The sequence below is a fragment of the Bacillus rhizoplanae genome (assembly GCF_917563915.1).
In the GTDB taxonomy this organism is placed as follows: domain Bacteria; phylum Bacillota; class Bacilli; order Bacillales; family Bacillaceae_G; genus Bacillus_A; species Bacillus_A rhizoplanae.
Map to the genome: position 1 here is coordinate 115,343 of NZ_CAKJTI010000009.1, position 50,590 is coordinate 165,932.

At 35.6% G+C, this 50,590-nt stretch carries 47 protein-coding genes (1 of these 47 only partly in view); 38 read left to right on the plus strand and 9 right to left on the minus strand.

Translation table 11 applies throughout. From position 1 onward, the window contains the following. The 13 genes from LRP84_RS11330 to fsa all read left to right on the plus strand — a co-directional run. Nucleotides 1-308 carry the 3' portion of a phosphotransferase enzyme family protein gene (locus LRP84_RS11330; RefSeq protein WP_230575173.1) on the plus strand. The gene continues 667 nt to the left of window position 1, outside the view, so only the last 308 of its 975 coding nucleotides appear in the window; the start codon falls outside the window, past its left edge; it ends in the stop codon at nucleotides 306-308. Between the two features lie 244 nt (nucleotides 309-552). After that, a complete protein-coding gene (locus LRP84_RS11335) occupies nucleotides 553-2,013 on the plus strand; it encodes an alanine/glycine:cation symporter family protein (RefSeq protein WP_230575174.1) in 1,461 nt (486 codons plus the stop codon). A gap of 140 nt (nucleotides 2,014-2,153) precedes the next feature. Continuing rightward, entirely contained in the window at nucleotides 2,154-2,882 is a 729-nt protein-coding gene (locus LRP84_RS11340) for an amino acid ABC transporter ATP-binding protein (protein WP_230575175.1), read from the plus strand. A 12-nt stretch (nucleotides 2,883-2,894) separates the two neighbouring features. Continuing rightward, a complete protein-coding gene (locus LRP84_RS11345) occupies nucleotides 2,895-3,725 on the plus strand; it encodes a glutamate ABC transporter substrate-binding protein (RefSeq protein ID WP_230575176.1) in 831 nt (276 codons plus the stop codon). A 73-nt stretch (nucleotides 3,726-3,798) separates the two neighbouring features. Beyond that, entirely contained in the window at nucleotides 3,799-4,455 is a 657-nt protein-coding gene (locus LRP84_RS11350) for an amino acid ABC transporter permease (protein ID WP_230575177.1), read from the plus strand. Beyond that, nucleotides 4,456-5,100: an amino acid ABC transporter permease gene (locus tag LRP84_RS11355; protein WP_230575178.1), complete on the plus strand. Its 645-nt coding sequence runs from the start codon at nucleotides 4,456-4,458 to the stop codon at nucleotides 5,098-5,100. It abuts the gene before it with no gap. 136 nt (nucleotides 5,101-5,236) lie between these two features. Then, nucleotides 5,237-6,664, plus strand: a complete 1,428-nt coding sequence (locus LRP84_RS11360) for an amino acid permease (protein ID WP_230575179.1) — start codon at nucleotides 5,237-5,239, stop codon at nucleotides 6,662-6,664. Continuing rightward, a complete protein-coding gene (locus LRP84_RS11365) occupies nucleotides 6,639-7,016 on the plus strand; it encodes an OsmC family protein (protein ID WP_230575180.1) in 378 nt (125 codons plus the stop codon). Before LRP84_RS11360 ends, LRP84_RS11365 begins: the two co-directional genes overlap by 26 nt. Nucleotides 7,017-7,240: 224 nt before the next feature. Beyond that, nucleotides 7,241-7,699 (plus strand): MarR family winged helix-turn-helix transcriptional regulator, encoded by a 459-nt coding sequence (locus LRP84_RS11370; RefSeq protein WP_230575181.1) that lies wholly within the window; start codon nucleotides 7,241-7,243, stop codon nucleotides 7,697-7,699. A gap of 19 nt (nucleotides 7,700-7,718) precedes the next feature. Continuing rightward, entirely contained in the window at nucleotides 7,719-9,359 is a 1,641-nt protein-coding gene (locus tag LRP84_RS11375) for an MDR family MFS transporter (protein ID WP_230575182.1), read from the plus strand. 148 nt (nucleotides 9,360-9,507) lie between these two features. Further along, nucleotides 9,508-10,479, plus strand: coding sequence for a LacI family DNA-binding transcriptional regulator (locus tag LRP84_RS11380; RefSeq protein WP_230575183.1), 972 nt, complete (start codon nucleotides 9,508-9,510; stop codon nucleotides 10,477-10,479). A gap of 13 nt (nucleotides 10,480-10,492) precedes the next feature. Next, nucleotides 10,493-11,392: a ribokinase gene (gene rbsK, locus LRP84_RS11385; RefSeq protein ID WP_230575184.1), complete on the plus strand. Its 900-nt coding sequence runs from the start codon at nucleotides 10,493-10,495 to the stop codon at nucleotides 11,390-11,392. Nucleotides 11,393-12,060: 668 nt separating this feature from the next. Then, on the plus strand, nucleotides 12,061-12,708 hold the full coding sequence (fsa, locus tag LRP84_RS11395; protein ID WP_230575185.1) for a fructose-6-phosphate aldolase: 648 nt from the start codon (nucleotides 12,061-12,063) through the stop codon (nucleotides 12,706-12,708). Between the two features lie 264 nt (nucleotides 12,709-12,972). On the opposite strand, the gene LRP84_RS11400 is transcribed toward fsa, so the two are convergent. After that, on the minus strand, nucleotides 12,973-14,127 hold the full coding sequence (locus tag LRP84_RS11400) for an MFS transporter (protein WP_230575186.1): 1,155 nt from the start codon (nucleotides 14,125-14,127) through the stop codon (nucleotides 12,973-12,975). A gap of 514 nt (nucleotides 14,128-14,641) precedes the next feature. On the opposite strand from LRP84_RS11400, the gene LRP84_RS11405 reads away from it, so the two are divergent. From LRP84_RS11405 to LRP84_RS11430, 6 genes are all read left to right on the plus strand, one after another. Beyond that, entirely contained in the window at nucleotides 14,642-15,490 is an 849-nt protein-coding gene (locus LRP84_RS11405; RefSeq protein ID WP_230575187.1) for a phospholipase C, read from the plus strand. Between the two features lie 728 nt (nucleotides 15,491-16,218). After that, nucleotides 16,219-17,421, plus strand: coding sequence for a 3D domain-containing protein (locus LRP84_RS11410; protein ID WP_230575188.1), 1,203 nt, complete (start codon nucleotides 16,219-16,221; stop codon nucleotides 17,419-17,421). Nucleotides 17,422-17,521: 100 nt separating this feature from the next. Then, nucleotides 17,522-17,749 (plus strand): helix-turn-helix transcriptional regulator, encoded by a 228-nt coding sequence (locus LRP84_RS11415; protein WP_230575189.1) that lies wholly within the window; start codon nucleotides 17,522-17,524, stop codon nucleotides 17,747-17,749. Beyond that, nucleotides 17,742-18,215 carry a DUF2178 domain-containing protein gene (locus LRP84_RS11420; RefSeq protein ID WP_230575190.1) on the plus strand — a complete coding sequence of 158 codons (474 nt, stop codon included), beginning with the start codon at nucleotides 17,742-17,744 and terminating at the stop codon, nucleotides 18,213-18,215. The genes LRP84_RS11415 and LRP84_RS11420 overlap by 8 nt, the downstream gene beginning before the upstream one ends. Before the next feature lie 367 nt (nucleotides 18,216-18,582). Further along, nucleotides 18,583-19,215: a class A sortase gene (locus tag LRP84_RS11425; RefSeq protein ID WP_230575191.1), complete on the plus strand. Its 633-nt coding sequence runs from the start codon at nucleotides 18,583-18,585 to the stop codon at nucleotides 19,213-19,215. Nucleotides 19,216-19,358: 143 nt separating this feature from the next. Next, nucleotides 19,359-20,381 (plus strand): YHYH domain-containing protein, encoded by a 1,023-nt coding sequence (locus LRP84_RS11430; protein WP_230575192.1) that lies wholly within the window; start codon nucleotides 19,359-19,361, stop codon nucleotides 20,379-20,381. Nucleotides 20,382-20,411: 30 nt separating this feature from the next. Here the strand turns inward: LRP84_RS11430 and LRP84_RS11435 are convergent, their stop codons facing one another. After that, nucleotides 20,412-21,797 (minus strand): peptide MFS transporter, encoded by a 1,386-nt coding sequence (locus tag LRP84_RS11435; protein ID WP_230575193.1) that lies wholly within the window; start codon nucleotides 21,795-21,797, stop codon nucleotides 20,412-20,414. 451 nt (nucleotides 21,798-22,248) lie between these two features. After that, nucleotides 22,249-23,646 carry an amino acid permease gene (locus LRP84_RS11440; RefSeq protein ID WP_230575194.1) on the minus strand — a complete coding sequence of 466 codons (1,398 nt, stop codon included), beginning with the start codon at nucleotides 23,644-23,646 and terminating at the stop codon, nucleotides 22,249-22,251. 429 nt (nucleotides 23,647-24,075) lie between these two features. Here LRP84_RS11440 and LRP84_RS11445 point away from each other — a divergent pair, with 429 nt between their 5' ends. Further along, nucleotides 24,076-25,368 carry an NCS2 family permease gene (locus LRP84_RS11445; protein ID WP_230575195.1) on the plus strand — a complete coding sequence of 431 codons (1,293 nt, stop codon included), beginning with the start codon at nucleotides 24,076-24,078 and terminating at the stop codon, nucleotides 25,366-25,368. Nucleotides 25,369-25,427: 59 nt separating this feature from the next. Here the strand turns inward: LRP84_RS11445 and LRP84_RS11450 are convergent, their stop codons facing one another. Next, entirely contained in the window at nucleotides 25,428-25,865 is a 438-nt protein-coding gene (locus LRP84_RS11450; protein ID WP_230575196.1) for a GNAT family N-acetyltransferase, read from the minus strand. A 169-nt stretch (nucleotides 25,866-26,034) separates the two neighbouring features. After that, on the minus strand, nucleotides 26,035-26,778 hold the full coding sequence (locus LRP84_RS11455; protein WP_230575197.1) for a C39 family peptidase: 744 nt from the start codon (nucleotides 26,776-26,778) through the stop codon (nucleotides 26,035-26,037). Between the two features lie 288 nt (nucleotides 26,779-27,066). On the opposite strand from LRP84_RS11455, the gene LRP84_RS11460 reads away from it, so the two are divergent. The 11 genes from LRP84_RS11460 (at nucleotide 27,067) to LRP84_RS11510 (ending at nucleotide 38,571) form a co-directional block, all read left to right on the plus strand. Then, nucleotides 27,067-28,473 (plus strand): amino acid permease, encoded by a 1,407-nt coding sequence (locus LRP84_RS11460; RefSeq protein ID WP_437438776.1) that lies wholly within the window; start codon nucleotides 27,067-27,069, stop codon nucleotides 28,471-28,473. Nucleotides 28,474-28,768: 295 nt separating this feature from the next. Further along, entirely contained in the window at nucleotides 28,769-29,641 is an 873-nt protein-coding gene (gene qoxA / locus LRP84_RS11465) for a cytochrome aa3 quinol oxidase subunit II (RefSeq protein ID WP_230575198.1), read from the plus strand. A 33-nt stretch (nucleotides 29,642-29,674) separates the two neighbouring features. Next, nucleotides 29,675-31,609, plus strand: a complete 1,935-nt coding sequence (qoxB, locus tag LRP84_RS11470) for a cytochrome aa3 quinol oxidase subunit I (protein ID WP_230575199.1) — start codon at nucleotides 29,675-29,677, stop codon at nucleotides 31,607-31,609. A 13-nt stretch (nucleotides 31,610-31,622) separates the two neighbouring features. Beyond that, entirely contained in the window at nucleotides 31,623-32,225 is a 603-nt protein-coding gene (qoxC, locus tag LRP84_RS11475) for a cytochrome aa3 quinol oxidase subunit III (RefSeq protein ID WP_098309078.1), read from the plus strand. A gap of 2 nt (nucleotides 32,226-32,227) precedes the next feature. Further along, nucleotides 32,228-32,539 carry a cytochrome aa3 quinol oxidase subunit IV gene (gene qoxD, locus LRP84_RS11480; protein WP_230575200.1) on the plus strand — a complete coding sequence of 104 codons (312 nt, stop codon included), beginning with the start codon at nucleotides 32,228-32,230 and terminating at the stop codon, nucleotides 32,537-32,539. A 325-nt stretch (nucleotides 32,540-32,864) separates the two neighbouring features. Then, on the plus strand, nucleotides 32,865-33,089 hold the full coding sequence (locus LRP84_RS11485; protein ID WP_098309080.1) for a DUF4022 family protein: 225 nt from the start codon (nucleotides 32,865-32,867) through the stop codon (nucleotides 33,087-33,089). 272 nt (nucleotides 33,090-33,361) lie between these two features. Further along, nucleotides 33,362-34,537 (plus strand): M20 family metallopeptidase, encoded by a 1,176-nt coding sequence (locus LRP84_RS11490; RefSeq protein WP_230575201.1) that lies wholly within the window; start codon nucleotides 33,362-33,364, stop codon nucleotides 34,535-34,537. Nucleotides 34,538-34,653: 116 nt separating this feature from the next. Then, nucleotides 34,654-36,123, plus strand: coding sequence for a spore germination protein (locus LRP84_RS11495; RefSeq protein WP_230575220.1), 1,470 nt, complete (start codon nucleotides 34,654-34,656; stop codon nucleotides 36,121-36,123). Between the two features lies 1 nt (nucleotide 36,124). Further along, nucleotides 36,125-37,243, plus strand: a complete 1,119-nt coding sequence (locus LRP84_RS11500) for a GerAB/ArcD/ProY family transporter (protein WP_230575202.1) — start codon at nucleotides 36,125-36,127, stop codon at nucleotides 37,241-37,243. Beyond that, nucleotides 37,227-38,414 (plus strand): Ger(x)C family spore germination protein, encoded by a 1,188-nt coding sequence (locus tag LRP84_RS11505; RefSeq protein WP_230575203.1) that lies wholly within the window; start codon nucleotides 37,227-37,229, stop codon nucleotides 38,412-38,414. Before LRP84_RS11500 ends, LRP84_RS11505 begins: the two co-directional genes overlap by 17 nt. A gap of 16 nt (nucleotides 38,415-38,430) precedes the next feature. After that, nucleotides 38,431-38,571 (plus strand): hypothetical protein, encoded by a 141-nt coding sequence (locus LRP84_RS11510; RefSeq protein ID WP_230575204.1) that lies wholly within the window; start codon nucleotides 38,431-38,433, stop codon nucleotides 38,569-38,571. A gap of 125 nt (nucleotides 38,572-38,696) precedes the next feature. Here the strand turns inward: LRP84_RS11510 and LRP84_RS11515 are convergent, their stop codons facing one another. Genes LRP84_RS11515 through LRP84_RS11525 form a run of 3 tightly spaced genes read right to left on the minus strand, consistent with a single transcriptional unit; the run spans nucleotide 38,697 to nucleotide 41,051 of the window. Further along, on the minus strand, nucleotides 38,697-40,097 hold the full coding sequence (locus LRP84_RS11515; protein WP_230575205.1) for a nucleoside recognition domain-containing protein: 1,401 nt from the start codon (nucleotides 40,095-40,097) through the stop codon (nucleotides 38,697-38,699). Beyond that, complete coding sequence (locus tag LRP84_RS11520) at nucleotides 40,075-40,797, minus strand: FeoB small GTPase domain-containing protein (protein WP_230575206.1); 723 nt, start codon at nucleotides 40,795-40,797, stop codon at nucleotides 40,075-40,077. Before LRP84_RS11520 ends, LRP84_RS11515 begins: the two co-directional genes overlap by 23 nt. Beyond that, nucleotides 40,794-41,051: a FeoA family protein gene (locus tag LRP84_RS11525; RefSeq protein ID WP_230575207.1), complete on the minus strand. Its 258-nt coding sequence runs from the start codon at nucleotides 41,049-41,051 to the stop codon at nucleotides 40,794-40,796. The genes LRP84_RS11520 and LRP84_RS11525 overlap by 4 nt, the downstream gene beginning before the upstream one ends. A 509-nt stretch (nucleotides 41,052-41,560) precedes the next feature. On the opposite strand from LRP84_RS11525, the gene LRP84_RS11530 reads away from it, so the two are divergent. The 7 genes from LRP84_RS11530 (at nucleotide 41,561) to arsC (ending at nucleotide 46,845) form a co-directional block, all read left to right on the plus strand. Further along, complete coding sequence (locus tag LRP84_RS11530) at nucleotides 41,561-42,460, plus strand: phosphate ABC transporter substrate-binding protein PstS family protein (RefSeq protein ID WP_230575208.1); 900 nt, start codon at nucleotides 41,561-41,563, stop codon at nucleotides 42,458-42,460. Between the two features lie 69 nt (nucleotides 42,461-42,529). Further along, the gene (gene pstC / locus LRP84_RS11535; protein WP_230575209.1) at nucleotides 42,530-43,414 is read left to right on the plus strand and encodes a phosphate ABC transporter permease subunit PstC; all 885 of its coding nucleotides are present in this window, start codon (nucleotides 42,530-42,532) and stop codon (nucleotides 43,412-43,414) included. Nucleotides 43,415-43,416: 2 nt separating this feature from the next. Then, nucleotides 43,417-44,337 carry a phosphate ABC transporter permease PstA gene (gene pstA / locus LRP84_RS11540; protein WP_230575210.1) on the plus strand — a complete coding sequence of 307 codons (921 nt, stop codon included), beginning with the start codon at nucleotides 43,417-43,419 and terminating at the stop codon, nucleotides 44,335-44,337. Between the two features lie 246 nt (nucleotides 44,338-44,583). Beyond that, a complete protein-coding gene (arsR, locus tag LRP84_RS11545) occupies nucleotides 44,584-44,889 on the plus strand; it encodes an arsenical resistance operon transcriptional regulator ArsR (protein ID WP_230575211.1) in 306 nt (101 codons plus the stop codon). 65 nt (nucleotides 44,890-44,954) lie between these two features. Further along, complete coding sequence (locus LRP84_RS11550; RefSeq protein WP_230575212.1) at nucleotides 44,955-45,356, plus strand: ArsI/CadI family heavy metal resistance metalloenzyme; 402 nt, start codon at nucleotides 44,955-44,957, stop codon at nucleotides 45,354-45,356. Between the two features lie 17 nt (nucleotides 45,357-45,373). Beyond that, a complete protein-coding gene (arsB, locus tag LRP84_RS11555; protein WP_230575213.1) occupies nucleotides 45,374-46,414 on the plus strand; it encodes an ACR3 family arsenite efflux transporter in 1,041 nt (346 codons plus the stop codon). 26 nt (nucleotides 46,415-46,440) lie between these two features. Further along, entirely contained in the window at nucleotides 46,441-46,845 is a 405-nt protein-coding gene (gene arsC / locus LRP84_RS11560; protein ID WP_230575214.1) for an arsenate reductase (thioredoxin), read from the plus strand. 277 nt (nucleotides 46,846-47,122) lie between these two features. Here the strand turns inward: arsC and LRP84_RS11565 are convergent, their stop codons facing one another. Next, the gene (locus LRP84_RS11565) at nucleotides 47,123-50,167 is read right to left on the minus strand and encodes an efflux RND transporter permease subunit (protein ID WP_230575215.1); all 3,045 of its coding nucleotides are present in this window, start codon (nucleotides 50,165-50,167) and stop codon (nucleotides 47,123-47,125) included. Nucleotides 50,168-50,590: the final 423 nt, after the last annotated feature.

The following is a 50,590-nucleotide window of genomic DNA, read 5'->3' on the forward strand; positions in this document are numbered from 1 at the left end:
ATTATTTTGTACATGACCTTGCAATAGTTTTATATTACTCTGTCTTACAAAAAGATTGGCCGGAAGAGAAGAAAACGATTTTTGCACGTCATCAGTTGCAAGTATTACGAGAAGGATATGAGACAGAGCATCAGCTTGATGATTCCGCATATAGTGCCTTACCGCTTTTCATGCGTCTTCGAGATGTTGCTTTATATGGAACAATTATGAAAAAGTTTAACGGTAAGAAAATGCCAGAGCATTTTCAAACATTAACAAGAGCTATTCATCAGAGAGTTCTTGCAAGAAAAGCAATTATTGAATGTTAAGAAAAAGAAGAAACTGACCTAAAACACCCTCTAGTGGAGTCATGGTCAGTTTCTTCTTTTTTAGGCTAGTTTGAGTATGTAGATTATATTAGATGATTGATGCTCTGTTTTTTACTAATAAGTACTTTTTGTGTTTTTATACAAAAATGTGTTTATTTTCTCAAAATAATATTGAATTGCATAAGGTGTATATTTTATAATTTTTATATATTCTGAAAATTCTAAACTAAAAGGAGGAGGATTTGTGGAAACCTTTGTTAATTGGTTAAATGGTATTGTATGGAGTCCTGCACTTGTTTATTTATGCTTAGGAGTAGGTTTATATTTTTCAGTTCGAACGAGATTTCTACAAGTTAGACATGTGGGTGAGATGATAAGACTTACATTTCAAGGAGAGAAATCCGAAGCTGGTGTTTCTTCGTTTCAGGCGCTAGCACTTTCTTTATCAGGCCGTGTTGGGACAGGAAATATTGCTGGAGTGGCCACAGCAATCGCTTTTGGAGGACCAGGAGCAGTCTTTTGGATGTGGCTTGTAGCCTTTTTGGGAGCTGGTTCTGCTTATGTAGAATCAACACTTGCACAAATTTACAAGACGAAGTACAAAGGGCAATTCCGAGGTGGTCCAGCATATTACATAGAAAAAGGATTAGGAATTAAATGGTATGCGATTGTTTTCGTCATGGCGACAATTCTTGCAACAGGGATGTTGCTTCCTGGTGTACAAGCGAACAGTATTGCGGTAAGTTTGGAAACAGCGTTTGGTATTAATACATCCGTATCAGGGGCAATATTAGTTGTTGTACTAGGTCTTATCATTTTTGGTGGTGTAAAACGTATTGTTAACGTAGCGCAAGTTGTTGTGCCGTTTATGGCAGCTGGTTATATTCTTGTTGCTTGTTTAATTGTTTTCATGAATATTGATAAGTTGCCAGATGCTTTCATGCTTATTCTGAAAAGTGCATTTGCGTTAGAATCTGCATTTGGAGGGATTATCGGTTTAGCAATTTCATGGGGCGTAAAACGCGGGATTTATTCAAATGAGGCTGGACAAGGAACAGGAGCGCATGCAGCTGCTGCAGCGGAAGTATCTCATCCGGCAAAACAAGGACTTGTACAAGCATTTTCTGTTTACATTGACACATTATTTGTGTGCTCTGCAACAGCATTCATGATGATTATTACAGGGATGTATAATGTGTTTGATGCAAGTGGAAAAGGGTTTCTTGTTAATAACTTGAACGGTGCGGAACCGGGACCTGGTTATACGCAATCTGCTGTTGAATCTGTATTCCCTGGTTTTGGAAATGCTTTTGTTGCTATTTCTCTTTTTTTCTTTGCTTTCACAACCATTATGGCATACTACTACATTGCAGAAACGAATATTGCCTATTTAAATCGCGAAAAAGATCGTCCTTGGATGACACTTGTGTTGAAGTTTATATTCTTAGCAACTGTATTCTATGGCTGTGTGAAAACAGCGGCAACAGCGTGGGCGCTTGGGGATATCGGTGTTGGTATTATGGCCTGGGTAAATATTATCGCAATTCTATTCTTGCAAAAACCGGCGCTTGTAGCATTGAAAGACTATGAGAAGCAGAAGAAGGAAGGGAAAGATCCTGTATTTGATCCTCAAGAACTTGGTATTAAAAATGCTGATTTTTGGGAGCATGAATATGGAAAAGATAAACAAGAAGAGGTTTCGTAAAAAGATAAAAGTGAAAGAAGCAAAGAGAGCAATCTCTTTGCTTCTTTTTTATATCTAAAAGATTACTAGTTATTTTTTTATGTGTCTTCGAATATAAAAAACTGTATAGGCTTTTTTGAGTTGTAAAGGAGGGGAGTAGATTGATTGTTTTTCGCGATGTTAACAAATATTACGACAGCTTTCAGGTTTTAAAAAATATTAATTTGCAAATTGAAAAAGGGGAAGTCGTCGTGGTCGTTGGTCCATCGGGATCAGGAAAAAGCACGTTGCTGCGCTGCATGAATCAACTAGAGATGATTACGAATGGTGAATTGTTTGTGAATGGTGTAAACGTGCATGAGATAAAGAAAGATATAAATCAACTAAGACGAAGCATCGGCATGGTATTTCAACATTTTTATTTATATCCCCATAAAACGGTGCTTCAAAATATTACACTTGCCCCGATAAAAGTACTCAAAAAGCCGAAAGAAGAAGCAGAAAAAATTGCTATGTTTTACTTAGAAAAAGTGGGGATTACTGATAAAGTAAATGCCTATCCGCACCAACTATCAGGCGGACAGCAACAGCGCGTTGCCATTGCAAGGGGGCTAGCAATGAGGCCGGAGATCATGCTGTTTGATGAACCAACTTCTGCACTTGATCCCGAAATGATTGGCGAGGTACTCGACGTTATGAAAACATTAGCAAAAGAAGGAATGACGATGGTTGTTGTTACACATGAGATGGGGTTTGCTCGTGAGGTAGCTGATCGTATTTTATTTATGGACAAGGGTCAAATTGTGGAAGAAGCAGCACCTGTTGATTTCTTTGCAAATCCAAAGCAAGAACGAGCACGATTATTTTTAAGTCGTGTGCTTAATCATTAAGGGGGGAATTCGATGATTAAAATGAAAAAGTGGTTTACACTTATCGCTTTTGTGTGTTTATTTACATTGATTGTAGGTGGGTGCGGAAATAAGAAAGAGGAAACGAAAGAAACTGTAAAAAATGAGAAAGAAACTGTTATTGATCAAATTAAAGAACGCGGAAAATTAGTTGTCGGTGTGAAGTATGATACGAATCTATTTGGATTAAAGAATCCGTCAACGGGCAAGGTAGAAGGATTTGATATTGATGTTGCGAAAGCACTTGCTAAAAAAATTCTAGGTGATGAGAATAAGTTAGAATTAAAAGAAGTTACTTCTAAAACGCGCATCCCGATGTTGAAAAACGGCGATATTGACGCAATTATTGCGACAATGACAATTACCGAGGAACGCAAAAAAGAAGTTGATTTCTCAGATGTGTATTTTAAAGCAGGACAATCTTTACTTGTGAAAAAGGGAAGTAAAATTAAGGATATAGCTGACGTGAAAAAAGGTGTAAAAGTGTTAGCTGTAAAGGGCTCTACTTCCACGAACAATATTCGTGCAAAAGCACCGGAAGCGACTGTACTTGAATTTGAAAACTATAGTGAAGCGTTTACGGCATTAAAGGCAGGACAAGGCGATGTTTTAACAACAGATAATGCCATTTTATATGGTATGGAAAAGCAAGATGCAAACTATGAAGTTGTTGGAAAAATCTTCACTGACGAACCGTATGGCATTGCGGTGAGAAAAGGAGAAACGGAGCTTACGAAAGTAATTAATGAGCTATTAAAAGAGATGAAAGCAAATGGAGAGTACGATAAGTTGTATGAAAAGTGGATTGGGAAGAAGCCTGAGTAAAACTACAAAATATATGATAACAAGAGGATGAGAAATAATCATCCTCTTGTTATGAAGAAAGAGGGGAGAGCTTGTGCCCGATTTTTCTATTCTCTCAAATAATCTAGATTTGTATTTAGAGGGATTCCGATATACATTGATGTCTAGTATTGTTGCATTAATTGGTAGTTTTATTCTTGGTATCATAATCGCAGTGATGCGAATTGCGCCAATTCGGGTTCTAAATTGGGTGGGTACAGCATATGTAGAGTTTATTCGGAATATCCCTTTAGTTCTAATTGCATTTGCTTTTTATTTTGCTTTTCCGGTAATTGGCGTTACAGTAAGTGGCTTTGTTGCTGGTACAACTGCACTTACTATATATACAGCGGCTTTCATTACAGAGGCAATTCGTGCAGGAATTTTATCAGTTCCGAAAGGGCAGATGGAAGCAGCCCGTTCTTCTGGTTTAACGTACGGGCAAGCGATGTATCATATCATTTTACCGCAAGCGATAAAAATTGTGATTCCGCCGCTAGGTAATCAATTCCTAAATTTAGTGAAAAACTCTTCTATACTAGGCATTATCGCTGGGGCGGATTTAATGTACCAAGGTGATTTAATCTCTACAAGAACATTTGTCACATTTGATGTATATATATTTGTTGGTATGTTTTATTTACTTTTAACTGTTCCGCTTAGCATGGGTGTTCGATATTTGGAGAAACACTTGGCGAAAGGAGCTGTGTAAATGGATTTTCGGGGTGCCTATATAGGAGATCATGTTATTTTTTTACTAAAAGGACTACTTGTTACGTTAGAAATCGCTCTTATAGCAATCTTCCTTAGTTTTATAATTGGTAGTGTAATTGGTACGTTACGATATGCGAAAATACCGGTTGTCTCAGCAATACTTGCTTGTATTGTTGAAATCATTCGTAATTTACCGCTGTTATTAATTATTTTCTTTACATATTTTGCGCTCCCAGAAGCTGGCTTGAAATTAGAGATTACAACAGCGGCCATTGTGGCTTTGACGATATTTGAAGCAGCGATGATATCAGAGATTGTTCGCAGTGGTTTATTATCAATTGAGAAAGGACAAATTGAAGCAGCGCGCGCTTCTGGACTATCGTATGTACAAACGCTTCAGCATATTATTTTACCGCAAGCACTGCGACGTATGGTGCCGCCGATTGTCAGTCAATTTATATCCCTTTTAAAAGATACATCGTTGGCGGTCGTAATTTCATTGCCAGAATTAATGCATAATGCTCAAATTATTAATGGTCAAAATGTAAACTATATGATTCCAATTTTTATTCTCGTCGCATGTATGTATTTCATTGTAAATTATAGCTTGTCTCTTTTTTCAAGACGTTTAGAGAGCAGATAACTCTTGCATATTATTTTATGCAAGAGTTATTTTTTTAGAAAAGTTTTAATTTTATATAGAAATTGTAAACGCTTTATTGTATATTTTATATTATCAGAAATTTTAAAATACAGAGGGCGTTTAGGGGAGGAAGAAGATGAATCAAACAACGAATGAGCAATTACAGCGTACAATGAAAAGTAGACATTTATTTATGATTGCACTCGGAGGAGTAATCGGGACAGGTTTCTTTCTCGGATCAGGATATACAATTAATCAAGCAGGACCAGGAGGAGCAATTCTTTCTTACCTAGTCGGTGGGCTTATTATGTATTTAACGATGCTTTGCCTTGGTGAACTAACAGTTGCAATGCCTGTTTCTGGATCATTCCAAAAGTATGCAACGAAATTTATCGGACCTGGAACAGGATTTATGATTGGCTGGTTGTATTGGCTTGGCTGGGCTGTGACGGTTGGTTTAGAGTTAACGTCAATTGGTTTAATGATGAAAAGATGGTTTCCAGATGTTAATACTTGGGTATGGTGCCTTGTGTTCGGTAGTCTTTTATTCATAACAAATGCAGTATCAGCAAAAAGTTATGCAGAATTAGAATTTTGGTTTTCAAGTATTAAAGTAGTTACCATTATTGCATTTATTCTTCTTGGGGGAAGTGCAATACTTGGATTTTTACCATACGATGGAAAAGAAGCAGCGCCGCTTTTTTCTAATTTTGTACATGATGGTGGGTTATTTCCAAATGGACTTGGAGCTGTGTTACTGACAATGATTACTGTAAACTTCTCTTTCCAAGGAACAGAGTTAATTGGGATTGCAGCAGGTGAAAGTAAGGAACCGGAAAAAACAATCCCGCGTGCAATTCGTAATACAGTATGGCGTATTATGTTATTCTTTATTTTAACAATGACGATTTTAGTAGGATTGATTCCTTGGAAAGAAGCAGGAGTTATTGAAAGCCCGTTTGTTGTTGTATTTGATAAAATCGGTATTCCATATGCAGCGGATATTATGAACTTTGTTATTATTACTGCTCTATTATCTGTAGCAAACTCTGGGTTATATGCAGCAACACGTATTTTATGGTCGCTATCAAATGAAGGTATGGCACCAACTTCTTTTAAGAAGTTAAATAAAAGAGGTGTTCCTATTACTGCATTAGTTGTGACGATAGCTGTTGCGGCACTATCCTTATTAACAAGTGTATTCGCAGAGAGTACAGTATACATGTATTTACTATCTGTTGCAGGTTTATCAGCGGTAGCGAGTTGGATTATTATCGCATTTTCACAAATTCGATTTAGACAACAATATTTGAAGAATGGTGGCAAGCTGGAAGAATTAAAATATAAGACACCATTATATCCGATTGTTCCAATTGCAGCGCTTATTTTAAATAGCATTGTTGTTATTAGTTTAGCTTTTATCCCAGAACAGCGCATGGCATTATATTGCGGCATCCCATTTATCATTTTTTGCTACGTGTATTATTATCTAAATAAGAAACGAAAGCAAACGGTGCAAGTAGAAATGGGGAATACATATGAAACTAACAGTCAAGCGCAATGAAATAACAACTGATCTTCCATATGGTGAATTGCAAATTGGAAAAGAAAATGGGTATACACCATTAGAACTTCTTATTGCTTCGATTGCAGGATGCAGTTCGATTGTGTTTCGAACGATTTTAGAAAAAAAGCGTATTACGTATAATGAGTTTACAATTGAAGCTGAAATTGTAAGAAGTGAAGTTTTGTCAAAACCAGTGGAGAGTATTCATTTGCACTATAAAATAAAGGCGGAGGGAATCACGCAAGAGCAGTTAGAAAAGGCGTTAGAGCTTGCTGTGAAGAATTGTACGATCGTTCAATCCGTGAAGGATAGTATCCAAGTTATTGAAACAATTGAATTGATTTTATAAAAAAGTGAAAACTACCATTGCTATGTTTGTGTAAATAGTAATGGTAGTTTTTTTGTGAGGAAATTATCCTTTATAGTTGTATAAATTTATATTGATTTTCCGCCTTTAAAGTCTTCATAAAGTTATGAACATTTTCAAGAAACGAAATGATTGACATTATTAATTGCGCAGTTTAATATTTAAAGATGTTAAATATTTTAGGGGTTAAATAAGAGGTGGAACATATGCAAAATGATATAACTCATATTGATAAAATTCAGGCTCTTACATTTTCTATTGGAAAGAAAATGCAAACGGAGTTATTAGAGCAATTGCAATCATCTGGACTAACACCACCGCAATTTTATATTTTAAAAATCTTAAATCATTACGGTACAGCAAGAGCGACAGAATTAGCGAAAAAAATGTATGTGAAACCAAGTGCAATCACAGTGATGATCGATCGTTTAATCGATCACGAATTGGTTTTACGCTATCATGATAAAAATGATCGCCGCGTTGTCGTAATTGAGTTAACGGCGAAGGGGAAAGATGTATTAGAAGAGGCAATGACTGCTCGGAATCAACATATTGCAAAATACTTTTCACAATTAGAAGTACAAGAGAGAGAAGACTTACTTCGGTTGTTTGAAAAACTAGAAGCAATTATTTGCCAAACATCAGAGAAAAAAGAGAAAAAATAAAGAGAGTCGAGGAGATTATATGGAACAACAAGCAAATCAAAATAGAACATTGTTGTTAATTGGTTTAGTTATCGCAATGTTATTTGCTGCATTAGACGGAACAATCGTCGGTACAGCAATGCCGCGTATTGTCGGTGAACTTGGCGGATTAAGTTTAATGACATGGTTAACAACAGCATATATGTTAACATCAACAACGGTTGTACCGATCGCTGGTAAATTAGCAGATTTATTAGGTCGCCGCAATGTATATATGACAGGATTAATCATCTTCATGGTTGGTTCTGCACTTTGTGGTATGGCAAATGGTATGACAGAATTAATTATTTTCCGTGGTATTCAAGGGCTAGGCGGCGGTATTATGATGCCGATGGCTATGATTATCATTGGGGATATGTTTACAGGGAAAGAACGTGCGAAATGGCAAGGGATTTTTGGAGCGCTTTATGGTCTTGCTTCTGTCATTGGTCCACAAATTGGTGGTTGGATTGTTGATTCAATGAGCTGGAGATGGGTGTTCTATATTAACTTACCAGTTGGGATTTTAGCGACAATCTTTATTGCACTGGGCTTAAAAGGTAAGAAACAAACTGGTCCAATTCAAATTGACGTCGCGGGTATTTTTACTATGATTCTCGGTGTTGTAAGCTTATTATTAGCATTAACATTTGGCGGAAAAGACTACCCTTGGGGTTCTTGGCAAGTTATTGGGTTATTTGCGCTTGCAGTTATTGGTCTTGTAAGCTTTGTTATTGTTGAGACAAAAGCGAAAGAACCGATTTTACCTATCCATTTCTTTAAAAATCGTACATTTACACTATTAAATGCAATTGGTTTCTTTATGAGTGTTGGAATGTTTGGAGCCATTACGTTTGTACCATTCTTTATGCAAGGAATTGTAGGTGTAAGTGCTGCTGAATCGGGAACAATTATGACACCAATGATGATCACGATGATCGTTACGAGTATTATTGGTGGTCAGCTTGTATTAAAGGTGGGGGTAAAACCACAAATTATCACTGGAATGCTCATTATGGCCGGTGGATTCGGGCTTTTAACTACAATGGATATGCATACAAGTAAGCTCGTCGCATCGTCATATATGATGGTTATTGGTTTAGGAATGGGTCTTGTAATGCCAACCTTAACATTAGCATTACAAGAAAGCTTCCCGAAAAAAGATCTTGGAGTTGTGACTTCATCAAGTCAATTCTTCCGTCAAATCGGTGGTACATTTGGGATTACTATTCTAGGTTCTATTATGAATAACACATCTGGTACAGTATTAACAGATAAGTTAGTGCCTGTGCTAAATACGTTCCCACCACAAGCAGGGGAAATAGCGGCGAAGTTTAAGGACATGATTCACACAAATCCACAAGGGCTATATTCAATGTTATTTAGTCCAGAATCATTGAAACAAATGCCAGAAGCAATCGCAAATAGCATTGTACCTGTATTGAAGACATCATTATTAGATTCTCTTCAACATGTATTTATGACTGGATTAGTGTTTATTGTAGTCGGTGCCGTATTTACACTTTTCTTGAAGAAAATTAAGCTTTCTGGTCGTAAAAAGGGAACAGAAGAACAAAATAGTGAAACAGAAGAACAAAAGAATGAAACAGAAGAGAAAGATGCAAGTGTATCTTATTCATAATAAGGAAGAGCATCGCCTATAATGGCGATGCTCTTTGTATTTTTACATAGATTTAATCGCGTTTTTTTACTTATAAACAATTGACGGATTTTACTGAATAAGTTATATTATTTGTGTAAACGGTTACATATGATAGAGAGGGAAAAGAATGAGTACGATAAAAGACGTCGCCAAATTAGCAGAGGTATCCGTTGCTACTGTTTCTAGAGTATTAAATAAGAATGGCTATGTGCATGAAGATACGCTCAAAAAAGTAAAGCGGGCAATTGAGTTATTAGATTATAAGCCAAGTACGGTGGCACGTTCTCTATATAATAAGAGTTCTCGTCTAATCGGATTAGTTGTCCCAAACATCGTAAATCCATTCTTTCCAGAGGTAGCCCGGGCAGTAGAAGACGTAGCTCATAAACAAGGATATACGGTTGTGCTATGTAATTCTGATGAAAGTTTAGAAAAAGAAAAACAATACATTGATGTGCTTATACAAAATAATGTCGATGGCTTTATTGTCGCAACAAATCCGCAAAATAGTAGTAATTACATGAATTTACAAGTACCGGTTATAGCGATTGATCGTATGCTTCATGAACGTATTCCAACAGTATATGCCGATAACTATGCTGGAAGTAAACAAGCGACAGAGCTTTTATTAGCAAAAGGATGTCAAGCGATTGCGCATATTCGTGGACCGCGAAATCTCAGTACTGCAAATGAGCGTTTTCAAGGATTTATCGATGCTGTCACGAAACAAAATGTTTCTTACGTTATTGCAGAAAGTGAATTTCATCCTATGAAAAGTGAACATGTTGCTTCTGAACTGCTCGAGAAGCATCCGCATATTGATGGTATTGTAGCAGGAAATGATTTGATTGCTCTAGGTACAGTAAAGGCAGCATTGCAAAAGGGAATATCTATTCCAAATGAATTACAAATTATCGGATTTGATGGAATTTCTTTAGCTGAAATGATGTATCCAGCTATCACAACCGTCGCACAGCCTATTTATGAGATGGGTAAAATTGCAACGCAGTTATTAATTGAGAAAATAGAAGGGCGTCAATTAAAGGAAGAGCATCATCGTTTAGCAATTACAATTATAGAGCGAAATACAACGAAGTAAGGAGAGAAAAAGATTGGCGAATATTGCGGTAATCGGCAGTATTTCCGTGGACTTAGTTGCCATTTCAAAAAAACGCCCCAAAGCTGGGGAAACAGTAATTGGGGAAGCATTTCATACTGTTCCAGGTGGAAAGGGTGCAAACCAAGCTGTAGCTGCAGCACGTTTAGGCGCAAATGTTGCGATGGTTGGAGCGATTGGAAATGATAATTACGGAAATTTTGTTCGAAAAAATTTAGAGAATGAATGTATTTTTATTGATTGTGTGGAAACGATTACAAATGAAACAACAGGAATTGCCCATATTGTATTGGCTGAAGAAGATAATAGTATCATTGTTGTACAAGGTGCAAATCGTCTTGTAAGTGAGCAACTTGTAAATCATGCAAAAGATCTTCTTACGAAAGCGGATATGGTTGTTTTGCAGTTAGAAATCCCACTCGAAACAGTAAAGTATGTACTAAAAATTTGTGAAGAACATCAAATTCCAGTAATTTTAAATCCAGCTCCAGCACAAATACTGCCAGAGGAATTGTTACAAAAAGCAACGTATATTACACCAAATGAGCATGAATGCCGAATTATTCTAAATGATTTCACGTCACCAATTGAATCATTACTTGAAAAATATCCTAATAAATTGTTGATGACAGAAGGCGGAAACGGTGTTCGATTTCATAATGGAACAGAGATTGTTCATGTACCAAGTATTTCTGTTGAAGTTGTCGATACGACAGGAGCTGGAGATACATTTAGCGGTGCATTAGCAGTTGCAATTGCAGAAGGAGAAGAATTGCAAAAAGCGATTCATTTTGCAAACATTGCAGCAGGGCTTTCTGTAACAAAATTAGGAGCTCAAGGTGGAATGCCATCACGAAATAAAGTACGAGAAGTGCAGATGATTGTTGGATGGTGAAGTATGAATTAACGTTATTATTGCAATATTAAATTTAGTGTATATTGAACTGTCAAATGCATTTAAAATTATGACTTTTAGCATAATTTTAACTTAGAGGTATTGACTTATCAGTAGGTTCTATTTTAGCATTATTATGTACACTTATTGTTGGTATGAATTCGTTTTTTGTAATAGGAGTGGGATTGCTTGCTGTTCTTATAATGGGAATTATAAACGGTGTCATCATTGAGAAAGGGGAAGTAGCAACTTTTATCAACAATGATGTTTTTTTAGGAGCTTTACACTTGTTTATATGGACAGACGTCTGATCACTGGTCTTAGTTATTGCTTTGATATTTCTGTATGAGATATAACGAGGATAACTGCTGTTGTTATACTGTACTTGATTTTAAAGAAAATCAACGTATTGGTAGACATGAAGAAGCAGAGGTGATAGCAGTGGCGTTAAATGAATAGTAGTTGATGTACAAAATGATGCAGAAAACGTCATTCAAAAAAGCGTATATGTAACCGGTATCATCTTAACAGATTCCAAAACAGTTGCGTCAGTAGTAAGTGTGAAAAAAGAAAAAGCGAAGAAAAAAAGTAAAAAAATTATTTTGGTTGAATTAGACCTTATTAAGCAAAAATAAACATATACTTGAATTCAGAAAGGAAGAAAAAACATGAAATTTTTTATTGATACTGCAAACATTGAAGAAATTAAAGAAGCAAATGCCCTTGGCGTATTAGCAGGTGTAACAACAAATCCATCTCTTGTTGCAAAAGAAGGCGTAGATTTTCATGAACGCATTCGTGAAATTTGCAGTGTTGTAGAAGGCCCTGTAAGTGCAGAAGTTATTAGCTTAGAAGCAGATAAAATGATTGAAGAAGGAAAAGAATTAGCAAAAATTGCACCTAACGTTGTTGTAAAAGTACCGATGACAACAGAAGGTTTAAAAGCAGTAAAAGCATTTGCTGATTTAGGCATTCGTACAAATGTAACATTAGTGTTCTCAGCTGTACAAGCATTACTTGCTGCACGTGCTGGCGCAACATATGTATCTCCATTCTTAGGTCGCCTAGACGATATCGGTCACAATGGTATGGATCTAATTCGTCAAATTGCTGATATTTTCGTAATTCATGACATTAAAACAGAAATTATTGCAGCATCTGTTCGTCACTCTGTTCACGTAACAGACGCGGCATTAAATGGTGCGCACATTGCAACAATTCCAGCAAATGTTATTGCTTCATTAGTGAAGCATCCATTAACAGATCAAGGAATTGAAAAGTTTTTAGCGGATTGGGAAAAAACACAAGGAAAATAATTTCTTATGAAACGGTTCAACTTCTAAGTTGAACCGTTTTTTATCCCGCATTAACGGATAGTAAGACCTCCACCTCAAGATTGAGAGAGAAACGAAGAAGAATTGTAGTGTAATATTTCTCCAAATCGATTGCAATTTTAACGGATTTTGTAGGAGAAATGAATATTTCCTAGGGAATTGTCGAAATATGAATGGTATTTGCGCAGCTTTTCTGCAAATGGGTTGTATCGATATGCTTTTTAAAATAAAAAACAATGATGGAGTCTACCCCATCATTGTTTTTTTAAATCTTCCTCTTACATAAATCATCGAAGCAAATGTAAGCAAGAAAGCTGTTCCAATTACAAAACTTACGCTCGGTGATGCTCCGATTGCTCCAACCATAAATGATCCGCCAACGACACCGAGTGAAAAGAACGCATAGAATAATCCGAATGCTTTTCCGCGATTATCTTCTGTTGTATTTTCAACAAGTAAAGCATTAATAGAAGGAAAGAGAATTGCAAATCCAATTCCATAAATTATCATGACAATAAAGAGCATGCCTTTTGTTGCAAATATACCAAGTAACGATAATGCAAATGCCATAACTGCAATACCAATGACCATCATTTTTTGACGGTTAAAGTAATCGTATATACGGTTTGTTGGTAGTAAGAAGAAGAGAATTGCGGTGATTCCAAAGACACTAAGCATCATTCCCGTTAAGGAAGCTTTAAGTCCTAAAGCTTCTATTTTCATAGGTAACATATATGTGACAATTCCTTGTGAGAACATTAACGTAAAGGCACCGATGTATGATTGTAATAACGGTTCAGATTTTAATAAACCAACCATATCTTCTTTGTTCATTATTTGTGTCCGTAATGTATTTGTTCTTGTTATATGATTTGGCAACAAGAAGAGCGAGACGATTGTACCAAGTACCATTAAGATAGAAATTGTAATGAAGACCCAGTGTATACCCACGGTTGCTTTCATAATCCCACTGAAAGCAGGACCCACGATAGCTGCTGTTCCAACAGCTGCACCAGATAAAGCCATTGCTTTCCCTTGCTTTGTTGCTTCTGTTTGTTTTGATAAGAAAGTAAAGGCAGCTGGTATTAAGAAGCCGTCACTAAATCCGTGTAGAAAACGAACGATAATAAGTTGTTCACCGTTTTGGACAACGGTATACAATAAAACTATGAGACTCGTAATTGCCATGCTAATAGAAAGAACTTTTTTGGCTCCATATTTATCAACAGACGCACCTGCAATAATATTACCGATCATATTTGCAAATGAGTACATTCCAACGACAAGGCCGATAATAAGAGGGGTTCCTTCAAGACTTTGTGCGTATGTACTCATAATTGGTAATTGTGAAAATGTATCTAGGAATGCAATGATAACAATAAAATAAATAAAGTATTTCAACCTTTTCACCTCTCTTTTGCTATTATGGCATAATGCTATTTTTCTCTGCAATGAAATTGATTTGTCATGTTTGGAAATTTGTACACTTTGTTAAAGGGATCAAATGTGCTAAAGGTTAAATATAGAGTGTTTTATCCCGCATTAACGGACAGTAAGAGCCCCACCTAAAGATTGTGGGTGGGGGATAGCTGCCCGTAAAAGCCCACTGATGGAAGTTTCACCTTATATTTCTTCATCTTCAAACAAAAGTTAATGAGAACACTAATGGTTTAATTTTTGCAATATTTACACTGTTTTATCAATCCTTTTGCACAAGATTAACATTTCCTCACTATAATTAAACTGAATCATAACAATATATATATGTATTAATCTATCTTTTATTTATATTTTTATATTGCATTTAAAAGATATAAAATCATCAAAAGATAGGATATCCATATAATAGATTCACCAAATAACATCAGAAGTTCCACTTCATGTAGTGTATAAATATAAAATGGGAGGATTTTGTATGAAAAAGAAAGTATTAGCACTAGCAGCTATGGTTGCTTTAGCTGCACCAGTTCAAAGTGTAGTGTTTGCGCAAACAAATAATAGTGAAAGTCCTGTACCGGTTTTAAGATGGTCAGCTGAGGATAAGCATAATGAAGGGGTTAGCACTCATTTGTGGATTGTAAATCGTGCAATTGATATCATGTCTCGTAATACAGCGATTGTGAAGCCAAATGAAACTGCTTTATTAAATGAGTGGCGTACTGACTTAGAAAATGGTATTTATTCTGCTGATTACGAGAATCCTTATTATGATAATAGTACATATGCTTCTCACTTTTACGATCCGGATACTGGAAAAACATACATTCCTTTTGCGAAACAGGCAAAAGAAACCGGTACAAAATATTTTAAGCTTGCTGGTGAAGCATACCAAAAGCAAGATATGAAACAGGCATTCTTCTACTTAGGATTATCGCTTCATTATTTAGACGATGTAAATCAGCCAATGCATGCAGCAAACTTTACGAATCTTTCTTATCCAATGGGTTTCCATTCTAAATACGAAAATTTTGTTGATACAATAAAAGATAACTATATAGTTTCAGATAGTAATGGATATTGGAATTGGAAAGGGATAAACCCAGAAGATTGGATTCAAGGAGCAGCGGTAGCAGCTAAACAAGATTATCCTGGCATTGTGAACAATACGACAAAAGATTGGTTTGTAAAAGCAGCTGTATCTCAAGAATATGCAGATAAATGGCGGGCGGAAGTGACACCGGTAACAGGAAAGCGCTTAATGGAAGCACAGCGCGTTACAGCCGGTTATATTCATTTGTGGTTTGATACGTATGTAAATCGCTAATTACTTATAGAAAGACCAAATACTTACTCTTTAAGTATATGGTCTTTTTTCATACTAACCTAGACACAGTTATAGCTAGAGGAAGGTGCTTTATAATCGTTTAGTTAATAAGTAGTAAAAGATAACAATAAATTTTGTAATGTATGATGTTGTCGATTGATTTCTTCATGCTCACTTACAACCGTTAATACATTTTCATGTAATGAAGGGATAACATTTTGATGTTCTTTCTCTTTTTGATGTAATTGCTGTTCTAACTCTTGTACTTGATTCTGTAATTGAGTAATTTCTTTTTCTAGTGATTTTGTTTTTGTAAATATAATATTCTCCCCAAGATTCTATGATTTGCTATTTCCTTTGTTAATGGATAATAAGATTTTGCTTATAGAAGTTTCATTTTATCCCGCATTAACGGGCAGTCAGATCCCCACCTCAAGATGATGAGAATAGGTGAGAGATAACAACAACCCGTAAGAGCCTGATTGGTGAGGGCTTTCCATCAGTAGGGATGAAGAACAAACTCACTGCTGAAAGTTTTACTTTATATTAAAATTTAAGCATTATTTTTTGATATATACATATAAAATTTAGAAAATATTTAACTGTATTTATTATATTTCTTTTGATATCTGTTATTTTTATCCATAAAAAATAAACTGTATTTAATGAGTTTGTAAACAAACTGTAAAACAAATAATGTATAACTATAATATGAAGGGAGTCGGATTATGAACTATTTTAAGCGTATCAGTAGCGTTGTATTAGCTGGATTCATTTGTTTTTCTAGTACAGTTGCTGTAAAAGCTGAGTCAAACGACGATAAACTAAACAACATGCAGCAGCAATTGCAGCAGAATGACAATACTATTCAGCAAAAAGAGCAAGAGAAGCAAGCTGTAATGAAAGAAATTGAAGGTATTGAAAAAGAATTAAAGGACTTAAATGATACTATTTCTAAAAATAAAACAGAGCAAGACCAAATTCAGCATAAAATTGATGAGACAAATAAACAAATTGAACAAAAAAAGAAAGAGATTATTGCGTTAGAAGATAAAGTACTTATGCGTAAAGATATTATGAAAAAACGTATGGTCTCTGTTCAAGAGAGTTCAAATGTGAGTTTAGTAGTTGAAGTAATTGTGAACTCAAAAAATATTGCAGATCTCTTAGAACGTATGAATGCAGTTTCTACAATTATGGATGCAGATAAAGAGATTCTTCGTTTACAAGAACAAGATCTTCAGCAAATCGAAGATGATAAAAAAGCGATTGATGAAAAAGAAAAATCTTTAGAAGTAGACAAACAAAAATTAGCAAAAGCACAGAATGAGTTACAAGAGAATTTAAAGAAACGCCAAGAAAACTTGCAGTCTGTGCAAGCAAAATATAATGAAGTTTCAAGTCAACTTACGCTTGCTGCGCAAGAAAAATCAAAGATTGAAGCAGATATGAAGAGCGTACAAGATACAATTGCCCGCGAGCAAGCGGCAGCAAAAGCAGCAGCAGAAGCACGTGAAAAAGCAGCTGCAGATGAAAAAGCAGCAGCTGCAGAAGAAGCAAAGGCGAGAGGAACAGTACCAGGATCTAAACCGAATGACAATAACGGCCCTAGCAAAGGCGGAAATGAGATGTATGTAGAAGCTACGGCTTACACAAATGATCCAAGTGAAAATGGGAAGCAGCCTGGTGAGCATGTATATACTAAATGGGGAGAATATGATTTAACTGCAAATCCAAATATGAAAGTAATTGCAGTTGATCCATCGGTTATTCCATTGGGCTCACACGTATGGGTTCAAGGATATGGAAATGCGATTGCCGCTGATACTGGTAGTGCTATCAAAGGACATAAAATCGATGTTTTCATACCGGATAAAGGATTATCTAAATCTTGGGGTAGAAAACAAGTTCGTGTTGTCATTTTAGATTAAAAAAAAACCTACTTTGCAAAAAGCAAAGTAGGTTTTTTTTATATTAAATGTTAAGTTGAGTTTGCATTTTGTAAAGTTTAGCATACAATAATGGTAAGAGGTGGTAAATTTGACCATTTATAATCGAGTAAAAGAGCTACGAGCCCGTTTTAATTTTACACAAAGCGTATTGGCTGAAAAAGTGGGTGTAACGAGGCAAACCGTTGCAGCTATTGAAAAAGGAGATTACGTTCCATCATTATTATTAGCGCTCATGATTTGTGATGTGTTTGGTTTACAAATGGAAGAAGTATTTGTATTACAAAAGGAGGAAGCAGAAAATGAATAGAATTGGTCTTTCTTATGTAATAAATATATTTATTCTTGCTATAGCTGGTTGGACATTTGTTGAGTATTTTCATGTCATTACGGATCTTGCAAACATCGTACGTACTGAAAAGCAAACGTGGACTGTTACGATGAATATAATGCCAATTACATTGCTATTGATTGTAGGGATAGGGGTATTCATTGGTTACAAAGTACAAAAAAAGAAATATAAGAAATTATCATTTTGGACATTTCCGTTACTATTTCCAAGTGAAGATGAGAGAGAGGAAATATTGACCGCGAAAGCGTGCCGTACTACATTTCTTTCGCTATGGTTTATTATGCCTTTTGCAGCTGTATCCTTAATTGTTTACCCTCTATTAAATGTAGACATCCCAGAATACCCGCTGTATGTATTATTTGTCACTTTATTAATTCAAATGACAGTATTTCATATTTCTTTATATCGTAATAAGATTGTGTAAAAGATGTGCTTTAGCACATCTTTTACATATACTTAAAACGTGGTAGATTCTTCAGCATTTTTACAAAAATGTAATAAATTCTACAGGAGAGGATTTACAAATTCTTTTTATGATAGAAAATATTGAGACTAGAGAATGTTGCGATAGGGATGAGACAAGGAAGTCTAATAAATAAGAAGATGCAGTATTCTGGTTTAATATGATGCCTCCGGTGTTTTCTGTGGACAGTCCCCACTGATGGAAGTTTCACTTTATTTCGCATTAGGAAGTGCTGCTCACTTTGTCTTCCGTATGTTACTTGTATATCTAGCATTCTTATTTTATGATTTTATATAAGGGGAATTTTGTGAGAGAAAGGAATTGGGGCATGAATAAAAAAAGGATTTATAGTATATTAGCACTTCTATTATTTGTGGTAGGTGGTATTTTAATTGCAAAACCTTTTTATGACGGTTATAAAGCTGGGAAAATGCAAGAAGAAAACCTACAAACTATTAAGAAAATGAAGTACGAAAAGCAAGAAATAAAATTTGCTGATGCTTCTAATATAAAACAACCGGACTTAGCGGATGTGGCAAATGCTTCATTAGATGAGAAGCAAGTTATCGGACGCATGGCTATTCCAACCATTGGATTAGAGCTACCAATTCTAAATTCTTCGACAGAGAAAAATTTATTATCAGGTGCAGCAACGGTAAAAGAGAAACAAGAGATGGGAAGAGGGAATTACGCATTAGCAGGACATAATATGTCAAAAAAAGGTGTATTATTTAGCGATATTTCGAACTTAAAAAAGAACGATAAAGTATATTTATATGATAGTGAAAATGAGTATGAGTATGCGGTAAAACAGATAACAGAAGTAACGCCGGATAAATGGGAAGTTGTTGAAGATCACGGAAAAGATGAAGTGACGCTTATTACGTGTGCATCTGTGCTTGATAATTCAAAACGATATATAGTGTCTGGAGATTTCGTACAGATGAAAAAAAATAAATAGTTAAAAGAAAGTCCACTTTCAACGAAAGTGGACTTTCTTTTAACTAATAATTGGGAAGTAAAAGAATATTATAGTGTATATTACAAAATTTATTTATGTTTGTATAATAAATGTATTATATATAAATTTAGGGAGGATACAGTATGATTAAAAAAGGAAAGTCATTTATCTTAGCAGCAGGTATTGCAGTATTAGTAGCACCGATTTCAGCTTATGCACATCCAGGGAATACAGATGCCAATGGTGGACATACGTGTCGTACAAACTGTGAGAAGTGGGGATTACAATATGGAGAATATCACTACCATAATAAGAAGGAACCATCTTCTAATAGCGGTACAACACAACAAGCACCTAGTCAAGATAATAGTGCTATAGAAGCACAAAAGCAAGCTGAGGCAAATCGTAAGGCTGAAGAAGAAAAACAGCGTGTGGCAGAAGAACAACGAAAAGCTGAAGAAGCAAAGCAGAAAGCGGAGATGGAAAAGGGACAAGTTGAAGGGAAAACAGCTGGAGAAAAAGATTTTCAAGAAGGGAAGAATAATGTAGCAGAGTATTTGAATGGAAAATCAGACTACTATAAGCAAGCATTTACTGAGGCTTACACAGCGACATGGTCATTATTAGAACAAAAAAAGGTGCAATTTGAAAAAGGGAAAGAGCAAGGATTAGCTCAAGAAACAATGGACGATAGTCAAGTTTCCTCAGAATTTAAAGCAAACTTTGCGGAAGGCTTTCAGGCGGGGAATAAAGAGAGGACCGAAAAAATTAAGAAAGAGCAATTTGAGTTAGGGGAGAAGGCTGGAAAAGAGTTAGCAGAAAAGAAGCCTATAAATATGGATAAAGCAGACTATGTGAAAGCATATGAAGAAGGGTATGAAAAAGGTTACAAATCTGTGAAAGAGAAGGTAGAAAAAGAAGGGTACACAACTGCATTTGAAAGCTATGATTTAAAAGTTCCATCGAAGTATAAAAAGAATGAATTGTTAAAGAAATGGTTTGAAGAAGGATTTAAATCGAATAAGAAGGCAGCCGAAATTCGTGAAGCAGGATATGAAAATGGCACAAGTTGGACTTCATTCTTCTATAAGCGCTTTGTACCAAGTGATTACAAAGAATATAAAGAGTTATATAAGCAAGCGATAGAAAAAGGAGAAAATAAATAAAAAAGATGAGGGGTTGCACCCTCATCTTTTTTATTCCATCATTTTTACTAATTTCTTTGAAATTAATAGCAATATACATCCTAAGAAAATAGCGGTAGCTCCAATAACAGCAAATACTTCTGAATAACCTAATGAAGTTGTAAAATTCGCTAACTGTCCACCTAAAATATTAGCGACACCTGTACTTGCGAACCAAACACCCATTAATAAAGATGCGAGTTTGACAGGAGCGAGTGCACTTACCATTGATAGTCCGACTGGAGATAAGAACAATTCACCTAACGTATGGAATAAGTAAGTAAAGACAATAAAGAGCAGATTCGCTTTTTCGGTAATGTCTTGTTCATTACTTCCTGTTTTTAATGTAGCGACAAGAAGAATCATATAACCAATTCCAAGTAAAATCATCCCGAGACCCATTTTTGTTGGGATTTTCAAATCACCGCGTTTTGTAGAAGCAAGCTTTGTCCAAAGTACGGAAACAACTGGTGCTAATAAAATAATAAATAGTGGGTTTACAGATTGAAACCAAGATGTTGGAATTTCCCAACCGAATATAGTGCGATCTACAAAGCTATTTGTATATAACGTTAAAGAACTACCAGCCTGTTCAAATCCAGCCCAGAAGAAAACAACGAAACACGTTATAATGATAATAACAGCTGTATGCTGTTTTTCTTTTTTTGTTAATGGTGTATTTCCAGCTGTTTTGTTGCCTGTTTCTGCTTGTAAAGCTGCTGTCGGTTTTTTACCAATGTCACCAAGAAAACGATTTGATAATGTTGTAAATAAAATTTGTCCGACAACCATCCCGATGGAAGCAGCTAAAAATCCATATCGGAAACCATAATGAATAACGCCATCTACTGTTGTTTTAAACAAATCTTCTGATAAATATCCGCAAACGAGTGGAGCAAGGAATGAACCTACATTGATTCCCATGTAGAAAATCGTAAAGGCACCATCACGGCGCGAATCATTTTCTGGATATAAATCTCCGACAAGAGTAGAAATATTTGGTTTAAAGAAACCGTTCCCGATAATAATGAGCGCTAACCCGAGGTATAGTCCTAATTGGCTTTGCAGGGCAAATAACGTAAGGTTACCAAGTGCAATTGTTATACCACCGAGTGTAATAGCTAATCGTCTACCAAGATAACGATCTGTTAAGAATCCACCAATCAATGGGGTGAAATAACAAGCTCCTGTATAAAAACCGTAAATAGTAAGTGCCCAGCTTTTACTAAAACCAAGTCCACCGTTTATTAAGGCTGTTGTTAAATATAATGTTAATAATCCTCGTAATCCGTAATAACTAAATCGTTCCCACATTTCTGTGAAGAAGAGTAAGTATAAACCTGGAGGATGTTTCTTTTTTTGCTGTTGTTTCTCATCAAGGTGTATGGCAGCTTCCATATATAATTCCTCCTGACATGAATAAAAATAAAGTTAATAGTTTTATCTATTTAATAGTTTACATTGTTAACTATTAAAAGTCAATAAAGGTAGATTTTTCGTAAGAAATTGGAAATGAAAAATAACAACCAAGAAAAAGTGTTCATGTATAAAGAAGCCCCCTTTTCATAAGAGAAGGGGGCTTCTTTTATCCTGCATTAACGGGCAGTAAGACCCCTTCAAGATTCAGAGAAAAGGGTGGGGGTCTTACTGCCCGATTGGTTCAACTAACCATCAGTGGGGGATGAAAAACGCCCACTGATAGAAGTTTCTCTTTATTAGTCTAGCTAATTTTAGAAGGGGAAAAAGATGAAAATTATAAAAAATTTATAAATTTAAGGTAAATTTTTCAAAAAAATATTTTTCAGGTCCATAGAAAAACTCCCTTCCTAATATGAGGAAGGGAGTAGCTTTATCCAATTCTTGAAGAAGATTTTTGAGTTTTATCTATTACATGAAATCCTTTCATATAATAAACAGCAACTAAAGCGATAATCCAAATCGGTCCAACGATTAATGCGATACGTGTATCAGTAGAATATGCCATAACTCCTAATACTAAAACAAGGAAAGCGAGTGTAATATAAGAGCTAAGTGGATACAGTGGCAATTTGTACGTTAATTTATTTTGTGCTTCCTGTGATAATCCTTTACGGAAGCGTAGCTGCGCAACTAAAATGACGCCCCAAGTCCAAATTGCTCCGAATGTTGAAATACTAGTTAGCCACGTAAATACTTTCGCAGGAACAAGGTAGTTTAAAACAACGCCTATTAATAATACGAAAGCTGTTGCTAAAATTCCTTTACTTGGAATGCCGTTTTTATTTAAATGACCAAACTTCTCTGGTGCCTGTTTTTGTTGTGCTAATGTAAATAGCATACGGCCTGTACTAAAGAGACCACCATTACAAGAAGAAAGGGCAGCTGTTAATACAACAAAGTTAATAATTCCTGCTGCTTTTGCGATGCCGATTTGTTCAAACGTTAGTACAAATGGACTTCCTTTTTCGCCAAACTCATTCCACGGATAAATCGCCATCATAACGAATAGAGCCCCTACATAGAAAATTAAAATGCGCCAAAAAACGTTATCGATTGCTTTAGATAATGTTTTTTTCGGATTTTCTGCTTCTCCAGCTGTTACACCGATTAACTCTACTCCTAAGTAAGCAAATAGTACCATTTGTAGAGAAAGAAGAAGACCAGAGAAACCATTTGGGAACCAACCACCGTGTGACCAAAGATTTGAAATTCCAGTCGCTACGCCGCCATTTCCAAAACCAAATAAAATAATACCAGTACCAATCACAATCATACAGATGATTGTGACAATTTTAACTAGAGCAAACCAAAATTCAAGTTCTCCATACACTTTAACAGATAAAAAGTTTAATGCACTCATTAATACGAGAGCAATCAACGCCCAAATCCAACGTGGAATGTCAGGGAACCAATATTCCATATAAATACCTGCGGCTGTAATTTCAGCCATACAAGTAACAACCCATAAAAACCAATAGTTCCAGCCTGTTATATAACCTGCTAATGGGCCTAAATAGTCATGTGCATATTTACTAAACGAACCGGCAACAGGTTGTTCAATTGCCATTTCTCCAAGCGCACGCATAATGAAAAAGATAGCAAGACCTGCAATGATATAACCAAATAAAATGGATGGTCCTGCTAGTTTAATAGCAGAAGCTGATCCTAAAAATAATCCAACTCCAATAGCAGATCCAAGGGACATAAGTGTAATATGTCGTTGTTTTAATCCGCGGTTTAAAGTTTCTGCTTTGTCTGTGTGCTTCATAGTAAGCCCCCTTTATTATAAGAAAAAATATTGTATTCGCTTACAAAGTGTCTAACTATTTAAAATTATAAAACATTTATTCCTGTTATGCTACAAAAAAAGACAATATTTTCTGTACTATATCTGCAGTTTGTATACTTAATTTTAAAATTCAAACTATTATTGAGTGTATTGACTCTCCTTTTTATTGATTGGTAAGATTAAGTGTTATATTTTCTCACATGATAAAGTGAAACTTCCATTGGTGGGGGATTTTACTGCCCGTTAATGCGGGATAAAGTGAAACTTTCATTTGTTGAATTAATTGAATTTTAACGGGGAATAATTCTCCATCTATCTTCTTTAGGGGAAGCCTATTGTCTGTTAGCAAAAGCTAATTTGAGAAGATATTTATGATAACAATTTCATTACATAGGAAGGATAACCGGTATGTTTCAATTAAAGAAATACAATACTTCTGTAAAGCAGGAGATTTTAGCTGGTATTACGACGTTTTTCACATTTGCGTACATTCTTGTCATCAATCCGAAGATTTTGTCTGATGCAGGAGTGCCGTTCGATCAAGCCTTTACGGCAACAATTATTGCCACAATTATTGGAACATTATGTATGGCATTTTTAGCAAATTACCCAATCGTGATTGCACCGGCAATGGGAATGAATGCCTACTTCGCGTACTCTGTTGTTCAAAACGCAGAAGGCATTACATACGTTATTGCATTTTCAGCTGTATTTTTGACAGGTATTATTTTTCTTTTACTTTCATTTACATCGTTTCGTCAAAAACTAATTGAGTCGATTCCGGATAGTTTAAAGCATGCGATTGCGGCAGGAATAGGTTTGTTCATTGCATTTATAGGGCTTCGTTTATCAGGTATTATCGTAGATCATCCTACAAACTTAGTTACCATTGGAAATTTTCATTCTCCCTCTGTTGTGCTAACGTTAATTGGTTTAGTTTTAGCTGCAGTATTAATGGTATTAAACGTAAATGGTGCACTGTTTATTAGTATGATTGTAACGGGAATCATTGCCTTTTTTACAGGACAATTGAAGTTTAGCGATAAACTTGTAGCAGTTCCGCATTTACCAGAAGGAATGATTACATATAATCCGATTCACGCTGTGACGGATGTAATGGAATACGGATTATATGGTATTGTATTTTCATTTTTGCTTGTATTGTTATTTGATACAACAGGAGCATTGCTTGGGTTAATTAAGCAGACTGGTTTAAAGACAGATAATGCAGAAGGACGTTTTGGAAAAGCATTTATTGCAGATGCAATTGGAGGAACAGTAGGGGCAATGTTTGGAACAAGTCCAACAGCAGCTACAATCGAATCTTCTGCTGGTATTGCAGCAGGAGGAAAGACAGGATTAACAGGTATAGTCGTTGTTGGATTAACAATTATTACAGCTTTCTTTAGTCCTGTAATTGCATCATTATCAAGTGTAGCGGCAATTACAGCACCTTCTCTTATTATTGTTGGTAGCCTAATGGCGCAAAATGTTCGAGAAGTAAATTGGAATGACTTTGAAGACGCGCTTCCAGCATTCTTTATCTTCGTTGGTATTCCGCTCACATCAAGTATTGCGAACGGTATAGCACTTGGCTTCTTAATTTATCCGATTTTAAAAATTGTAAAAGGAAAAGGAAAGGAAGTACATCCATTTCTTTATTTCTTTGCTATATTATTTGGTTGTCATTTGTTTTTATAATAAATTACAAAAAAGAGCTTCTCGTATGAGACGCTCTTTTTTGTACATAGTAAAATAGATTATAAGATTTTGTACATTAATTTGTGTAATCCAATTGGCGGAATATCGAATATTTCACCATATTTTTGAAATCCTAATCGTGTATAATAATTTGCAACGGTGATTCGGGCATTACACCATAGAAGCTGTGCACGGCGCTCTGTTAATATTGCTTCAGCACTGTGAATTAAAGTACTTCCAGCATGCTGTTTGCGGAAATTTTGTCTTGTGGCCATTCCTCTTAAGCGATAATGAATGCCTTCTCCTAAAGAAGGATGTGTTTCATAAGAAAAGGAAGCAATACTAATAAGCATATTGTTCATAAATGCTCCGAGGTGAAAGGTATTTTCTTCATTATCAGAAGTATATTTACAGTCTTCTAAACTTTGATTAGGCCGTAAAATTTCGTGGCGAAGTGCATATGTTTGAGAGCAATCAATTCGCTTTATTTCGACCATACACAGACCTCTCTTCTTATGTCATATTAACGGACAGGAACAGCCCTTATTTATCGGTTTTATCCCGCATTTACGGGCAGTAAGACCCCCATCTCAAGATTCAGAGAAAATCGAAGAAGTTAGGTGGGGGATGAAGCCCCCATCTACTGATGGAAGTTTCCCTTTATTTTTATAGAATAGTAATTGCTTGTTTCCCCATTTGTTCCCATGCTTTTTCAAATTGAGCACGAGGAATACCTTTACGCGGTTTGTTTGCCAATGGATCATTTACATATACAAAATTTTGATCATAACCAACAACAACAGCGCTATGTTCATAATATGTAATCTTTACTTCTCCAGCATTTGTATCCCAAGTTTCAAAGCTTCCCTTATCTAGCGGCTGAAAAGTTGTATTAACAATAACCCATACCGGTGAACCAGCACTAAGCACTTTATATATATCTTCTATCTCTCTTCCTGTTAAATCAATTGTTTTATCTGGAACATACTTTTGTGCTAATTGAAAAATCGGCTGATGGTATACACCGTAACCTGGCTCAGACTTTGTATAAATATTTCCTACAAATCCTTCATGAGGATTTCCTCGCAAACCATTCGCCTCAAACGGTACACGTTCAATTTCATCCGCAAGCTTCATTTTGTCAACTTGAATTCCTTTATATTGCAGTAACATTGCTAAACTTGTCACTTCACAACCTCTTTCTAATTCAGGAAGTTGCTTTATAAATGGCACATTTTCAATCATCACTTGATCCTTCATTTCATATGAAAAGTCTATGCGGAGCTCTTCAGTTTTTTGAAAAATTTTATTTTTCCCTGTTTCAATTACTCCCATAACATCCTTACTGCATGCCGCACTAACAATAACTCCAATTCCTAAAACACATATGTATTTGACCATCCTAAACATATATCTAACTCCATTACATAATTATTTTCTTACATTTTCCAAAATAATACTCTCTTTATTGTACCGTTGTTTTCACTAGTTTACTAGAATGATTATATGAATCGTTATTTCAGTATACCGTCATAAAATTCCCATTTTTTAAAATAAAAAGATTTTTTAATATACAATTTCAGAATATTTTGTTAGAATATAACATGCTTAACCTAGTGAAACTTCTTCATTAAGGATAAGCAAATTCACTAGCGGATTTAATTGTGATTCTACTAAAAAATATGAGGTGAGGGGTATATGATACAAAAAGAGAATCAGCAAAATGAACTAAAACGTACGATGCAAAGTAGACACCTCTTTATGATTGCTCTAGGAGGAGTTATCGGAACAGGGTTATTTATGGGATCAGGACAAATTGTTCACAACGCTGGACCTGGCGGAGCTATTCTTGCCTATTTAGTTGGCGGGTTTGTTATGTATTTAACAATGCTTTGTCTCGGAGAGCTAACAGTTGCGATGCCTGAAGCTGGCTCTTTCCAAAGCTACGCTAGCCGATTTATTTCACCAGGTTTTGGATTTGTCGTGGGATGGATGTATTGGCTAAACTGGGCTGTTACCGTTGGAGTTGAACTAACGACTGTCAGCATTTTAATGAAACGTTGGTTTCCAGATGTTTCATCTTGGATATGGTGTGTTGTATTTGCTGCCGTGCTCTTTATTGTAAACGCTTCATCTGCACGTGCATACGCTGAAACTGAATTTTGGTTTGCGAGTGTTAAAGTGATAACGATTATTGTTTTTATTTTACTTGGCGGTGCCGTCATGCTTGGGCTATTAGACTTTAATGGTAAGCCCGCGCCAATGTTCCATAACTTCACAGAAAATGGCGGATTATTTCCAAACGGACTTCCAGCTGTTCTTCTTACGATGATTACCGTTAACTTTGCGTTCCAAGGAACAGAGTTAATCGGTATTGCCTCAGCTGAAAGTAAGCAACCGGAAAAAACAGTACCACGTGCTATAAAAAATACAATTTGGCGTACACTTTTCTTTTTCGTCCTTTCAATTACTGTGGTCGTTGGATTACTACCATGGCAAGAAGCAAATCTTGTGGAAAGTCCTTTCGTACTCGTTTTTGACACAGTTGGAATTCCGTATGCAGCAGACATTATGAACTTTGTTATTATTACAGCTGTATTATCGGTAGCAAATTCTGGTTTATATGCAAACTCTCGTATGCTTTGGGCGATGTCAAAACAAGGAATGGCAAGTCCTGCCTTTTCAAAATTAACGAAAAAAGGAGTACCGCTCAACGCGTTAATTTTCAGCCTTATATTTGCTAGCCTTTCTCTTTTAACAAGTGTATTCGCTGCTGATACCGTCTTTTTAGTATTAACATCTATTGCAGCGATGGCAGCTGTCGTTGTTTGGATGTCTATTGCTGCATCTCAATTTTTCTTTAGAAGAGACTTTATAAAAAATGGTGGGGATATACGAGAATTAAAATACCGCGCTCCACTTTATCCACTCGTTCCTATTTTGGCGTTCTCTTTAAACTTTGTTACATTCATAAGCTTAGCGTTTATTCCAGATCAACGTATTGCTTTATATTGTGGAATTCCATTCATGATTATTTGTTACATTTTTTATCGTGTAAAATTTAAAAAAATTGTCACATTTGAACAACAAAAAAATGTTTCATAAGTAATAAAATAAATATATAAAATATTCGGCTATTTCAACTTATTATGAGATAGCTTTTTTCTATTTATTGGATATTCTGGTATAACTTTATTTATCTTAAAATTTTAAAAATCGAGATATGGCATTAAAAATAGTTTACAATATTAGCAAGTTACAAAAGTTTTTCATCGTAAAAACTGTGTATTTGTGTCTATTTTTTAACAATATCTTAAAAACTATTGCCATCTATAAATTAATAGGTTTATATTGTTTTATTGGCATAGTTTCAATCCAAGGAGAAAGGAGATTTTCAATCGTGCAACTGAAAAAAAAGTTTTGGAAGTTGGCTTCACTTCTTCCACTATCACTACTCTTGTTCCTCGGTGGATGCGACAAAATCGCTGTATTAAATCCACAAGGACCTGTTGCAAAAACACAGTATGATTTAATTGTTTGGTCAATGATACTGATGTCTGTAATTATTCTAGTCGTATTCGTCTTGTTTACAGTTATTTTAATTCGTTACCGTGAAAAACCAGATAATATGGACTATGAGCCACCTGATATACACGGTAATACTCTTTTAGAAATTATCTGGACTATTTTCCCTGTTATCATCGTGATTGCATTATCAATTCCAACGGTAAAAGCAACATATGCATCGGAAAAGCCTCCAGCACAATCAAAAGATATAAAACCTGTTGAAATTTACGTTACATCTGCAAACTGGAAATGGTTATTCAGTTATCCTGAGGAAGGAATTGAAACCGTTAACTATTTAAATGTACCAGCAGGTGTACCAATTCAATTTAAATTAACTTCTGTCGGTCCAATGAATGCTTTCTGGATTCCAGAACTTGGTGGTATGAAGTATACAATGGATAATATGGTCATGGATTTATACCTACAAGCTGATAAACCAGGTTCTTATACTGGACGTAGTGCAAACTTCTCTGGTGAAGGATTTACTGACATGGAGTTTGAACTTGAAGCTAAAACAAAAGAAGACTACAACAAGTGGGTAAAAGAAGTACAAGAAACTGCCCCTAAATTATCAGAAAACAAGTATAAAGAAATTATTGAACCAGGTGTAGTAGGGCGTATGACGTTCTCTAGCGATCATTTAAAATATGTAGATCCAAAATCACTTGAATATTGTGATTACAACTACTACAAAAACAAAAAGTAACAACGACTATTCCAACAGATTGGAGTGAATACAGTGAAGCTTGATGAATTTTTTGTCACAGGCGATCCGATTATCTACGGAGCGGACGTATCTATTGTTCTTGTGACATTAGCAATCCTTTTCATACTAACAAAGTACAAAAAATGGAGATGGCTTTGGGATGAGTGGTTAACTTCTGTTGACCATAAGAAAATTGGGACTATGTATATTCTTTCAGCGATTTTAATGCTGTTCCGTGGTGGTATGGACGGCTTAATGATCCGTGCCCAATTAACGTTTCCTGACACAACTTATTTAAATGCTGAACACTATAACGGCATCTTTACAACGCACGGCACTGTAATGATTCTCTTCATGGCAATGCCATTTGTTATGGGATTAATGAACATTGTTGTACCTCTTCAAATTGGGGCGCGTGATGTTGCATATCCTTTCTTAAACTCATTAAGTTTTTGGTTATTCTTTGTAGGTGCTATGTTATTTAACATCTCCTTCGTTGTCGGTGGTTCTCCAGACGCTGGATGGACATCGTACTTCCCAATGGCTGGTAAAGAGTTTAGCCAAGGCGTAGGAAACAACTATTATTCAATTGCATTGCAGATTGCGGGTCTCGGTACGCTGATGACAGGGATTAACTTCCTTGTTACGATCTTGAAAATGCGTGCACCAGGCATGAAGTTAATGAAAATGCCAATGTTTACATGGTCTATTTTAATCACATGTGTAATCATTATCTTTGCTTTCCCAGTATTAACAGTTGCTCTTGCATTAATGACATTTGACCGTCTATTTGATGCTCACTTCTTTACGATGGCGAGCGGTGGTATGCCAATGCTTTGGGCGAACTTATTCTGGGTATGGGGTCACCCTGAAGTATATATCGTTATTTTACCGGCATTCGGTATTTTCTCTGAAATCATAAGTACATTCTCGCGTAAACGTCTATTCGGATATAGCGCGATGGTTTACTCAATGGTTGCTATCTCAGTTTTAAGTGGTCTTGTATGGCTCCATCACTTCTTTACAATGGGCGCAGGACCATCGGTTAACTCATTCTTCTCGATTTCAACAATGGCGATTTCGATTCCAACCGGTGTTAAAATCTTTAACTGGTTGTTTACAATGTATAAAGGTCGTATTCGTTTTACAGTTCCAATGCTTTGGTCATTGGCGTTTATTCCAAACTTCGTAATCGGTGGAGTTACGGGTGTTATGCTTGCGATGGCAGCAGCTGACTATCAGTACCATAACAGCTACTTCCTAGTTGCTCACTTCCACTACGTATTAATCGCAGGTACAGTATTTGCGATGCTTGCTGGATTTACATTCTGGTATCCAAAAATCACAGGTCATATGCTAAACGAACGCCTTGGTAAATGGACATTCTGGATCTTTATGAGCGGATTTAACATCTGTTTCTTCCCAATGTACTTCCTAGGTTTAGACGGTATGACACGTCGTATGTACACATACTCTGCAAACCTTGGATGGGGTGGATTAAACATGATCGCATCTGTTGGTGCAGTAATGATGGGTATTGGCTTTATCTTATTATGCTACAACGTAGTTTACAGCATTCGTCATGGCGAGCGTGATTTAACTGGAGATCCTTGGGATGGCCGTACACTTGAATGGGCAACACAGTCTCCTGTACAACATTACAACTTTGCAGTAGTACCAGAAATTAAGCAAAGCGATATATTCTGGGAAATGAAGAAAAACGGTGAGTCTATTACACCAAAACCTGAAGACTTGAAACCAATTCATATGCCAAGCAATTCAGGTGTTCCAATTATTATGTCTTGTTTTATTGGTCTTGCAGGTTTTGCATTAGTATTTAGCTGGTTCGGGTTAGCAATTGTTGGTGGTATTGGTATGTTAGCTTGTATGATCTGGCGTTCGTTTGATTACGACAACGGATATTACATTAGCGTAGATGAAATTAAAAAGACAGAACATGTTGCATGAGAGGTGAAACGAAATGGCGGCTTTAGATAAAAGCTTACCTCTAGAATATCAAACTGAACAAAGCAGATTGAATATTTTAGGGTTTTGGATTTTCCTTGGGGCTGAAATCGTGCTATTTGCAACGCTTTTCGCCTCTTACCTAGTATTAGCTGGTAGTACCGCAGGTGGTCCAACACCAGCACAACTTTTCGAAGTAAAGCCTGTTATGATTGAAACACTTTTACTTTTAACAAGTAGTTTCACATGCGGGATCGCAATTCATGAAATGCGTAAAGAAAACAAAAATGGTATGCTCCTATGGTTTATCATTACATTACTGTTAGGCGCTGGCTTCCTTTACATGGAGATTGAAGAATTTGCACTGTACGCAAGCCACGGTGCTACACTACAAACAAGCGGATTCTTATCTGGGTTCTTCGTTCTTCTTGGAACGCATGGTGCCCACGTAACGGGTGGTATCATTTGGGCAACTTGTGTTATTATCCAAATTTTAAAACGAGGACTGACACCAGTTACAGCTCGTAAAGTATTTATTATCAGCTTATACTGGCATTTCCTTGATGTTGTTTGGATCTTCATTTACACACTAGTTTACTTGAACGGGATGGTGGCGTAATAATGGGACAAAACAATACACAAGCAAATCGACACGCTCATAGCGGATTTCCATGGTCACACGTTTTCGGATTTGTTTTATCACTTGCATTAACGTTCCTTGCTTTATATGTAGCGTTATATACAAGTTTGCCATTTGCAACAATCTTAACGAGCATTCTTATAATGGCAGTGGCACAAGCCGCATTACAATTAGTTATGTTTATGCACATGACAGAAGGAGAAGGCACAATACAAACACTCACAATCGTATTCCACTTCTTCATCGCTGCAGTAACGGTTGTTGGTACGGTTTGGATTTTCTTCTCTATGTAACACGTATTTTCAAAAGTCTGTTGGGGCAATGCCTCAGCAGGCTTTTTTATATCCCTTAAATACTTATATACATATAATGGTTTAGCACTGCGTCTTCTACTCCCCTTACATAATGTACTCATTATTCAAAATCATTAATATCTCATGGTACTACGAAACTATAGCATGGAGATCCCCCCCCATAATGAAATTTTCACCTTATTCTTTATAGAAAGAGATTAATTCATTAAAGCTTAATTGTGCAATAAGCTCGCAATATTCCTTAAGTTACATTTTTTGTATGGTAAAATATTACTATCATATGTTGCTAAGGAAGTGTTAAGACATGTCAATATCAACTTTAGCTCTTTTATTACTCGGGGAAGTACTTATCGCAATTATACTGATTGGCCTCAGCATTGAAATTTGGAGTTATGGATGGAAAAAAACAAACGGAGTAAAGTATTCTTGCATGTTGCTTTCTCTTATTATTGGAACCAGTAGCATATTGGGGCTTTGTATAGCACCAGCCTATTTTTTCATACAACTTACAGATAAGGTAAAATTTTAACTTTATGGTTATTGATTATTAGTTGAACCAATCGGGTTTTTACGGGCAGTAAGATCCCCCACCTAACTTCTTCGATTTTCTCTGAATCTTGAGGTGGGGGTCTTACTATCCGTTAATGCGGGATAAAAAAGCTATCAAATCCGATAGCCTTTTTATTTTTTTAATTCATAAATCAATAACATTTAATAGTAATAATTATCAGAATAATGTTTGTTTTATTGGCTGTACACGCTATAATAACAGGTAATTTAGTGGAGAAAGGATGATTGTATATGGATATTATACAAGAAGCATCTATTTCGAAAGAGCAGCTTATTCAATGGAGAAGACATTTTCATATGTATCCTGAGCTTTCTTATCATGAAGAAAAAACGTCTCAAATGGTTTACGATATACTACAAACATTTCCTCATCTAGAAGTTTCACGTCCAACGCAGTATAGTGTGATGGCAAAATTGGTTGGTAGACAGCCAGGAAGAACAATTGCGCTTCGTGCTGATATGGACGCACTACCTATTGAAGAAGAGAATAAGTTTGATTTTGTTTCTAGATATCAAGGAGTGATGCATGCGTGTGGACATGATGGACATATTGCGATGTTACTTGGCACAGCATACACACTTTCACAAAAGCGGGATCAAATTCAAGGTGAAATTCGTTTTTTGTTTCAACATGCTGAGGAGAACTTTCCGGGCGGTGCACAGGAAATGGTTGACGCTGGTGTTATGGAAGGGGTCGATTACATTATTGGTGCACACCTTTGGGCACCACTGGAAGTTGGGAAAATTGGTGTTGTATATGGTCCAGCAATGGCTGCTCCTGATGCGTTTTCGATTACGATTGTGGGAAAAGGCGGACATGCTGGTATTCCGCATGAAACGGTTGATAGTATTGCAATTGGCACACAATTTGTTTCTCAATTACAACAAATTGTCTCTAGGCTTACTAATCCGTTAGACTCATTAGTGTTATCTGTAACACAGTTTCATGCAGGGACAACTCATAATGTAATTCCTGACAGTGCGACAATTGGAGGAACAGTAAGAAGTTTACGGGATGAACTTCGGAAGCAAACAGCAGAGCGAATTGAGAGAATTGTAAAATGTATTACAGAGGCATACGGGGCATCCTATACATTTACATATGAATATGGATATCGCCCAGTTGTAAATGAAGAGAATGTAACAAGGCATGTAGAAAATACGGCATTGCAACTTTTAGGAAGGGAACAAGTTGTTCATTTACAGCCGACGATGGCTGGAGAAGACTTTTCCGCATTCTTGCAAAAAGCCCCAGGTACGTTTTTCTTTATTGGAGCCGGAAATCAAGAGAAAGGAATTAGATATCCACATCATCATCCGCTTTTTACAATTGACGAGGATGCCTTGCCAATCGGTGTAGAAATGTTTGTTTCATCCGTTTTGAACTTTATGAGAAAAGAGAAATAAAATAGTGTTTCACTCGAGTTATCCTGTTACAAAAGGATAACTCTTTTTGTATATATTTGTTTGAAGTGGAGAAATATAACTACAACATTTTGAAAAAAGAAAGTTAGATGATAAAGATGATTCAGTTAGATGCTAACTTATCGAAAATTACCAATGCAATTCGAGAAAAGTTAGATTCACCTAATGACTTAACTGTGCGTGAATTTTCTCTTTCAGGAACAAGCGATCGATGTGCAGTTATATTTTTATGCGGACTAAGCAATAAAGACATGATTCATCGTTTTATTATTCGACCATTGCAGTATGAAGATATTCCTAAACAAGCTCCAATTATTCAAACATTAATCGATCGATTTTTGTCAGTTGGAGAAGTGAGTATCGCAAAGACATTTCCGGATGTTATGAATGCACTATTAGCAGGCGATACAATTGTGCTACTGGATGGTATTCCTTCTGCAATGATTGTAAATTTCCGTGAATGGGAGAAACGAAGTCTTGATTCACCGACGACAGAGACAATTATTCGAGGGCCTAATTTAGGATTTATTGAAGATGTGAATGTAAACAAAATGTTAATTCGGCGTCACATCCGTGACCCGCAATTACGTTTTCATTCCTATATTATGGGGAAACGTTCACAGAAGGAAGTAACATTAGCTTATATTGAAGATATTATTAATCCTTATATTGTAAAAGAATTAAACCGGAGACTGCAGTCTATTGAAACAGATATTATTTTTGAAACAGGAACGATTGAACAACTCATACAAGATAATAGATTGTCTCCTTTCCCTCAATTTTTAAATACAGAAAGACCAGATAACGTCGCAGCTTCACTTGCGAAAGGGAAAGCAGCTATTTTAGTAGACGGTTCTCCATTTGTACTTATTGCTCCAATGGTAATGATTGATATATTTCAATCGCCGGAAGATCACTATGAACGTTGGATGATTGGAACGTTGTTAAGAGGGCTTCGAATGTTAGCGGGAACGATTGCGATTTTATTACCGGCTATGTATGTAGCTCTTGTTTCTTATCATCAAGGGCTTATCCCCTCTAATCTTGCATATTCAATTGCTGGAGCGAGAGAAGGTGTTCCGTTTCCAGCATATATTGAGACGCTCATAATGGCTTTTACAATGGAACTGATTCGTGAAGCTGGAATTCGTCTACCTAAGCCGATGGGTCCAACGATTGGTATTGTAGGAGGCCTTGTTATTGGAGAAGCTGCTGTAAGTGCCGGCATTGTAAATCCGTTTCTTGTAATTATTATTGCAGTTACAGCAGTAGCTACATTTTCATTGCCAGTATATAGCATAACAATTACCTTTCGTATTTTGTTGTTTGCGTTTATTTTAGTTGCTACGGTCTTTGGTTTGTATGGAATTATTTTAGGATTAATTGCCTTAGCAATTCACATCGTAAATTTAACGAGTGTTGGAGTGCCATATTCTGCACCGATTGCACCTGCTTTTTATAAAGATTGGAAAGAAGATGTTGTACGTTTGCCTAAAGCAATGTTGAAAGAAAGACCGGAGTACTTACAACCAAAGGATAAAACATTGCGTTCAAAGGAGAGGGGATGAAGTGAAGCCATTTGAGTATGGAGATGAAGAAGTTGGTACTCGTGAACTCACGTTTGCTATATCTTCTACTATTATTGGTACAGGTGCACTTGCCATGCCGCGTGTTATGGCGACTCATGCGCTTTTTGCGGATGGATGGATTCTATTACTCCTAAGTGGATTAATATGTACTTGTTTTGCGTGGCTTATCTTGAAGGTTGCCATTTTATTTCCGAAACAAAATTTTGTTCAATATACGAGCGTGTATTTAACGAAGCCGATTACTTATATTATCTGTTTTGTTTTAATACTAACATTTACAGGAATTACGGCTCATGAAGCGCGAACAATTTCTATTATTTCTCAAACATATTTATTTAGTGATACACCTGTTCAGCTTTTGTCTTTTTTTTATTTGCTTGTTGTTGTTTATGGCGTTTGTGGATCTAGGGCAGGATTATTAAGACTTACTGTTCTGTTTTTACCTATTGTTTTTATTGCTATTATTTTGTTATCGCTGTTAAATGTTAATTTAATGGAATTTGAAAATTTATCTCCATTTTTTCAAACTAAAATTAGTAAATATATGGGTGGGATTAGAGAGTCTGCCTTTACATTTATTGGATTTGAGGTAGGTTTTTTCTATGCTGCTATACTCAAATCAACTAAAAACGCCCCTATGGCAGCGGCAAAAGGGGTTATGATTACTGTTTTATCCTATATGTTAATTTATATTACTTGTATAAGTGTATTTACTTATTTAACAACTAGCACTTTAACATATCCAACGATTGAACTTGGGAAAGAAATTGAAATAGGGGGAGGTTTTCTAGAGAGATTTGATGCAATCTTTTTTATAACATGGATTATTACCGTTTTTAATACAACTGCATTGTATTATGATGTGGCTATTTTTTTATTTTGTGCAATGTTTCCTGCAATAAAAAAGCATACGTTTATTTTTATTAGTGCGCCTATCATTTATGTTGTAAATAATATTCCAGGTAATTTGGATGTGATAAGTAAGTATGGTACATATTTAGCTTGGATTGACATGTCTGTTATGTTTGTTGTCCCTCTTCTCATTTTTACTTTCTATAAAATAAAAGGAGGGGGGAATAAAAATGAACCTTCTTCTTAAAATAATGAGTTGTCTGTTTTTGATTTTACTTATAAGTGGCTGCTCCGAACGGCAGGAAATTGAAGAAAGAGGGTTTGTTGTTGGTGTTGCATTAGACAAGGCAACGAATAAGGGAGAAAAAAGTGAAACGACAACTACCAGTTATTCCCCCCTTATAAAAGGAACGTATCAAATTGTGTTGCCTAGTTCTTTAACGCAGCAGGGAAGTAAACCGTCAAGTGGAGGAAATTACATTAATATTAATGCAACGGCTGATAGTGTATTTGCTCAAATTCGGGTTATCTCTAAGAAAATAAGTCGATCCTTATTCTTTCCTCATATAGAAGTGCTTATTTTTTCTGAGGACTTATTGAAAAAACCTTTCGTTTTAGAAGATACATTAGATGTATTTTTTCGTGATCATGAGATGCGAAGGAATATTCGGATCTTTATTTCAAAAGGAAGAGCGGAAGAAATTTTAAAGCAGAGTGCAAAACCAGAAAATTTACCCTCTAAATACGTAAGTATGATATCAAATCATGCGCAGAAAAATGCCCAAATGTTAGAAGCAGTTCGAATTGGTGATTTACAAGAGAAAATGTCTGCTGATCGAAGTTTTGTTCTTCCTATCTTAGGACTAACTCGGCAGGGAATTAAAATGGAAGGAGCAGCTGTATTTCGTGGAAAAGATACTAAATTTGTAGGCAGTCTAAATGGGATGGAAACATTAGGACTAAATTATATTGTTGGAAAAAAAGTAGGGGGATTTTTTAAAATAAAAAAAGGAAATCAGCTTATTGTATTTGAAATTCGTGAGATGCGTAGAAAAATCCACACATTCTTAACAAATCCTACAAAGCCTAAATTTGTAATTGATGTATATTTAGACGGAACATTAGCAGAAGTGTATTTAAGGAAAGATACTAAGGCGATGAGTTCTGAAGAAATCAGTAAATACCTTGCAAGTGAAATGGAAAAACAGATACAAAAAACAATTAAAGTTGTCCAAAAAGATTTAAAAGTAGATGTATTTGGATTAGGGGAATATTATAAGCGTCAAAATTATAAGCAATGGATAAAAATTAAAAAAAATTGGGACCAAGGTCAAAATTACTTTAGTACGAGTAACGTTATTGTTCGTGTGCATCCGAGTATTGAACATACAGGATCTGTGTTACCAGTAAGAAGGTGAGTAAAGGAGCGGCATAATGTTTACAACTTTAGGGATTATATGTACGATTTTAATGGCAACTCTCCCCTATACTGCTTATTTCATTCATAAAAAAATACAAGAATATGGTGCACAGCCTTGGCAAAAACAAATGCAGCAAAAAAAGAAACCCGAATAATACGTTGGGTTTCTTTTTTATCCCGTATTAACGGACAGTAAGACCCTCGCCTCAAGATTCAGAGAAAAACGAAGGAGATAGGTGGGGGATGAAGAAAATCCCCACTGATGGTTAGTTTCACTTTATTATACAAGTCCTAACCAATGTACCAATTGTGCCGTAAGGAATGTAACAACAATGGCAATTACAGTAGGGATGGCAAATGAAAGAAATGTCCATTTTGCACTTTTTGTTTCTTTATATATATTAACTAGTGTTGTTCCGCATGGGAAATGAAGAAGGGAGAACAACATCATGTTTAATGCAGTTAGCCAAGTCCAACCGTGTTCAAGAAACAGTTGTTTAATTTGTGTTAAGTTGTCTAACTCTGTTAATGAACCTGTTGATAAATAAGCCATTAATAAAATTGGAACAACAATTTCGTTTGCAGGTAAGCCGAGAATAAATGCTGCTAAAATGTATCCGTCAAGGCCAAGTAATTTTGCAAACGGATCTAAAAAATTTACGATATACATAAGAAGACTTGTGTCTCCAATAAATACATTTGCTAATACCCATGTTAATACTGCAGCGGGTGCGGCAACGATAACGGCACGTTTCAGAACGTATATTGATTTATCGAGCGTTGCGCGCACGATTGTATCCCAAATTTTAGGTTTTCTATAAGGTGGTAATTCTAACGTATAGTGAGTTGGAACACCTTTTAAAGCTGTTTTTGAGAGTGCCCATGACACGGTTAAAGTTACGATAATGCCAATTACAACCATACCGACAACAACTCCGGCTGTTACAAGGGTCTGCATACCACCTGTATATCCAGCGGCCATAAATAAAGATGCTAATAAAATAAGCGTTGGCCATCGACCGTTACAAGGAACAAAGTTATTTGTTAAGATTGCGAGCATACGTTCACGAGGTGATTCAATAATACGTGTTGACATAATTGCAGCTGCGTTACATCCAAATCCCATTGCCATTGTTAAAGATTGCTTCCCATGTGCCCCGGCACGTTTAAAGAGACGGTCCATGTTAAAAGCAACGCGCGGTAAGTAACCGTAGTTTTCTAATAAAGCAAACATTGGGAAGAAAATAGCCATCGGTGGCAACATAACACTAATAACAGCTCCTGTTCCGCGGAATAAACCGAGAATAAGGATGCCATGTAACCATTCCGGGGCATGCATCGCTTGGAACCAAGCAGTTAAATAACCTTCTGCCCATCCAAAAAATTCAGCAATCATATCAGAAGGAACGTTAGCTCCGGCAATTGTAAGATAAAAAATAACAGATAAAATAGCGAGCATAATAGGGAAACCGAATATAGGAGAAGTAAAGATTCTATCAAGCTTCTCTGAGCGATATAATTTATTTTTATCTGTATATTGAACAGAGTCTTTACAAATATTAGCTGAAGCACGGTAGATATCACCGACAATTTCATCGCGAATGTCTTCTTTAACAAGTGTTTGCGCACGCTGCACGATATAATCTAATGGAAGAGCTTTACTGGTTGAATGAGATTCCATTGATTACAACCTCCCTTACAAGTGGTTCTTCATGATGTTTTTGAAGAGATTCTAAGAAGTTCTTGTCTCCATCTAGAATGCGAAGTGCAATCCAACGTGCAGGATAGGAATCTCCAAAAACTTTATATATTTGTGGTTCGAGTTCTTGAATCATCTGTTCTATTTTTTCGTTATAAGTAATTTGAAAAGGAGTAGAAATTAATTTTTTATTAGCTACTTTTTCAATTATATTTAACAACTGACCGAGTCCAATTTTGTTACGCGCAGAAATTTTTACAACAGGAACTCCAAGCGATTTTGCTAATTTTTTCTCATCGATTATAATTCCTTTCTTTTCTGCTTCGTCAATCAAGTTAACACAAATGACAACTTCTTTTGTCATTTCCATAACTTGCAAGGCTAAGTTCAAGTTTCTTTCCATTGCAGTAGCATCCACAACAACAACTGTTACATCTGGTTTTTCAAAGATAATGTAATCACGTGCAACTTCTTCATCGGCAGAGTTTGAGTATAAGGAATATGTTCCTGGTAAATCGATTACGGTGTAGAGGCTTCCGTTATGTTCATATTCGCCTTCAGCTTTTAATACTGTTTTCCCTGTCCAGTTTCCAGTATGTTGTTTCAATCCAGTTAACGTATTAAATAACGTACTTTTTCCGGTGTTCGGATTTCCTGCTAATGCAATACGATGCTTATTCATTTTGGATCATCTCCTATCAATGTCCCTGTTATTCGTGAACTTTCTTCATTTCGAAGGGCGATTATCGTATTACTTACTTGATATGCAATGGGATCACCAAGCGGACTTTTTTGTAACACTTTAATCGTTGCACCAGGAATAAATCCTAAATCAAGCAGGCGGCGTTTCATGGTTCCTTCTAATTGAACTTTTTCAATTTGTACAAGTTGACCTGTTTTAAAAGTAGAGAGTGGTTGGGTTTTAACCGATACCATAAGAGTTACCTCACTTCTATTTTTTTAGTACGAGTTCAAAATGTTTCCTTAGGGAAACATTTTGTTAATACCATACTAGGTTATATTGAGCGCTGTTGTCAATTCTTACTTTAAAAATATTCAGGTATTTTTTGAATTGTTCCATTTTATATAGCTAACTTGCATGTTATTCCATTTTTTGTTGTGGATGTTGGTGTTTTAACAAGGGGAAGTGGAGCTTTTGGAAAAAACATCTTAACAAAAGTGTAAAAGTGAGGATAAGAATTTACAATCAATTTACATTCTTAAAATTAAATTTACAATACGTTCTGTTTCTTAAGATTTTTTGCTTGTTTTATGTTAAAAACAATGAATATATAAGGATTTTTCTATGAATCCCCTGTCTTTACTTAAAATTAAAAAACGCTTAACACTGACATAATATTATTATCCTACAATGAATTTGTACTACGAGATATGCACATAATAATGTAGAAATGAAAAGTGATAATCAAATGGGGGTACAAGACATGGTTATGAAAAAAGGCTTTAAATTTTCGTTAGCAGCATTAGTGGTTGCGGGTGCTTTAGTAGGTTGTGGGAAATCAGACACCACAAAGACGGAAACAGCTAAAGGTGGTAACGAAGCAAAGCAAGAATTATCCGGTACAATTACAGCGGCTGGTTCTACGGCACTGCAACCACTTGCAGAAGAAGCTGCTAAAGAATTTATGGGAGAAAATTCAAAAGTATCAATTACAGTTCAAGGTGGCGGTAGTGGAACGGGAATTAACCAAGTAGCTTCTGGCGCTGTTCAAGTTGGTAACTCTGATGTTCCTGCTGCAGATAAAATAAAAGAAGCAGATAAAGCAAAAGAATTAGTTGATAACAAAGTTGCAGGTATCGGATTTGCGTTAGTTGTAAATAAAGATGTAAATGTTGATAACTTAACATTAAAACAAGTACAAGATATTTTCTCTGGTAAAGTTACAAACTGGAAAGAAGTTGGCGGAAAAGACGAAAAGATTAATGTAATTAATCGTCCAGCAGCTTCTGGTACACGTGCTACATTTGAAAAAACAGTTATGAAAGACGCGAAAATTAACGATGCTACAGGTACAACACAAGATTCAAACGGTGCAGTAGAGCAAGCGATCAACTCTACACCAGGATCTATTAGTTATTTAGCTAACTCTTACATGGTTGGTGACAAAAAAGGTACTTTAAAAACAATGAAAATTGATGGTGTAGAACCAACAACTGAAAATATTTCTTCTGGTAAATATCCGTTTTGGTCTTATGAATACATGATCACAAAAGGTGAAGCAAAAGACGCAACAAAAGGTTACATTGATTATGTAAAAGGTAAAGACTTCGAGAAGAAAGTAGAAGAAATGGGTTACATCCCAATGTCTAAATTAAAACAATAATATAAAACGGGCTGGCTATTTAGCCAGTCTTGTTCATTTCAATATAGGAAGTAAGGTTGTGGTCTTGTGATGAAGGGGAAAAAACAAATTAACTACGTAAAAAGTGAATATATTGGAAGAACACTTGTGACGCTTTGTGGGTTATTAATTGTTGCTGTTACATTAGCTATTATCGCATTCATTTGTGCAAAAGGAATTCAATCATTTACGCAAAGCAATATCTCAATTTCAGAAATATTCACATCAACAAAATGGGCTCCGAATGATGGAAGTTTTGGAGCTGTTATTTTCATAGTTGGATCTACTGCTGTATCTCTCGGTGCAGTAATTATTAGTGCGCCGATTGCAATTGCACTAGCAGTGTTTATGAATTTAATTTCACCAAAGTTTGGAAACAAAGTACTAAAGCCGGTTTTAGAATTATTAGTAGGGATTCCGTCTGTTGTATATGGTTTACTAGGGGTTACCATTTTAATTCCGCTTTTACGTGATTCTTTTGGTGGTGTAGGATTTAGTTTAATTGCAGGTATTGTTGTATTAAGTATTATGATTTTGCCAACGATTGCAAGTATTGCTTCCGATGCAATTCGTGCAGTTCCTTTTGAATATTTAGAAGCCTCTTATGGTTTAGGATCGACGAAATGGCAAGCGATTAGCCGCGTCATTGTTCCGGCGGCGAAACAGGGTATTTTAACAGGGGTTGTTCTTGGATTAGCTCGTGCTTTTGGTGAAGCATTAGCAGTTCAGATGGTAATTGGTAATACAATAAAATTACCAGAAGGACTATATAGCCCAACTTCAACTTTAACAGGTATTTTGACAATGGATATGACAAATACGTTAAATGGGACAGCTTGGAATAATGCGCTATGGACATTAGCGATGATATTACTTCTTATTTCTTTCTTATTTATCTTAGTAATTCGAGCGATTGGCCAAAGAGGTGAAAGATAACGATGAATGCTAGAACAGTTAATAGTATATGGACAGGGATTTTATATGCGGTTGCAGTGCTTGTAGTCGCTTTACTCGGTTTTCTTGTATACGAAATCTTACGACAAGGTTGGGGATTTTGGGATCCAAATTTTTTATTTGGAGAACCAAGTAATACAACAGCAGGAGGAGGGATTGGTCCTCAATTATTTAATTCCTTCTATATGCTTGTCATTACATTAATTATTTCAATTCCTTTAGGTCTTGGTGCGGGAATTTATCTTGCGGAATATGCAAAGCAAGGTCGATTTTTAAATTTTGTTCGTCTATGTATCGAAACAATGGCATCTTTACCTTCTATTGTAGTTGGTTTATTTGGATTACTTGTGTTTGTTACGATGGCAGGTTGGGGTTATACTGCCATGGGCGGGGCGTTAGCTTTAACGATTTTAAATTTGCCAAGTTTAACGCGCGTTTGTGAAAATGCAATTACAGAAATTCCATCTAATGTGAAAGAAGCAAGTCTTGGATTAGGTGCAACAAAGTGGCAAACAATTGTTAGAATTATTCTTCCATCTGCATTACCACAAATTATTACAGGTGTTATTTTAGCGGCTGGACGTATTTTTGGTGAAGCGGCAGCACTAATTTATACAGCTGGATTAACGTCACCAATTTTAAATGCAGCAGCAGATCTTTCAAGTCCTGCTAATCCGTTGAACCCATTTCGACCAGCAGAAACATTAGCGGTGCATATTTGGAAGTTAAATTCTGAGGGAATTGTTCCTGATGCGAAGCTAATTGCAGCAAAATCAGCAGCAGTATTAATTATTATGGTATTACTATTTAATATTCTTGCTCGCTTTATAGCATCTGTACTGCATAAACGCTTTACTGGTACGAAAAAATCTCGAAAAAGTAGTAAAGTAAAAACAGTGGCATAACTTCTTGTACCCGATATAGAATAAAGAGGGTGTCCTAAAAGTTCGATAAAATCGACCTTTTGAGGATGCTCTTTTTTTTGGGTTTATATAATGAAGATATAGAGAGTGGAAAAAAGTAACCATGTTATCAAGACCTAATTTATTAATTGGATTGATCAAAAAAAATTGATTTAATTGTTGTATTGAACAAAAAGTCTCGCGTATAATAAAAACATCAAAAAAAATTGATGAACGAGGTTGGATGATATGAATAAACAATTTGAACAATATGAGAAGAAATTTAAAGCCCTTGCAGATCAAAAAAGATTAGAAATTATGTATGAACTTTGTCAAAGGGGAAGAACTTGTGTATGTGATTTAACAGAAGTATTTGGGATGACACAATCTAAATTATCTTATCACTTGAAAATTTTATTAGATGCAGATTTAATAATCAAAGAAACGCAAGGTACTTGGAGTTATTACGATTTAAATGATATTGAAGTAAATAATCTATTATCAGAAGAACTTTGTTGTATATTTAGAAAAACAGGAAAAGGAACTTGTTGCTAATTTTTTTAAACTATACATCAATTTTTTTTGATTAATATTATGTAAAATCAAAGGAGGAATTTATGATGAAATACGTACATGTTGGGATTAATGTTACAAATCTAGAAAAATCTATTGAATTCTATGAAAAAGTATTTGGAGTAAAACCAGTGAAAGTAAAGAATGATTATGCAAAATTCTTATTGGAAACTCCAGGATTAAATTTCACCTTAAATGTAATAGATAATGTGAATGGAAATCAAGTTAATCACTTTGGATTCCAATTAGAAAATGAAGAAGAAATAAAGGGTCATAAGGACCGTTTAGAAAAAGAAGGTTTTTTCGCACGGGACGAGATAAATACAACATGTTGCTATGCCGTACAAGATAAGTTTTGGATAACTGACCCAGACGGTAATGAATGGGAATTCTTCTATACAAAGGCGGATAGCGACGTTCATAAGATAGAACCTACATCTTGCTGTTAATCTGAAAGGAGAACTTTATGAAGCGATTATCATTTTTAGATCGATACTTAACCATTTGGATTTTTCTTGCTATGGCTATAGGAATCGGTATAGGAATACTATTTCCACAAATCACAAGTAGCTTAAATAAATTACAAGTGGGTACAACATCTATTCCACTTGCAATAGGTTTAATTTTGATGATGTATCCTCCTTTAGCAAAGGTTCGTTATGAAGAGATGGGGAGAGTTTTTAAAGATGTAAAAGTATTAGTTTTATCACTTGTTCAAAACTGGATTGTTGGTCCTGTTCTGATGTTTGTTTTAGCGGTAATATTTTTACCAGATAAGCCAGAATATATGGTGGGCTTAATTATGATTGGTTTAGCCCGTTGTATCGCTATGGTCATTGTTTGGAATGACCTGGCAAAAGGTGATACAGAGTATGCAGCAGGATTAGTTGCTTTTAACTCTGTTTTTCAAATGTTATTTTTCTCAGTGTATGCGTATGTATTTGTAACAGTAATTCCAGAATGGTTGGGAATTGAAGGTGCTATTGTAGATATTACAATGGGTGAGGTTGCAAAATCAGTATTTATTTACTTAGGAATTCCATTCATCAGTGGGATATTAACGCGCTTAATCTTTATAAAAACAAAAGGACGTATTTGGTATGAAAAAGTATTCATTCCAAAGATTAGCCCGATTACATTAATCGCATTATTATTTACAATCATTGTGATGTTCTCATTAAAAGGAGAGGTCATTGTTAGTGTACCACTTGATGTTGTACGTATTGCGATTCCGTTACTTATTTATTTTGTATTAATGTTCTTTGTTTCTTTCTTTATGGGCAAAAAAATTGGGGCAAGTTACGGAGTAACAACTACATTAGCATTTACAGCTGGAAGTAACAACTTTGAATTAGCAATTGCTGTAGCTGTAGGTGTATTTGGAATTCAGTCCGGCGCAGCATTTGCAGCAGTTATCGGGCCTTTAGTCGAAGTTCCCGTTATGATTGCTCTTGTAAATGTAGCATTGTGGTTTCAACGTAAATACTTTCAAACACAACCCCAATAACTATTCATAAAAAAGGTGGAATTCATATGAAAAACAAAAAAACAATTTACTTCTTATGTACAGGAAACTCTTGCCGTAGTCAGATGGCTGAAGCTTGGGGTAAAAAATATTTAGGTGACAAATGGACTGTACTCTCTGCCGGTATTGAGGCACATGGAGTAAATCCTAATGCAGTTAAGGCGATGAAAGAAGTAGGCATCGATATTACTGACCAAACATCTGATATCATTGATCAAGAAATTTTAGATAAAGCTGATCTTGTTGTAACTCTTTGTGGTCATGCGAATGATGTGTGTCCAACTACACCTTCACATGTAAAACGAGTTCATTGGGGATTTGACGATCCAGCAGGAAAAGAATGGTCTGAGTTTCAACGAGTGCGTAATGAAATTGGAGAGCGCATTCAACAATTTGCAGCAAAAGGAGAATAATTATTTCAATAAGAGGTACCGTCAACACTTTGAGCATCTGCTCTAGTTTGTTGACAGTATCTCTCTCTTTTCTTAAAACAGTTTAAGCACTTGTAATAAAGCTGTATCCAGAAGTCTGAATGAGGCTGTTGTATTTTATTCCGCATTAACGGCCCCACCTTAAGGTTCGGAGAGAAACGAAGGAGATAGGTGGGGGGTAACTGTCCGTAAAAGTCCGATTGGTTCAACTAACCATCAGTGGGGGATGAAGAAAACCCCCACTGATGGAAGTTTCACTTTATGAGTTTGGCATATCCGTATAAGATTCATGTTGTTTTTTGCGATGCTTCTTGCTGCCAATTCGATCTAGTAATTCGTACATAACAGGTACAACAACCAGTGTTAGTAATGTAGAAACTAATAAACCGCCAATTACTACAACAGCTAAGCTTTTTGATACCATGCTTCCAGCTTGTGTATCACCGAATAGTAGAGGAAGCATTGCAAAGATTGTTGTAATAGCTGTCATGATAATTGGGCGTAATCTGGTTGAACCAGCTTCTAATAGTGCTTCTCTTGTTGGCATTCCTTTTTCGCGATTTTGTTGTACACGTTCTATTAATACAATTGCATTTGTCACGACGATTCCGATTAGCATTAAGGCACCGATAAGAGAGTTTAAATCGACGGGTGTTCGTGAAATAATTAAACCTAAAATACCGCCAACAGCAGCTAATGGAAGAGAGAATAAAATTGCAAACGGTGCACGTGCTTGCCCAAAAGTAATAACCATAATTAAGTAAACGACACCAATTGCAATTCCCATAACTTTAAATAGATCAGTGAAACTTTCTTGCATTGATTCTGTTGCTCCGGCAATGTTAACTTTCGCTCCATCAGGTAATTTTAAATTTGTAATAGCTGTATTTACTTCTTTACTAACTTTACTTAAATCTTCACCTTTTGCTTCTGCTGTAACTTGAATTGTTTCTTTTCCATCCTTATGGAATATTTCTGTTTGTATTTGTTTTTCAGAAATGGTTGCAACATCCTTTAATGCGATCAAACCAGTAATTGGAGACAAAATATTTGAGTCTAAAATCGCATCTTTATTATGGATGTCAGTTTTTTGGTGTTCTAGTACAATAGTTGTCTTTTCATTATCGAGTGAAATTTGGCCAATTGGTGATTTTTTCATTAAAAATGCAACTTGTTGTGCGATGACTTCAGGGGTTAACCCTGCTTTTTCTGCTTTTGTTTGATCGACGTTGATGCCCCATTCTTTTTTCTCTTCTTCTATATTTGTTTTTACTTTTGAAAGACTATCTAAGCTTTTCAATTTTGTGGTAACAAGATTGGAAGCTTTCTTTAAATCGTCACTATTGTTGGCTGTAATGTTAAATTGTAAAGCGTTCCCACCACCGAAATTTGAAAAACTAACTTTTATATAATCAAATGTTGCTGGTTGAAATTGATTCTGTTCTTTTTTTAGTTTGTTAATGTATGTGTCAAGGTCAATTCCTTTTTTAAATCCTACATATATACTTGCAAGATTGTTTTTCGTCGTTTGACCCCACTGCGCATCTTCTGAAGCAGATCCCATTCGTAATGTAACGTCTTGTACCTGTGTATCTGCAAGTAATTTCTTTTCAAATTCGAAAGCTTGTTGTTTCCCTTTTTCTAAATCGTAATTAGCGGGGAATGTCATATTGATAGAAAGCATTGTGTTATCGTCAGATTTAATATTTGTTTTTGGAAGTACAATGTAAGCTGCAATTGAACCGACAAATAATAAGAAAGAAGTAAGTAAAATGATAAATTTATGTGATAACGACCATTTTAAAATAGCTGTATAGCGTTTGGGTGTTTTTGGCTCTTCATGTCGCGTTTTCTTTAAAAGTAGAAAAGCCATGAGTGGCACAACTGTTAAAGCAACTAATAGAGAGGAAAGAATTGAATATACAACTGCTAATACCATAGGTAACATAAATTCACCGATTGCACCTGATACAAGGCCGATTGGTAAAAAGACAGCAACCGTCGTTAAAGTAGAAGAAGTAATGGCAACAGCAACTTCTTTCGTAGCATCAATAATGATATCCTTTGAAAAAGAATCTTTTTGTAAACGGCGGAAAATATTTTCAATTACAACGATGCTATCATCAACAAGACGTCCAACAGCAACTGCTAATCCTCCTAATGTTAAAGTATTTAAAGTAATATGAGATTGCTCAAGTAAAAAGAGTGTAAGGAGTATGGATAAAGGGATACTGACAATAGCGATTAAAGTAGTACGAATGTTACGCAAGAAAATTAAAATGATGAATGTAGCAGCGACAGCACCAAGAACAACTTCTTTAGCCATGCTTGTAACAGCATTTTCGACTTGTTCGTGCGTTGACATAAGTGTTTTTATAGTGAAAGTGTCTTTATATTGCTTGCTTATATCATGAACCTTTTTCTCGACTTCTTTTCCAATTGTAACTGCATTTTTGCTCGGTTCTTTCATAATGACTAATGCGGCACCATCTTCTCCGTTAATATGAGAAATTGCATCATGATGTTGTTTTAGTTCAATTTGTGCAATATCACGTAACTTTACTTCTGGTGTTAGTGTAATGTTTTGTATATCTTCGACGCTTTTCACTTCTCCAATTACGCGAAGTAAATGATTTTCATTATTTATAGATATTTGTCCGGCAGGTATAGAAACCTCTTTTCCTTGAAGGGCAGATACAATTTGTGATGTTATGATGTTTTTATCTTTCATTTTAATGGGATCTAATATAATAGATAATTCAGCTGTTGATTTCCCGTAAAACATAACATTGGAAACACCATCGATATTTTCAAGTTGCGGGATAATTTCTTTTTCAATTTGTTTTTCATCGGCTTTTGTAAAACCATTTTTCTTTTGAACTGTAATTTGTGCGAGTGGAATCATAGAAGTGTTTAGTTGGCTGACAACAGGTTTCATTGCGTCTTTTGGAAGTAGTATTCCGTTTGTGAGTTTTTCAACTTCACGTGTTGCATCTTTCATGTTTGCTTCTGAGGTGTACGTAATATCAATCCGTGATAATCCTTCACTTGTTGACGATGTAATGGTATCGACGTGTGAAAGGTTTCGAAATTGTTTCTCGAGAGGTTCTGTTACTTCTTTTGTCATTGTTTCAGCATCTAGTCCCTCGGATAAAGTGGTGATTGTTATTACTGGATTATCGATACTTGGTAAAAACTCCATCGGTAACTTAGAGCCGGAATAAATACCTAATACAGAGATGAGGAAAACCATGATGATAATAGCGGCCCTATTTTTTAATGAAAATTTCGTCAATCTTTCCATAAATAAATTCCTCCATGATAGGGTTTGATGGTTTACTGTTTTACTATATAACAAATGATAGGGAAGTAGAGTTAAGGATATGTAAAAAATTTCTAAAAAAATTCTTAAGTAAGGGATTCACTTTGTGGTTTGTTAACGAGTTAACAGTAGGTATACAAAAAACTTTATATATTTTTTTAAAAAAGTGCTTGCACTTTAAAAATACAGATGATATATTAATAAACGTCGCTGCTGCACTACAGCAGAAAGCGAAGAAGAAAAATAAAAAATGTTGACATCGAATAACTGAGATGTTAACATAAGAAAGTCGCTAATTAAGCGGCGGACAAGTTCTTTGAAAACTGAACGAAACAAACAACGTGAAACGTCAATTTTTATTTATGATGCTAGACAAACACTTTATTGGAGAGTTTGATCCTGGCT

Coding starts and splice junctions, on each gene's coding strand:
- LRP84_RS11510 (WP_230575204.1), top strand. CDS start 38,431: ATGTTTACAACTTTAGGGATTATATGTACGATTTTAATGGCAACTCTC.
- fsa (WP_230575185.1), top strand. CDS start 12,061: ATGAAATTTTTTATTGATACTGCAAACATTGAAGAAATTAAAGAAGCA.
- pstC (WP_230575209.1), top strand. CDS start 42,530: ATGAAGGGGAAAAAACAAATTAACTACGTAAAAAGTGAATATATTGGA.
- LRP84_RS11425 (WP_230575191.1), top strand. CDS start 18,583: ATGAATAAAAAAAGGATTTATAGTATATTAGCACTTCTATTATTTGTG.
- LRP84_RS11405 (WP_230575187.1), top strand. CDS start 14,642: ATGAAAAAGAAAGTATTAGCACTAGCAGCTATGGTTGCTTTAGCTGCA.
- LRP84_RS11515 (WP_230575205.1), bottom strand. CDS start 40,097: ATGGAATCTCATTCAACCAGTAAAGCTCTTCCATTAGATTATATCGTG.
- LRP84_RS11455 (WP_230575197.1), bottom strand. CDS start 26,778: ATGTTTAGGATGGTCAAATACATATGTGTTTTAGGAATTGGAGTTATT.
- LRP84_RS11505 (WP_230575203.1), top strand. CDS start 37,227: ATGAACCTTCTTCTTAAAATAATGAGTTGTCTGTTTTTGATTTTACTT.
- LRP84_RS11495 (WP_230575220.1), top strand. CDS start 34,654: ATGATTCAGTTAGATGCTAACTTATCGAAAATTACCAATGCAATTCGA.
- LRP84_RS11380 (WP_230575183.1), top strand. CDS start 9,508: ATGAGTACGATAAAAGACGTCGCCAAATTAGCAGAGGTATCCGTTGCT.
- LRP84_RS11490 (WP_230575201.1), top strand. CDS start 33,362: ATGGATATTATACAAGAAGCATCTATTTCGAAAGAGCAGCTTATTCAA.
- LRP84_RS11460 (WP_437438776.1), top strand. CDS start 27,067: ATGATACAAAAAGAGAATCAGCAAAATGAACTAAAACGTACGATGCAA.
- LRP84_RS11435 (WP_230575193.1), bottom strand. CDS start 21,797: ATGGAAGCTGCCATACACCTTGATGAGAAACAACAGCAAAAAAAGAAA.
- pstA (WP_230575210.1), top strand. CDS start 43,417: ATGAATGCTAGAACAGTTAATAGTATATGGACAGGGATTTTATATGCG.
- arsR (WP_230575211.1), top strand. CDS start 44,584: ATGAATAAACAATTTGAACAATATGAGAAGAAATTTAAAGCCCTTGCA.
- qoxC (WP_098309078.1), top strand. CDS start 31,623: ATGGCGGCTTTAGATAAAAGCTTACCTCTAGAATATCAAACTGAACAA.
- arsC (WP_230575214.1), top strand. CDS start 46,441: ATGAAAAACAAAAAAACAATTTACTTCTTATGTACAGGAAACTCTTGC.
- LRP84_RS11550 (WP_230575212.1), top strand. CDS start 44,955: ATGAAATACGTACATGTTGGGATTAATGTTACAAATCTAGAAAAATCT.
- LRP84_RS11370 (WP_230575181.1), top strand. CDS start 7,241: ATGCAAAATGATATAACTCATATTGATAAAATTCAGGCTCTTACATTT.
- LRP84_RS11440 (WP_230575194.1), bottom strand. CDS start 23,646: ATGAAGCACACAGACAAAGCAGAAACTTTAAACCGCGGATTAAAACAA.
- LRP84_RS11485 (WP_098309080.1), top strand. CDS start 32,865: ATGTCAATATCAACTTTAGCTCTTTTATTACTCGGGGAAGTACTTATC.
- LRP84_RS11365 (WP_230575180.1), top strand. CDS start 6,639: ATGAAACTAACAGTCAAGCGCAATGAAATAACAACTGATCTTCCATAT.
- LRP84_RS11355 (WP_230575178.1), top strand. CDS start 4,456: ATGGATTTTCGGGGTGCCTATATAGGAGATCATGTTATTTTTTTACTA.
- LRP84_RS11525 (WP_230575207.1), bottom strand. CDS start 41,051: ATGGTATCGGTTAAAACCCAACCACTCTCTACTTTTAAAACAGGTCAA.
- LRP84_RS11565 (WP_230575215.1), bottom strand. CDS start 50,167: ATGGAAAGATTGACGAAATTTTCATTAAAAAATAGGGCCGCTATTATC.
- LRP84_RS11445 (WP_230575195.1), top strand. CDS start 24,076: ATGTTTCAATTAAAGAAATACAATACTTCTGTAAAGCAGGAGATTTTA.
- LRP84_RS11450 (WP_230575196.1), bottom strand. CDS start 25,865: ATGGTCGAAATAAAGCGAATTGATTGCTCTCAAACATATGCACTTCGC.
- LRP84_RS11420 (WP_230575190.1), top strand. CDS start 17,742: ATGAATAGAATTGGTCTTTCTTATGTAATAAATATATTTATTCTTGCT.
- LRP84_RS11360 (WP_230575179.1), top strand. CDS start 5,237: ATGAATCAAACAACGAATGAGCAATTACAGCGTACAATGAAAAGTAGA.
- LRP84_RS11345 (WP_230575176.1), top strand. CDS start 2,895: ATGATTAAAATGAAAAAGTGGTTTACACTTATCGCTTTTGTGTGTTTA.
- LRP84_RS11410 (WP_230575188.1), top strand. CDS start 16,219: ATGAACTATTTTAAGCGTATCAGTAGCGTTGTATTAGCTGGATTCATT.
- LRP84_RS11530 (WP_230575208.1), top strand. CDS start 41,561: ATGGTTATGAAAAAAGGCTTTAAATTTTCGTTAGCAGCATTAGTGGTT.
- LRP84_RS11430 (WP_230575192.1), top strand. CDS start 19,359: ATGATTAAAAAAGGAAAGTCATTTATCTTAGCAGCAGGTATTGCAGTA.
- LRP84_RS11375 (WP_230575182.1), top strand. CDS start 7,719: ATGGAACAACAAGCAAATCAAAATAGAACATTGTTGTTAATTGGTTTA.
- qoxD (WP_230575200.1), top strand. CDS start 32,228: ATGGGACAAAACAATACACAAGCAAATCGACACGCTCATAGCGGATTT.
- LRP84_RS11520 (WP_230575206.1), bottom strand. CDS start 40,797: ATGAATAAGCATCGTATTGCATTAGCAGGAAATCCGAACACCGGAAAA.
- arsB (WP_230575213.1), top strand. CDS start 45,374: ATGAAGCGATTATCATTTTTAGATCGATACTTAACCATTTGGATTTTT.